This is a genomic window from Nocardioides sp. LHD-245, from assembly GCF_030929495.1.
GTDB lineage: Bacteria > Actinomycetota > Actinomycetes > Propionibacteriales > Nocardioidaceae > Nocardioides.
On record NZ_JAVFWN010000024.1, the window covers coordinates 1 to 55,637 of the forward strand.

The 55,637-nt window shown below is 72.2% G+C and carries 54 protein-coding genes (1 of these 54 running past the window's edge); 17 read left to right on the top strand and 37 right to left on the bottom strand.

Translation table 11 applies throughout. The annotated features are described in order from the left end of the window. Positions 1-194: 194 nt before the first annotated feature. Entirely contained in the window at positions 195-443 is a 249-nt protein-coding gene (locus RB608_RS26715) for a hypothetical protein (RefSeq protein WP_308091140.1), read from the top strand. Next, positions 440-970 (top strand): hypothetical protein, encoded by a 531-nt coding sequence (locus RB608_RS26720; RefSeq protein ID WP_308091141.1) that lies wholly within the window; start codon positions 440-442, stop codon positions 968-970. Before RB608_RS26715 ends, RB608_RS26720 begins: the two co-directional genes overlap by 4 nt. A gap of 131 nt (positions 971-1,101) precedes the next feature. Here the strand turns inward: RB608_RS26720 and RB608_RS26725 are convergent, their stop codons facing one another. Together RB608_RS26725 and RB608_RS26730 are read right to left on the bottom strand one after the other, a co-directional pair. Continuing rightward, a complete protein-coding gene (locus RB608_RS26725; protein ID WP_308091142.1) occupies positions 1,102-2,373 on the bottom strand; it encodes an oxygenase MpaB family protein in 1,272 nt (423 codons plus the stop codon). 86 nt (positions 2,374-2,459) lie between these two features. Further along, entirely contained in the window at positions 2,460-3,377 is a 918-nt protein-coding gene (locus RB608_RS26730; protein WP_308091143.1) for an Ig-like domain-containing protein, read from the bottom strand. Positions 3,378-3,663: 286 nt separating this feature from the next. On the opposite strand from RB608_RS26730, the gene RB608_RS26735 reads away from it, so the two are divergent. Continuing rightward, on the top strand, positions 3,664-4,257 hold the full coding sequence (locus RB608_RS26735) for a TetR/AcrR family transcriptional regulator (RefSeq protein WP_308091144.1): 594 nt from the start codon (positions 3,664-3,666) through the stop codon (positions 4,255-4,257). Here RB608_RS26735 and RB608_RS26740 read toward each other — a convergent pair. Next, positions 4,242-4,544, bottom strand: coding sequence for a hypothetical protein (locus RB608_RS26740; protein ID WP_308091145.1), 303 nt, complete (start codon positions 4,542-4,544; stop codon positions 4,242-4,244). The genes RB608_RS26735 and RB608_RS26740 overlap by 16 nt on opposite strands. Before the next feature lie 28 nt (positions 4,545-4,572). Continuing rightward, entirely contained in the window at positions 4,573-5,472 is a 900-nt protein-coding gene (gene mca / locus RB608_RS26745; protein ID WP_308091146.1) for a mycothiol conjugate amidase Mca, read from the bottom strand. 41 nt (positions 5,473-5,513) lie between these two features. Between mca and RB608_RS26750 the strand changes: the two genes are divergently transcribed. Both RB608_RS26750 and greA read left to right on the top strand, forming a co-directional pair. Then, a complete protein-coding gene (locus RB608_RS26750) occupies positions 5,514-5,936 on the top strand; it encodes a DUF4307 domain-containing protein (RefSeq protein WP_308091147.1) in 423 nt (140 codons plus the stop codon). A 54-nt stretch (positions 5,937-5,990) separates the two neighbouring features. Further along, positions 5,991-6,497 carry a transcription elongation factor GreA gene (gene greA, locus RB608_RS26755; protein WP_308091148.1) on the top strand — a complete coding sequence of 169 codons (507 nt, stop codon included), beginning with the start codon at positions 5,991-5,993 and terminating at the stop codon, positions 6,495-6,497. Positions 6,498-6,501: 4 nt separating this feature from the next. Here greA and RB608_RS26760 read toward each other — a convergent pair whose 3' ends face one another. The 4 genes from RB608_RS26760 to RB608_RS26775 are packed head-to-tail and all read right to left on the bottom strand — an operon-like array spanning position 6,502 to position 9,674. Then, positions 6,502-7,827 (bottom strand): AI-2E family transporter, encoded by a 1,326-nt coding sequence (locus RB608_RS26760; protein WP_308091149.1) that lies wholly within the window; start codon positions 7,825-7,827, stop codon positions 6,502-6,504. Between the two features lie 21 nt (positions 7,828-7,848). After that, positions 7,849-9,015 carry a cystathionine gamma-synthase gene (locus RB608_RS26765; protein WP_392391063.1) on the bottom strand — a complete coding sequence of 389 codons (1,167 nt, stop codon included), beginning with the start codon at positions 9,013-9,015 and terminating at the stop codon, positions 7,849-7,851. 48 nt (positions 9,016-9,063) lie between these two features. Further along, on the bottom strand, positions 9,064-9,462 hold the full coding sequence (locus RB608_RS26770) for a type II toxin-antitoxin system death-on-curing family toxin (RefSeq protein WP_308091150.1): 399 nt from the start codon (positions 9,460-9,462) through the stop codon (positions 9,064-9,066). Then, complete coding sequence (locus RB608_RS26775) at positions 9,462-9,674, bottom strand: hypothetical protein (protein WP_308091151.1); 213 nt, start codon at positions 9,672-9,674, stop codon at positions 9,462-9,464. The genes RB608_RS26770 and RB608_RS26775 overlap by 1 nt, the downstream gene beginning before the upstream one ends. A gap of 117 nt (positions 9,675-9,791) precedes the next feature. On the opposite strand from RB608_RS26775, the gene RB608_RS26780 reads away from it, so the two are divergent. After that, entirely contained in the window at positions 9,792-10,724 is a 933-nt protein-coding gene (locus tag RB608_RS26780; protein WP_308091152.1) for a DUF5995 family protein, read from the top strand. Between the two features lie 6 nt (positions 10,725-10,730). Here the strand turns inward: RB608_RS26780 and RB608_RS26785 are convergent, their stop codons facing one another. Continuing rightward, the gene (locus RB608_RS26785) at positions 10,731-11,255 is read right to left on the bottom strand and encodes a thioesterase family protein (RefSeq protein ID WP_308091153.1); all 525 of its coding nucleotides are present in this window, start codon (positions 11,253-11,255) and stop codon (positions 10,731-10,733) included. A gap of 62 nt (positions 11,256-11,317) precedes the next feature. Here RB608_RS26785 and RB608_RS26790 point away from each other — a divergent pair, with 62 nt between their 5' ends. Beyond that, on the top strand, positions 11,318-12,538 hold the full coding sequence (locus RB608_RS26790) for a cytochrome P450 (protein WP_308091154.1): 1,221 nt from the start codon (positions 11,318-11,320) through the stop codon (positions 12,536-12,538). Beyond that, the gene (locus RB608_RS26795; protein ID WP_308091155.1) at positions 12,535-12,729 is read left to right on the top strand and encodes a ferredoxin; all 195 of its coding nucleotides are present in this window, start codon (positions 12,535-12,537) and stop codon (positions 12,727-12,729) included. The genes RB608_RS26790 and RB608_RS26795 overlap by 4 nt, the downstream gene beginning before the upstream one ends. Before the next feature lie 22 nt (positions 12,730-12,751). Here the strand turns inward: RB608_RS26795 and RB608_RS26800 are convergent, their stop codons facing one another. From RB608_RS26800 to RB608_RS26825, 6 genes are all read right to left on the bottom strand, one after another. Further along, positions 12,752-13,327: a TetR-like C-terminal domain-containing protein gene (locus tag RB608_RS26800; RefSeq protein WP_308091156.1), complete on the bottom strand. Its 576-nt coding sequence runs from the start codon at positions 13,325-13,327 to the stop codon at positions 12,752-12,754. 84 nt (positions 13,328-13,411) lie between these two features. Then, a complete protein-coding gene (locus RB608_RS26805; RefSeq protein ID WP_308091157.1) occupies positions 13,412-14,125 on the bottom strand; it encodes a TetR/AcrR family transcriptional regulator in 714 nt (237 codons plus the stop codon). Further along, positions 14,122-14,853, bottom strand: coding sequence for an ABC transporter ATP-binding protein (locus RB608_RS26810; protein WP_308091158.1), 732 nt, complete (start codon positions 14,851-14,853; stop codon positions 14,122-14,124). Before RB608_RS26810 ends, RB608_RS26805 begins: the two co-directional genes overlap by 4 nt. Next, the gene (locus RB608_RS26815; protein WP_308091159.1) at positions 14,846-16,780 is read right to left on the bottom strand and encodes a branched-chain amino acid ABC transporter ATP-binding protein/permease; all 1,935 of its coding nucleotides are present in this window, start codon (positions 16,778-16,780) and stop codon (positions 14,846-14,848) included. The genes RB608_RS26810 and RB608_RS26815 overlap by 8 nt, the downstream gene beginning before the upstream one ends. Next, positions 16,780-17,652 (bottom strand): branched-chain amino acid ABC transporter permease, encoded by an 873-nt coding sequence (locus RB608_RS26820; protein ID WP_308091160.1) that lies wholly within the window; start codon positions 17,650-17,652, stop codon positions 16,780-16,782. Before RB608_RS26820 ends, RB608_RS26815 begins: the two co-directional genes overlap by 1 nt. Next, a complete protein-coding gene (locus RB608_RS26825) occupies positions 17,652-18,845 on the bottom strand; it encodes an ABC transporter substrate-binding protein (RefSeq protein WP_308091161.1) in 1,194 nt (397 codons plus the stop codon). The genes RB608_RS26820 and RB608_RS26825 overlap by 1 nt, the downstream gene beginning before the upstream one ends. A 163-nt stretch (positions 18,846-19,008) precedes the next feature. Between RB608_RS26825 and RB608_RS26830 the strand changes: the two genes are divergently transcribed. From RB608_RS26830 to msrA, 4 genes are read left to right on the top strand one after another with little or no spacing between them, the layout of a single operon-like run. Next, positions 19,009-19,941, top strand: coding sequence for a VOC family protein (locus tag RB608_RS26830; protein WP_308091162.1), 933 nt, complete (start codon positions 19,009-19,011; stop codon positions 19,939-19,941). Positions 19,942-19,946: 5 nt separating this feature from the next. Beyond that, positions 19,947-21,455 carry an AMP-binding protein gene (locus tag RB608_RS26835; protein ID WP_308091163.1) on the top strand — a complete coding sequence of 503 codons (1,509 nt, stop codon included), beginning with the start codon at positions 19,947-19,949 and terminating at the stop codon, positions 21,453-21,455. Then, entirely contained in the window at positions 21,452-22,204 is a 753-nt protein-coding gene (locus RB608_RS26840; protein WP_308091164.1) for an SDR family NAD(P)-dependent oxidoreductase, read from the top strand. The genes RB608_RS26835 and RB608_RS26840 overlap by 4 nt, the downstream gene beginning before the upstream one ends. A gap of 41 nt (positions 22,205-22,245) precedes the next feature. Next, on the top strand, positions 22,246-22,896 hold the full coding sequence (msrA, locus tag RB608_RS26845; RefSeq protein WP_308091165.1) for a peptide-methionine (S)-S-oxide reductase MsrA: 651 nt from the start codon (positions 22,246-22,248) through the stop codon (positions 22,894-22,896). Between the two features lie 29 nt (positions 22,897-22,925). Here the strand turns inward: msrA and RB608_RS26850 are convergent, their stop codons facing one another. Then, positions 22,926-30,500, bottom strand: coding sequence for a DUF5979 domain-containing protein (locus RB608_RS26850; RefSeq protein ID WP_308091166.1), 7,575 nt, complete (start codon positions 30,498-30,500; stop codon positions 22,926-22,928). A gap of 423 nt (positions 30,501-30,923) precedes the next feature. Here RB608_RS26850 and RB608_RS26855 point away from each other — a divergent pair, with 423 nt between their 5' ends. After that, positions 30,924-32,261, top strand: a complete 1,338-nt coding sequence (locus RB608_RS26855) for an AarF/UbiB family protein (RefSeq protein ID WP_308091167.1) — start codon at positions 30,924-30,926, stop codon at positions 32,259-32,261. A 14-nt stretch (positions 32,262-32,275) separates the two neighbouring features. Here the strand turns inward: RB608_RS26855 and RB608_RS26860 are convergent, their stop codons facing one another. From RB608_RS26860 to RB608_RS26900, 9 genes are all read right to left on the bottom strand, one after another. Beyond that, positions 32,276-33,007 carry a VOC family protein gene (locus RB608_RS26860; RefSeq protein WP_308091168.1) on the bottom strand — a complete coding sequence of 244 codons (732 nt, stop codon included), beginning with the start codon at positions 33,005-33,007 and terminating at the stop codon, positions 32,276-32,278. Further along, positions 33,004-33,387 (bottom strand): pyridoxamine 5'-phosphate oxidase family protein, encoded by a 384-nt coding sequence (locus RB608_RS26865; protein WP_308091169.1) that lies wholly within the window; start codon positions 33,385-33,387, stop codon positions 33,004-33,006. The genes RB608_RS26860 and RB608_RS26865 overlap by 4 nt, the downstream gene beginning before the upstream one ends. A gap of 29 nt (positions 33,388-33,416) precedes the next feature. Then, complete coding sequence (locus RB608_RS26870) at positions 33,417-34,196, bottom strand: TSUP family transporter (protein ID WP_308091170.1); 780 nt, start codon at positions 34,194-34,196, stop codon at positions 33,417-33,419. A gap of 10 nt (positions 34,197-34,206) precedes the next feature. Beyond that, the gene (locus RB608_RS26875) at positions 34,207-34,752 is read right to left on the bottom strand and encodes a hypothetical protein (RefSeq protein ID WP_308091171.1); all 546 of its coding nucleotides are present in this window, start codon (positions 34,750-34,752) and stop codon (positions 34,207-34,209) included. Beyond that, positions 34,749-36,521: an alpha/beta hydrolase gene (locus RB608_RS26880; RefSeq protein WP_308091172.1), complete on the bottom strand. Its 1,773-nt coding sequence runs from the start codon at positions 36,519-36,521 to the stop codon at positions 34,749-34,751. The genes RB608_RS26875 and RB608_RS26880 overlap by 4 nt, the downstream gene beginning before the upstream one ends. Then, the gene (locus RB608_RS26885; protein ID WP_308091173.1) at positions 36,518-36,853 is read right to left on the bottom strand and encodes a hypothetical protein; all 336 of its coding nucleotides are present in this window, start codon (positions 36,851-36,853) and stop codon (positions 36,518-36,520) included. Before RB608_RS26885 ends, RB608_RS26880 begins: the two co-directional genes overlap by 4 nt. A gap of 122 nt (positions 36,854-36,975) precedes the next feature. Continuing rightward, a complete protein-coding gene (locus tag RB608_RS26890) occupies positions 36,976-39,003 on the bottom strand; it encodes a VWA domain-containing protein (RefSeq protein WP_308091174.1) in 2,028 nt (675 codons plus the stop codon). Further along, positions 39,000-39,401: an OsmC family peroxiredoxin gene (locus tag RB608_RS26895; protein WP_308091175.1), complete on the bottom strand. Its 402-nt coding sequence runs from the start codon at positions 39,399-39,401 to the stop codon at positions 39,000-39,002. Before RB608_RS26895 ends, RB608_RS26890 begins: the two co-directional genes overlap by 4 nt. Then, on the bottom strand, positions 39,394-40,854 hold the full coding sequence (locus tag RB608_RS26900; protein ID WP_308091176.1) for a magnesium chelatase: 1,461 nt from the start codon (positions 40,852-40,854) through the stop codon (positions 39,394-39,396). The genes RB608_RS26895 and RB608_RS26900 overlap by 8 nt, the downstream gene beginning before the upstream one ends. Positions 40,855-40,906: 52 nt before the next feature. Here RB608_RS26900 and RB608_RS26905 point away from each other — a divergent pair, with 52 nt between their 5' ends. Then, positions 40,907-41,740 (top strand): adenylate/guanylate cyclase domain-containing protein, encoded by an 834-nt coding sequence (locus RB608_RS26905; RefSeq protein ID WP_308091177.1) that lies wholly within the window; start codon positions 40,907-40,909, stop codon positions 41,738-41,740. Between the two features lie 9 nt (positions 41,741-41,749). On the opposite strand, the gene RB608_RS26910 is transcribed toward RB608_RS26905, so the two are convergent. Genes RB608_RS26910 through mshB form a run of 5 tightly spaced genes read right to left on the bottom strand, consistent with a single transcriptional unit; the run spans position 41,750 to position 46,562 of the window. Continuing rightward, positions 41,750-42,934, bottom strand: a complete 1,185-nt coding sequence (locus tag RB608_RS26910) for a lipid-transfer protein (protein WP_308091178.1) — start codon at positions 42,932-42,934, stop codon at positions 41,750-41,752. Beyond that, a complete protein-coding gene (locus tag RB608_RS26915; protein ID WP_308091179.1) occupies positions 42,931-43,386 on the bottom strand; it encodes an OB-fold domain-containing protein in 456 nt (151 codons plus the stop codon). The genes RB608_RS26910 and RB608_RS26915 overlap by 4 nt, the downstream gene beginning before the upstream one ends. Before the next feature lie 56 nt (positions 43,387-43,442). Next, the gene (locus tag RB608_RS26920; RefSeq protein WP_308091180.1) at positions 43,443-45,248 is read right to left on the bottom strand and encodes a VanW family protein; all 1,806 of its coding nucleotides are present in this window, start codon (positions 45,246-45,248) and stop codon (positions 43,443-43,445) included. A 25-nt stretch (positions 45,249-45,273) separates the two neighbouring features. Further along, entirely contained in the window at positions 45,274-45,639 is a 366-nt protein-coding gene (locus RB608_RS26925; protein ID WP_308091181.1) for a hypothetical protein, read from the bottom strand. After that, positions 45,636-46,562, bottom strand: a complete 927-nt coding sequence (gene mshB, locus RB608_RS26930; protein ID WP_308091182.1) for an N-acetyl-1-D-myo-inositol-2-amino-2-deoxy-alpha-D-glucopyranoside deacetylase — start codon at positions 46,560-46,562, stop codon at positions 45,636-45,638. The genes RB608_RS26925 and mshB overlap by 4 nt, the downstream gene beginning before the upstream one ends. A 124-nt stretch (positions 46,563-46,686) precedes the next feature. Between mshB and RB608_RS26935 the strand changes: the two genes are divergently transcribed. After that, on the top strand, positions 46,687-47,700 hold the full coding sequence (locus RB608_RS26935; protein ID WP_308091183.1) for a hypothetical protein: 1,014 nt from the start codon (positions 46,687-46,689) through the stop codon (positions 47,698-47,700). 3 nt (positions 47,701-47,703) lie between these two features. On the opposite strand, the gene RB608_RS26940 is transcribed toward RB608_RS26935, so the two are convergent. From RB608_RS26940 to RB608_RS26950, 3 genes are all read right to left on the bottom strand, one after another. Then, positions 47,704-48,000: a hypothetical protein gene (locus RB608_RS26940; RefSeq protein WP_308091184.1), complete on the bottom strand. Its 297-nt coding sequence runs from the start codon at positions 47,998-48,000 to the stop codon at positions 47,704-47,706. Between the two features lie 78 nt (positions 48,001-48,078). Then, positions 48,079-49,152: a DUF222 domain-containing protein gene (locus tag RB608_RS26945; RefSeq protein WP_308091185.1), complete on the bottom strand. Its 1,074-nt coding sequence runs from the start codon at positions 49,150-49,152 to the stop codon at positions 48,079-48,081. Further along, on the bottom strand, positions 49,152-49,382 hold the full coding sequence (locus tag RB608_RS26950) for a hypothetical protein (protein ID WP_308091186.1): 231 nt from the start codon (positions 49,380-49,382) through the stop codon (positions 49,152-49,154). Before RB608_RS26950 ends, RB608_RS26945 begins: the two co-directional genes overlap by 1 nt. A gap of 183 nt (positions 49,383-49,565) precedes the next feature. On the opposite strand from RB608_RS26950, the gene RB608_RS26955 reads away from it, so the two are divergent. Further along, a complete protein-coding gene (locus tag RB608_RS26955) occupies positions 49,566-50,606 on the top strand; it encodes a hypothetical protein (protein WP_308091187.1) in 1,041 nt (346 codons plus the stop codon). A gap of 6 nt (positions 50,607-50,612) precedes the next feature. Here RB608_RS26955 and RB608_RS26960 read toward each other — a convergent pair whose 3' ends face one another. From RB608_RS26960 to tdh, 4 genes are all read right to left on the bottom strand, one after another. Next, the gene (locus tag RB608_RS26960) at positions 50,613-51,677 is read right to left on the bottom strand and encodes a low specificity L-threonine aldolase (RefSeq protein ID WP_308091188.1); all 1,065 of its coding nucleotides are present in this window, start codon (positions 51,675-51,677) and stop codon (positions 50,613-50,615) included. A gap of 28 nt (positions 51,678-51,705) precedes the next feature. Continuing rightward, positions 51,706-53,079 carry a DUF6421 family protein gene (locus RB608_RS26965; RefSeq protein WP_308091189.1) on the bottom strand — a complete coding sequence of 458 codons (1,374 nt, stop codon included), beginning with the start codon at positions 53,077-53,079 and terminating at the stop codon, positions 51,706-51,708. A gap of 63 nt (positions 53,080-53,142) precedes the next feature. Continuing rightward, the gene (locus tag RB608_RS26970; protein ID WP_308091190.1) at positions 53,143-54,324 is read right to left on the bottom strand and encodes a glycine C-acetyltransferase; all 1,182 of its coding nucleotides are present in this window, start codon (positions 54,322-54,324) and stop codon (positions 53,143-53,145) included. Beyond that, entirely contained in the window at positions 54,324-55,367 is a 1,044-nt protein-coding gene (gene tdh / locus RB608_RS26975) for an L-threonine 3-dehydrogenase (protein ID WP_308091191.1), read from the bottom strand. The genes RB608_RS26970 and tdh overlap by 1 nt, the downstream gene beginning before the upstream one ends. Positions 55,368-55,457: 90 nt before the next feature. Between tdh and RB608_RS26980 the strand changes: the two genes are divergently transcribed. Beyond that, positions 55,458-55,637 carry the beginning of a LysR family transcriptional regulator gene (locus tag RB608_RS26980; protein ID WP_308091192.1) on the top strand. The gene runs 738 nt beyond the window's last position, so the window shows 180 of its 918 coding nt (coding positions 1-180); it begins with the start codon at positions 55,458-55,460; the stop codon falls past the right edge of the window.

Consider the following 55,637-nt stretch of genomic DNA (forward strand, 5'->3'; position numbering starts at 1 on the left):
CCCCACGGGGCCCACTACCTGGTCGACCCGACCGGCACGAGACGCATCACCGCCGCGAGCGGTGACGAGACGCCCACGCACGTCGACATCATGGTCACCAACTTCGTCCTCGACCACGCCGCCGCCTGATCAGCACCGCACCTAGCGTCAACGAGTTCTTGACGCCGAGGGCGACGTCAAGGCATCGTTGACGCATGCCCGAGAAGCCCGTCTCCCCCATCCCGGCCTCGGCCCTCGCCCTGGTGGTGATCGGCATCGGCCTCACCATGACCGGCAGGTCCCTCGACGGGTTCGTACGCGGACTGTGCCAGGGGGCCGGTATGGCCGTGATCCTGGTGGGCGTCGCAGTGCTGTCCGCCCACGTCCGGGGTCGGCGCGATCGCCGCGGCGAGAGTGGGGGCGACGCCGGCATGTGGCTGCCGAGCCGGGACGACGACCAGTGAGCGAGCTGGCCGACACGATCGGGCGCGCGATCCTGGCGGGCGGCGACGCCGGCGACCCGCTCGCCCTCGTCCGTCGTACGGCGGATGCGGACGCGGTGACCGGCGAGCTCCTCCAGCAGGCGGTGCACGCCGCCCGCGCCGGCGGGCACAGCTGGTCGGCGATCGGCGGCGTCCTGGGCCTGACCCGCCAGGCCGCGCAGCAGCGCTTCGGGCGCGAGTCGGCCACCGGTGATCCCGACGGACCCGACGGACCCGAGGAGCGCTGGCTCGGCCCGGTGACCGCCTTCGACGAGATGCAGGAGCTCGAGCTCGCCGGTCGACTCGGCTGGCACACCATCGGCGCGGGCCTGCTGCGCCATCGGATGGTCCGCACCGCCACCCGGTGGGAGCACAAGCGGGTCGTGTGGACCGGTGGCCTGAGCCGGTACGAGCGGGCCGGCTGGCAGGTCGGCTGCCGGGCCTTCCCGTGGGTCTACCTCGTCCGCGACACCGGCGAGCCCGCACCTTCAGCCTCACCCGCTCGGTGACGGTGAACCTCTTCGAAGGGTCTCCGACAACCTTTCGCGCACCCAGCCCGTCCTGCCTCGTGGAGCCGAGCCGACGGTCGGGGGCAGCACCTACCCCGGCGCGTTCGACGGCTCGATGGCCGAGCTGGGGCTCAGGCCCTGAGCTCGCCGACGTCCTCCTGGTCGCCCTGGAAGTAGCTGTCGAGCAACCATTGCGCCCGCCGGGCGCCCCAGCGCGCCAGCCGGTCGCGGCCGCCGGGGAGGTGCTTGAGGACGCGGTAGCGCAGCGTGTTGAGGCCGACCAGGTAGCCGTGCGCCCACGGCGGGCGCATCGGCAGCCCGAACTCGCGCATGCTCTCGGGGCCGAGGAAGACGGTCAGCATCGAGAGCAGGCGCTCGCGCTCGTAGCGCGCCCGCAACGGCTGCAGCGCCGACGGCCACCCCGGGTAGCGTCGCAGCGCCTGGGCATCGACCACGGCCCGGGCGAGCTGCGGCCCGGCCTCGGTGATCGGCCCCTGGGCGAGGAGCACGTGGTAGTCGATGCGATGCCGCTCCCACTCGTCGTCGACGAGGAACTCGGGAGCCACCCCCATCAGCCACCCGACGTACTTCCACAGGTGCATCAGCGCCTGTGACTCGGACCGTGAGACAGGGACGCCGAGGGCGCGTGAGCCGATGATGAGGACGCCGTCGAAGAGGCCCAGGGTCGAGGCCTGGTCGGCCTGGTTGATCGGCAGGCCCCAGGCCGGGGTGTCCCAGGTGTCCTCGAAGGAGTGGTTGACCAGAGCGTGCATGAGCCGCACGTGGACGGTCAGCCGCCAACCCTCGCCCGGTGCCCTCCCGTCGCGCGGCGGGAGCAGGGAGAGCGGGTCGGTGAGGCTGGCGCCCCACTTCTGGGTCTCGGCGAGGCGGCGCAGGGTCTGGCTCCCCGTGAGACCGCCGGTCGCGACGAGCAGGTCGGTGGGACCGCCGAAGCGGTACCCGCCGACGAGGGACAGCTGGAGCAGCACGTCCTGCGCGTTCTGCCCGAGGCGCCGGAAGACCCGGGCCCCCTCCTCGACGAGGTCGCGGTCGAGCCAGGCCGGGTCGGTCTCGAGTTCTTCGAGGAAGGCACGCAACGCCGGCGGGGCGTCCGGTACGGCGGCGAGCCCGCCTTCGAGCGCCCGGCGGAACTGGTCCATCCGCACCCGCTCCGGGGTGTCCCCTCGCAACCGGATCGCGTCCGCGAGGCGTGCGCCGAGCTCGTCGCGCTCGAACATGGCGCGGCCGATCCGGTCCAGCAGCGCCTCGTCGACGCCGCGGACGCGCCCGGCCAGCTTGAGCGGGCGGCCGAGGCGGCGGTTGCGCTCGCCACCGGCGCGGAACCGGGTCGGATAGGGACGCTCGCGGGACTCGCCGGCGACGGGGGCCGTGTCGGTGCTCATGCCTCCATCTTGACGCGAGCAATCACTCGCATTCAACTCGCTTCTCGCGCGGAGACCTGGTGCGCCAAGCGCCGCCGGTTGCGCGGCTACCGGCGGACGGTGACCTTGACCGCCTTGGCCTTGGACGCGATGAAGTAGGTCGAGCCGAGGTACGTGACCTTCACCTTGTAGGTGCCGGAACCCAGCCGAGGCAGCGTGAGGAGAACGGCACCCGCGCGCAGCGCCTTCTCCACCTTCAACTTGCCGATCTTGAGTTTGACGAAGCCGTCCGGGACACCCCCCGGAGACTTCACGTTCACCTTGACACTGACGCGATCACGAGCGGAGAAGCGCTTCGGGACCTTCACCTTCGTGGTGGTGCTCGCCGGCACGACCTTCTGCACCGCGATCGCGTTGGTCACCAGCGGTGGCGCCTGAGCTCCCGCGTTGAGCAGCATCCCCTGCTGACCCAGCGATGGCATCATCCGCAGGCTCAACGACGCACCTCCGTCCGCCGGACCGGTGGTGTACGACGCCGCGGTCGCCCCCGGTATGGCGACACCGTCACGCTGCCACTGGTAGGCGGGAACGCCGGTGAAGGGCTGGGTCGCGAACATCGCCATCAGCGCCGCGTAACCCGGTGAGGGATGCATGGACAGGGTCGATCCATTGGACGTCCCGCCGACGATCGCGGGCACTTCGACGTGCAGGGTGTAGGTCGTGGTCACTCCCGTCTCGATCTCGACGACCGGATCGTAGGTGCGCTCCGACGGCTGCAGTGTGCACGGAAGCACCCCCCGACAATCCAGGCCGCTCCACGGGGCGATGCTCCGGAAGGCATAGCCGCCCGTGGGGAGTGAGTAACTGTGGGTGGCTGTCGCCGCGTGCTGCTCGTCGGGCCCGTCGAAGAACTCCACACCGTTGGCGTCATGAGTCTCCAGGATGCCGATCACGGGTCGTCCGTACTGGTCGACGACGTTCACGTCGAGATAGCCGTATGCCGGATCGGCGTGCGCTGGTGACATCCCGACGAGGGGACCGACAAGAAGTGCAGCGGACGCGAGCGCACCGGCTGCCGTGAGCGTGCGAAGGTTCATCGTTGACCATCCTGGGGAGCACAGACTGGCGCGGGAGCGAACGAGGCCGAGCCGGAGTGCGGCGAGACCTTGGCAATTGCCAGTGGCTCACCGTACTCCTCGCCGGCACTCGGCGTGGCGGACGTGCCGGCATGGCGCCGGCTCGGTGGTCGTGCCATCATCACGCCGCGAGCGATTGCTCGCTTTCAACACGTCGACACGGCAGGACCCTTCGATGCGCAAGACCCCCCGACAGGCCCGCTCCCGCGAGATGGTCGAACGCATCGTCACCGCGGGCCGCGCCGTCCTGATCGCCGACGGCTACGACGCCTTCAGCACCAACCGGGTCGCGACCGTCGCGGGCGTCAGCCCCGGGTCCCTCTACCAGTACTTCCCCGACAAGGCCGCGATCCTCGACGTCGTCATCGACAGGTACTGGGAAGAGGTCGCGGAGCGGGTCGCCGCCTCCCTCGCCGACCGGATCGGCGAGTTCGGGCCCGCCATGGTCCGCGACACCGCCGACGCGCTGCTCACCGCGCTGGAGGCCGATCGCGAGCTGCTCCGGGTCGTCGCGGAGGAGCTGCCCGTCCAGCGCAGCCGGGAGCGCCGGGCGGCCCTCGAGCGACGGGTCCGCGAGCTGGTCGCGACCTATCTCGCCGCCCGGCCCGCCACCAGCCATCGGCCCCAGGCCGGGGTCGCGGCCTGGGTCGTGGTCCTCGCGGTCGAGGGCCTCGCCATGCGGTGGGTGCTCGACCAGCCCGCCTTCGTCAGCCGCGAGGAGCTGCTCGACGAGATGCTCGCGCTGGTCGGCGGCTACCTGCTGGCGTGACCTTCCGGGCCTTCCGGTCCGTCCTGGCCTTCCGGGCCGTCCTGGCCGGCGTCGTCGTGGGTGACCGGCTCGTCGCCGTACACGCCGGCGGCCTTGGCCCGCTCCGCGGTGCGCAGGCTCCGGGTCAGCGCCCAGCCGATCAGACCGACCGCCACGATCAGCGCGACGAAGATCCACAGCGCCGTCCAGCCGGCCACGATGTTCGTGTCCTGGTCGACCGGCTCGTCCTTCGCGAACACCAGCCCCTGGGAGGCGGCGTGGACGGCGGTGGCGACGACGGCGTGCATGTCCTCAGTGTGTCAGGCGGCGCGCCGCTCAGGCACCCGGGGTGATGCCGGCGAAGAGGTCGTCCTCCGGGGTCGGCGCGGTGACGTGGCTCGCCACCAGCTCGTAGTCCTCGGTCGGCCACACGTCCTGCTGGATCTCCCGCGGGATGGCGAACCAGTGACCGTCCGGGTCGATCTGGGTGGCGTGCGCCAGCAGCGCCTGGTCCCGGACGCCGAAGTAGTCGGCGCACGGCACCCGGGTGGTGATCCGGGCGTCCCACTCCGGCTCCGCCTTCCACTCCTGGAGCCGCTCGGCCCACGGCGAGTCCAGGCCGTGCTCGAGCATCGCGTCGTGCAGCGCCTGCATCCGCGGCCGGTTGAAGGAGTGGTGGTAGTAGAGCTTCAGCGGCTGCCAGGGCGCGCCCGCCTCGGGGAAGCGGTCCGGGTCGCCGGCCGCGTCGAAGGCGGCCACGCTCACCTCGTGGCAGCGGATGTGGTCGGGGTGCGGGTAGCCCCCGCGCTCGTCGTACGTCGTGACGACGTGCGGCCGGAACTCGCGGATCTGCCGCACCAGCCGCTCGGTCGCCTCCGCCAACGGCACCAGCCCGAAACAGCCCTCCGGCAGCGGCGGCTTCGGGTCGCCGTCGGGCCAGCCCGAGTCGACGAAGCCCAGCCAGGACTGGGAGATCCCGAGGATGTCGCGGGCCCGCTCCATCTCCTGGCGGCGCACCTCGGTGATGTTGTCGAGGATCTCGGGCCGGTCCATCTTCGGATTCAGGATCGAGCCGCGCTCGCCGCCGGTGCAGGTCACGACCCGCACCTCGGCGCCCTGCGCGGCGTACATCGCCGTCGACGCGGCGCCCTTGCTCGACTCGTCGTCGGGGTGGGCGTGGACATGCATCAACCGCAGCCCGGAGCGGTCGACGGCGGGCGCGTGCGTGGTGGGCATGCCCCCCATCGTAGGGAGAGGGCGCATGGGACCATGGATCGGTGAGCTCGCGCACCGGACCCGTGCCGCCGTCCCTGGCCCAGCGCTACGGCGCGCCCTCGCGCGCGCGGCGTACGGCCGTGATCGCCGGCGCCGGCGTGGTCGTGGTCGCCTTCCTCGGCTGGCTGCTGTGGGCGATGCTCTTCCACGCCAATCCGGCGGTCTCCTCGGAGGAGATCGGCTTCAAGATCGTCGACGACCACACGGCGACGATCAAGGTGCGCGTGTCCTACGGCGACGGTCCGGTCGAGGCGACCTGCGTGGCCCGCGCGATCTCCCATGACAAGGCCGTGATGGGCCAGGTGAGCGTGACACCGAGCCGACAGGACGGCGCCGTGCAGGAGTTCACGGTGCGCACCGAGAGGCGCGCCACGACCGTCGAGTGGCTCGGCTGCAAGGCGGCCGGACAGCCGCGCTACCGGTAGACTCGATCGTTCATGTACCCGCACGGGTACGCGACGAGCGGTACAGGAGCACCCATGACGCAGACCGACCAGAGCGGTCAGAACATCATCTGGCTGACCCAGGACGCCTACGACAAGCTGCAGGCCGAGCTGGAGCATCTCCAGGGGCCTCGGCGCGCCGAGATCGTGGCCGAGATCAGTGCCGCGCGCGACGAGGGTGACCTGAAGGAGAACGGCGGCTACCACGCCGCCCGCGAGGAGCAGGGCAAGAACGAGGCCCGCATCCTCCAGCTCAAGGACATGCTGCGCCGCGCCGAGGTCGGCGAGACGCCGCCCGACGACGGTGTCGTCGAGCCGGGCATGGTCGTGACCTACAAGTTCGAGGGAGATGACGACGACGAGGCGGAGTCCTTCCTCCTCGGCGCGCGCGAGATCGAGCCCGAGGGCCTGACCGTCTACTCGCCGCAGTCGCCGCTCGGCCAGGCCATCAACGGCCGGAGCAAGGGCGAGACCGTCTCCTACGAGGTCAACGGCAAGCAGCAGACCGTGGTGATCTTGGACGCCCGCCCCTTCACCGGCTGAGCGACTACGTGGCCTGAGCCTCCGCGGCTTCCGGGCCGCCGGCCTCCTCCGGGGCCGGCGGCTCGGCCATTTCGGCCAGGTGCAGGACCACCGCGTTCGCAGCGGCCGCCAGCGGTACGGCGACCAGCGCGCCCGCGACCCCCGCGACGAGCACGCCGCAGGCGATCGCCAGGATCACGCCCAGCGGGTGCAGGGACACCCAGCGCCCGAGCAGGAACGGCTGCAGCACGTGGCCCTCGAGCTGCTGCACGCCGATCACGACGGCCAGCATCAGCAGCGCGGTGACCGGGCCCTGGTCGACGAGCGCGACCAGGATCGCCACGCTTCCTGCGATCGTCGCGCCGATCATCGGCACGAAGGCGCCGAGGAACACCAGCACGCCGATCGCGAGCACGAACGGGACCTTCAAGATGGCGGCACCGAGCGCGATGCCGACCGCGTCGACGAGGGCGACCATCACGGTCGCCCGCACGAACTGCACCAGCGACAGCCAGGCCACCCGGCCGGAGCTGTCGACCCGCTCACGCGCGGCCCGCGGCGCCAGGCGGACGATCCAGGACCAGATCCGGTCGCCGTCGGCGAGGAAGAAGTAGGTCGCGAACAGGGCGATGAAGAAGCCGGCGACCACGTGACCGAGAGCCGCGCCGACCTCGGTGACCTGGCTGACCACCTCGCCGTCCTGCGAACGGTCCCGGATCATGTCCTGGGCGCTCTTGATCCAGTCGTTGATCTGCGAGTCGCTGGCGTTGAGCGGGCCGTCCTTGAGCCAGCCGCGGATCTCCTCGAGACCCTTGACCGTGGAGTCGGCCAGGTCCTGGGCCCCCGCCGCGACCTGCTGGCCGGCGAAGGTCAGCAGGGCGCCGACCACCGCGAAGCCGGTGATGACGACGAGCAGTGCCGACAGCCCGCGGGGGACGCCGATGCGGGTGACCACGTGCACGAACGGCGCCGCGAGGGCGCTGATGAGCAGGGCCACCGCGAGCGGCACGGTCACGACCGCGAAGTAGCCGACCAGCCACAGGAGCAGGTAGCCCGCGCCCGCGATGAGCAGCAGCCGCCAGGCCCAGCCCGCGGCCAGGTCGAGGCCGTAGGGCACCTCCGCCCGGCGCAGGTTGGACGGACCGGTCGCGAAGCCCGGCTGCTCGTGCCGCCGCTCCCCCCGCTCCTCGCGGGCCAGCGCCCACTGGTGGGCGAAGCGGCGGAACAGCCGTTCCTCCCGCTCCCCCTCGTCGGGCCCCAGGGGTGGCTCGTCCTCCCGGGCCTCCTCGATCGCGTGGTCCTGCTCGGGCTCGGTCGACGAGTCGGGCTCGGTCGGGTCCTCGCTGGTCACCCCGTCAGGCTAGACCGTCACTCACGCGGTCGCGGCCAGCGCGCGCTCGAGGTCGGCGATCTGGTCCTCGGACGTCTCGATGCCGACGCTGAGCCGGACCAGGTCGGCCGGCACCTCGAGGTCGGTGCCCGCGACGCTGGCGTGAGTCATCCGGCCGGGGTGCTCGATGAGCGACTCGACGCCGCCCAGCGACTCGCCGAGCGTGAAGACGGAGGTTGCCGCGCAGATCGCGAGCGCCTGCTCCTCGCCGCCCTTCACCCGGAAGGAGACCATGCCGCCGTAGCGCCGCATCTGGCGCGAGGCGACCGCGTGTCCGGGGTGGTCGGCCAGGCCCGGGTAGATCACCTGGCTCACCGCCGGGTGACCGGCGAGGAAGTCGGCGACCTTCTCGGCGTTGTCGCTGTGTCGTTCCATGCGCAACGCGAGCGTCTTCAGCCCGCGCAGCACCAGCCACGCGTCGAACGGGCCGGCCACCCCGCCGATGGAGTTCTGATGGAAACCGATCCGCTCGGCGAGCTCGGCATCGTCCACGACGAGCGCTCCCCCGACGACGTCGGAGTGGCCGCCGGCGTACTTCGTGGTCGAGTGGACGACGAGGTCGGCGCCGAGGGCCAGCGGCTGCTGGAGGTACGACGACGCGAAGGTGTTGTCCACGACGAGCAGTGCGCCGGCGTCGTGCGCCACGGCGGCCAGCGCCTCGATGTCGCCGATCGACAACAGCGGGTTGGTGGGTGTCTCGACCCAGACCAGCCGGGTCGTGCCCGGACGGATCGCGGCGCGGACCGCGTCGACGTCGGTCACCGGCGCCGGGCTGTGCTCGACGCCCCAGGCGGTGGCCACCTTGTCGAAGAGGCGGAAGGTGCCGCCGTAGGCGTCGTTGGGCAGCACCACGTGGTCGCCGGGCTTGCACAGCGCGCGGATCAGCGTGTCCTCGGCGGCCAGGCCGGACGCGAAGGCGAACCCGTGCGCCGCGCCCTCCAACGCCGCCAGCGTCGACTCCAGGGCGGTCCGGGTCGGGTTGGCCGAGCGGCTGTACTCGTAGCCGCCCCGCAACCCGCCCACGCCGTCCTGGGCATAGGTCGAGGTCGCGTAGATGGGCGGGATCACCGCACCGGTGGTCGGGTCGGGCCGGTAGCCCGCGTGGATGGCCCGGGTCTCGAAGCCGGCCTCCGCCAGGTGCTCGTCGATGTGCCCGCTGATGTCACCGTTGATGTCGTTGGCGCTCACCGTTCGAGCCTACTCAGGTGAACGGCCGAAGGTTGCGGGCGCGGTGCCGGCATCGATCCGGTCGGCGATCTCCGCCACATCGTCGAGCACACCGGAGGCGATGTCGATCACGAGGTCGTAGGCCGCGTCATCGCTCAGGGTGATCCGTTCTCCGCTCAGAGCCAGGAAGGCGAAGAGCGAGGCGAAGGCCAGCCGCTTGTTGCCGTCGACGAGCGCGTGGTTGCGCGCCACGGAGTGGACCAGCGCGGCCGCCTTGTCGTGCGTACGCGGATAGGCCTCATCGCCGAAGACAGTCGTGGCGGGCCGGGCCACCGCAGCCTCCAGGAGTCCGATGTCTCGGATCTCGACGGCGCCAATCGCTCGACGAGCGATGTGGAGGACATCGTCGAGATCGAGGTAGCGGACCACTACTGCCCGAGCCGGTCGAGGACGGCGGCCCAGCGCGGGAGCTCGCTGTCCAGCACCGCGTCGAGGTCATGCCTCTTCTTCGTCTTCGCGGCCTCTGCGAGCACAAGTCGACGAACGACCTCCTGCTTCGACAGCCCGAACTCCTCGGCCAGCGTCGCCAGAGCGGCGTCGAGCTCGGCGTCGGTCCGCAGGGTGAAGGCCACGACACTCATGATAGTCCTCTCGGTATCGGTGCGATACCACCATCGTGCGCATACCGGGCTGCGGTGTCGAACGGCTTTCCACAGCGTCCGTCGTGACCCAGGCGAGCGGACGCTCGTTTCTCACCTGTGACCGCCCTCACCCGGCTCCTGGCCGCCGTCGTCCTGCCCTGCCTGCTCGCGCTCGGCGCACTGGTCGCGCCACCCGCCTCCGCGGCCGGGTACGACGACGATCCGGATCCCCTGCGCGGCCTGCTCCTCCCCCCGCTCGATGCCGTGGTCGCCCTGCTGGCGCCGATCCCGGTGCCGGCGACGCCGTACACCGGCGACGTGTGCCTCGACGGCGCGGACGCCTGCATCGACGACGTGGTCGCGCGGATGCAGACCCGGCTCGCCGGGCTGGCCGGCAGCTGCTCGCACAGCGCGGTCTTCTCCCTGGCCTACCTCCGGGTGACCGAGAACGTCCGCGACGCGGTGCGCAGCGACTACTTCGACGACCGGGCCTGGCTGAACCGGGTCGACGCGGTGTTCGCCGAGATGTACTTCGACACCACCGGCCGCTGGGAGGCCGGTCAGCGCGCCGGCATCCCCACGGCGTGGCGGATCGCGCTGCAGGCCGAGGACGACCGGGCGATGAGCGGCCTGGGCAACTTCCTGCTGGCCATGAACGCCCACATCAACAGTGACTTCCCGCGCGTGCTGGCGACCGTCGGCCTCACCGGTCCGGACGGCAGCCACAAGGCGGACCACAACCGCTACAACAACCGCCTCGACGGCCTCTACGCCCCCGTGTTCGCGGAAGAGGCGGCCCGCTTCGACCCGACCTTCGACGACATCGACGCGGGCACGGCCGAGGAGGCGGTCGCCGGCGTGATCATGCGCGGCTGGCGGGAGATGGTCTGGCGCCACGCCGAGGCGCTCGTGCTCGCGAGGAAGCCCGCCGCCCGGCGGCTCGTGGAGAAGGAGATCGAGCTCTACTCGGCGCTCCAGGCCCAGCTGATCCGCGCGGTGTTCCAGGCGAGGCCGGCCGAGCGCGACGCCTGGTGCGCCGACCACGGCTGAGTCCGGTCAGGCCGGGACGCCGCGCGGGCGCCACAGCACGGATCCGGCCGACGGGTCCCAGCTCAGCGCCGGCTGCGCACCCGCCGTGGCGTCGATCCGACCCGCGACATCGGGCGGGAACGCCGCCGTCGCGCGGTCGTCCAGTCCCACGTGCACGAAGACCACCTCGAGGGTGCAGGCGAGCCGGTCCCTGGTCTCGTTGACGAGATAGGAGCGGGCGTGGACCGCCCGCGCGCTGCGCGCCAGCAGCCGGGGACGCACGGAGATCCGGTCGTCCAACGCGACCTCCGCGTGGTAGGCCAGGTGATGGGCCTGGGTGAAGAGCGAGTGCCGCCGCTCGACGCGATAGCGCTGGTCGAGACCGATGTCCTCGTACCAGTAGCCCACCGTCGTCACCGCGAGGGTGAAGTAGTGCTGGACGTTGAGGTGTCCGTTGACGTCCACCCAGTGACTGCGCACCCGGCGCTCCTCGTGCGCCGGGATCTCTCGCACCATCGCCGCCGTCGGCGTCCCCTGGCTACTTGACGTCACGCGATCGGACCTCCTAGATTCAACGGTACTGTACGGTACCGTACCCTAGTTCAGGAGGTCCTGTGACCGTCGACGACGTCATCCCAGCGTGGCCCTTCGACCGTGCCACCGCACTCACCCCGCCCGGCGAGTACGCCGCGCTGCGCCGCGACGGCTGTCCGATGGCCCGGGTCGCGCTATGGAGCGGCGAGACCGCCTGGCTGGCGACCAGCCACGCCGACGTCCTCGGCGTGCTCGGCGACCCGCGGTTCAGCTCCGACCCGCACCGGCCCGGCGTGATGCCCTCGCCGAGCGCGGCCGCCCTGCAGTTCTGGAAGGTCAAGGGCACCTTCGACAAGACCGACCCGCCCGAGCACGACCGCGAGCGCCGGATGGTGCAGACCGAGTTCCTGGTCAAGCGGGTCCGCGGCCACCGCCCGTTCCTCGAGCGCACCACCGACGCCCTCCTGGACACCCTCGCCGCAGCCCCGCAGCCGGTCGACCTCGTGACCATGCTCGGCGACGTCGTACCCGCGTTGATGACCTGCGAGCTGATGGGACTGCCCGCCGACGACGGCGCCCTCCTCCGTGCGCACCTCGCCACCTTCATGAGCCAGGCCAGCACGCCGGAGCAGTCCGCGGCCGCGATGACGGCCCTCCTCGACTACTTCGACGCGGTGATCGCCGACCGGGAGCGGGAGGAGCGCGACGACCTCGCCTCGCGCCTGGTGCAGGGGCAGCTGCTTCCCGGGCACCTGAGCCGCGAGGGCACCCGGCGGATGCTGCTCGACCTGCTGATCGGCGGCCTGGACACGACGAGCTCGATGATCGCGCTCGGCACCGTACTGCTCCTGGAGAATCCCGAGCAGGTCGCCCTGCTCGCCGACGACCCCGGCCTGTGGCCGCAGGCGGTCGAGGAGCTGCTGCGCTATCTCACCATCGCGCAGTTCATCGGCTCCCGCACCGCACTCGACGACGTGAGCGTCAACGAGACGGCCATGAGCGCCGGCGACGGCGTGTTCGCCTCTCTGCTCGCGGCGAACTGGGACCCCGCCGTCTTCCCGGACCCGGAGGTCCTCGACGTCACCCGGCCGCCCGGCCGGCACGTCGCCTTCGGGTACGGCGTCCACCAGTGCCTGGGCCAGGCGCTGGCCCGCCTGGAGCTGGAGGTCGTGCTCGGCCGGCTCTTCGCGCGATTCCCCGCCATGCGGCTGGTCACCCGGCCCGCGGACCTCCGGTTCAACCGCACCACCATCCACACCGCGCTCGAGGTGCTGGTCGACGTCCACGGGGAGCAGCGATGAGGATCGCCGTCGAGGCCGCGAGCTGCATCGCGGCCGGGGTGTGCGTGGGCATGGCACCCGACCACTTCGACCAGGACGACGAGGACGGCACCGTCCTGCTCCTCGATCCGGACCCGGCGCCGGAGGCCGAGACGGCCGTCCGCACCGCCGCCGCGGCCTGCCCGGTGCGGGCGATCCTGCTGACCGACTGAGCCCTCCCAGGGACCGGACCGCTCAGCCGGAGCGCCGCACCGCGCGGACCATCGCCAGGACCGTCTCCACCAGCGCCTCGTCCGGTACGCCGTCCTCGGCCACCGCCCGGAACATCACCGGCGCCGACATCACCGTGCGCAGGTCGTCGATGTCGAGGTCCGCGGGGAACTCCCCGCGGGCCACGGCACGCTCGAACACCGCGCGGCTGCTCTGCGACTGGGCGGCGACCCAGGACCGGAAGAAGGCCTGGACGTGGTCGTCGCTGACCGAAGCGCCGATCAGGCTGGCGACCAGCCGGGCCGACCCGGGCTCGGCGTACTGCCGGACGCGCTCGGTCAGGAACCAGCGCAGCTCGGCGACGACGTCACCGAGGTCGGGCACCGTCACCTCGGGGAAGGCATGCGCGGCAGCCTCGGCGACCAGCTTGCTCATCGAGGGCCAGCGCCGGTAGATCGTCGCCTTGCTGACCGACGCGGCCGCGGCGACCGAGCCCGTGGTGACCGCGCTGATCCCTCCCTCGCGCATCAGCGCGACGACGGCCTCGAGGATCTTGAGGGTCAGCGGGTCCGCTGCCTGGTCGGCCCGCTCCACCGTCACGCCGCGCTCGTCTCCGCCGTCCGTCCCCATGGGGCTGTCCCGGTCATCGTAGGGCGACCCCCGGACGCACGCAGCGGGTCCCGCTCAGCGCTCCACGTTCTTGAGGACCCCCGAGACCCACATGGCCGTGATCTGCTCGGCGACGAGCGCCGGGTCGCTCACCTCGTGGGCGCCGTGGACGTACGTCAGGTTGGCGTACTGCTCGATCATCCCGCCCAGCAGCGGCGCGATCAGCTCGATCTGGACACCCTCGCGGAGCAGGCCGAGGTCCTGGCAGCGCTTCAGCAGGCGGGCCATCCGCGCGTACACCTCCGCGGCGGAGCTCAGCCACAGCCTGCGCACCTCGTCGACCACCTGGCTGGCCTGGATGAGCAGTGTCATCAGATCGACGTGCTCGCGGTAGAACTCCAGGTAGCGCTCGTAGCTGGCCTGGATCGAGGCGAGCGGCCGGTCCGGGTTGAACGGCACCCGGATGTAGTCGCGGTACTGCCGCAGGAAGTCGTCGAGGATCACCAGCATCAGGTGCTCCTTGTCGGTGAAGTACCGATAGAACGCGCCGTTCGACAGGCCCGCCTCCGCGGCGATGTCCGCGACCCGCGCATGCACGTAGCCGTCACGCTGGAACACCACCCGCCCGGCCTCCTTGAGCTGGACCAGCGTGGCCCGGCCCTTCGCCGTGCGCGGCCGCGGCACCGCGTCCGCGGCGATCAGCGAGGTCTCCGTGCCACCGTGCTCGACCGCGTCACGCACGGCGTCCTTCGGCAGCCAGGTCGCCGCGGGCTCCTCGGCCTCGCTCACGAGGCCGACTCCTCGATCCCCGTCACGCCCAGGTAGGCCTCGCGGACCACCGGCGACGCGCGGAGCTCGGCGGCGCTGCCGGTCGCGACGATCCGTCCGTGCGACATCACCACCCCCCGGTCGGCGACCCCGAGCGCCCCGTCGACGACCTGCTCGACGAGCAGCACTGCGCTCCCGGTCTCGCGCGCCATGAAGGTGACCATAGCGAAGACCTCGTCCACCAGGATCGGGCTCAGCCCGAGCGACGGCTCGTCGAGGAGCAGCACCCGCGGTCGCCCGGCCGCGGCCCGGGCGAGGGCGACCATCTGCTGCTCACCGCCGGAGAGCAGTCCGGCCTGCCGCTGCCACAGGGTCCGCACCTTCGGGAAGGCGTCGAGGAGGTGCTCGACCGGGTCCGCGTCGCCGCGGCGCCCACGCGCCGCGAGACGACCGAGCTCGACGTTCTGCGCCACCGTGAGCCCGCCGAAGAGCCGCCTTCCCTCGGGGACCAGGATCACGCCCCGGCCGGCCCGTTGGTGGGACCGCCTCCGGGTCAGGTCCGCGCCGTCCAGCCGGATCGAGCCCGCCTTGGCCGGGAGCAGGCCGCTGACCGTCCGGGCGAGCGTCGTCTTCCCGGCGCCGTTGGCCCCGAGCACCGTGACGACCTCGCCTGGCGTGATCGTCAGGTCGATGTCGCGCAGGACGGGCACCGCGCCGTACCCGGACGACACCCCGGTGAGCTCAAGCATGCCGGCCTCCTGTGGCGGCGACGTGTCCTTGCCCCAGATAGGCGGACACGACCAGCGGATCGGACAGGACGGCGTCGGCGTCGGCCGCGGTCGCGACCCGGCCGTCGATCATGCACACGACGTGGTCGGCGATCCGGCGGACCAGGTCCATGTGGTGCTCGACGAGCAGGATGGACAGCCCCTGGTCCCGTAGGCGCTCGAGGATCACCGCCAGGGCGGCGATCTCCGTCGGGTTGAGGCCGGCGGCCGGCTCGTCGAGGACGAGCAGGCACGGTCGCGACACCAACGCCCGGGCGATCTCGACCAACCGCTGCTGGCCGTAGGACAGCTCGTCCGCGGTCCGGCCGGCCTCCTCGGCGAGCCCGACGAGCTCGAGCGCGGCGGCCACGTCGCTCAGGTGACGCTCCCGCGCGCGCCGCGCGGCCCGGGTCGCACCGACCGCGCCGGCGCAGGACATCGACGCGGTCTGGTCGGACCCGACCAGGACGTTGTCGACGACGGTCAGCTCCGGCGAGAGGATCGGCGTCTGGAAGGTCCGGGCGATGCCCAGCCGGGCCCGCCGGTACGCCGGCAGGCCGCGCAGCGGCGTCCCACCGAGATGCATGCTCCCGCCCTGGCCGGCGTAGACGCCGGAGATCAGGTTCACGACGCTGGACTTGCCGGCGCCGTTGGGGCCGATGATCGCAACGATGCTCCCCGAGGCGACGGCGAGCGACACCCCGTCGACGGCACGGACGCCGCCGAACGCGAGACCGACGTCGGCGACGACCAGCTCGGTCCCCCCGGCCGACCCGGCGAGCAGGTGCGCCGCCGGATCCCCGCCGCGCCACGGCGCGATCGCCGCGCGCCGCGGCCAGAGCCGGCGGACCAGACGGCGGGCGCTGCCGACGATGCCGGCCGGCATGGCGAAGAGCACCGCGATCATCAAGAAGGCGATCAGGCCCTGCGCGGACAGGTACCAGCGGTCGCTGATCGTGTCGTTCTCCCACCGGACGAACGCCGCCACCGAGGGCGCCGTCTGGAGGTAGACGATCACCGCGGTGCCGACGACCGGTCCGAGCACCGTGCCGGCGCCGCCGAGGATCACCATCACGATCAGGTTGACGCCCAGCATCAGCGCGAAGCTCTCCGGCTGCAGGTGGGCGAACACCAGCGCGTAGCAGGCACCGCCGATGCCGGCGAGCCCGGCGGCGAAGGAGACCACCGCGATCTTGCGCAGGTAGACGTTCACCCCGAGGTGCGCGGCGAGCAGCTCGCTCTGCTTGATGACCGAGAGCGACAGGCCCCATCCCGTGCCGACCACGCGCCGGTAGAGGAGCAGGGTCAGCGCGGCGATGACGATGACCGGGACCAATGCCGTCGCCGGCGTGCCGCCGAAGAGCGGCGGCTGCAGTTCCCAACCGAACAGCGACGGCGGCTCGATCAGACTCGACCCGTGCGCGGCCGTGTTGGGATAGCCGCCGAACTGGCCGAAGGGCTTCCACTCCGCCAGCACCTTGTAGACCACCACGGCCGTGATCAGGGTGACCATCGCCAGCTGCGGACCACGCATCCGCGTCGTCGCGACGGCGATCAGCACGCCGGCCAGGGCCGGCACCAGGGCCGCGAGCAGCAGGCCGAGCAGGAACGGCGCGTCCCAGGTCAGCTGCGTCCACACGAAGGTGTAGGCGCCGATGGCGAGGAAGGCGCCCTGGGCGAAGGAGTGCATGCCGGTGCGCCCGACCAGAAGGTTGAGACCGACGGTGGCCACCAGGAAGGCGCAGATCTGGCCGATCTGCTGGCTGTTCGAGAGACGTATGCCGGAGCCGTCCGTCGTGTAGACGATGGCCGCCAGGGCGACGAGGGCGACCACCACGGGGAACGCCCACGGCCGCAGGCGGTCGAGCACGGCGGAGGCCGTGGAGGGTGCGGCGGAGACGGTGGCCATCAGACCTTCACCTCCACACGCCGGGCGAACAGGCCCTCGGGGCGGAGCACCAGCACGCCGACCACGGCGACCAGGCCGATGACGCCGCCGGCAGTGGCACCGAACCAGTGCGCGAACAACTGCTCGGCGACGCCGTAGAGCACGCCGCCGGCGAGCGCGCCCCAGACGGAGATCAGCCCGCCGATGACGGCACCGGCGAACGCCGGCACGAGCAGCAACGGCCCGATGTCGGGGAACACCCCGACGTACCCGGTCCACAGCGTGGCGCCGACCGCGACGGCGGCCGACCCGATCGCATAGCTGAGCATCCCCATCCGGCGGGCGTCGATGCCGACCAGCCCCGCGGTCTCGGCGTCCTCGGCCACGGCGCGCATCCGCACGCCGAGACCGGTCCGGGTGACGAGGAGTGCGATCGCGATCCCGAGTGCGAGGCAGACGACGGCCAGCAGCGCGAGCTGCCGGGGGATCCGCGCGAAACCGAGGGACAGCACGCCGTCGAGCCTGGCGAAGCCCAACGGCCGGTGCTGGGTCCCCTGGCTGTTGCGCAGCAGGTCGACCGCGACCAGCGACAGCGCGACGGTGACCAGCAGCCACCGCGCGTCGTGACCGTCGTTGGTGACGAACGGCCTGATCAGGACGGCGAAGACCACCGCCCCGATCAGGGCCACGATGACCGCTCCGACGGCGAGCTTCGCGGGCGCCGGCAGCCAGCCGACCCCGGCCAGGCCCACGGCGACGAAGGCGCCGATGGCACCGATCTCGCCGGTCGCGAAGTTCATCGTGTGGGTGGTGCGGAAGGTCAGCGCGAAGCCCTGGGCGATCAGGGCGTACAGGCAGCCGATCGCAGCACCCACGAGGATCTGGTCGAGCATCAGGAACCAGCCGACCCGATCGTGCGGAGGTTGCCCTCGGGGTCGAAGCCGATGACGTACCAGGACGAGGGGTCGTCCTCGTAGAGGTCGTGGTCGTCCGCACCGAACGGCTGCTCCCAGACCCGGCCGTTGACGTCGAGGCTGGGGGTGTCCTCCATGGCCTGGCGCACGGCCTTCCAGTCGTGGGCGTCCTTCGCCGCGGCCACCGCCTGGGCGTAGAGGATCGCCGAGGTGTAGGTGGTGTACACGGCCACGGCGCTGGTCGGCTTCTCGCCGTACTCCTCCTCGTAGCGCTGGGCGATGCCGGCGAAGGAGTCGCCGGCCAGGTCGCGCGGCTCGATGAAGGCGAGGTTCTCCCACTCGCGCGGCTGCGCCAGGTCGGTGTAGCCGGCGAGCACGGTCGCCGTGACCAGGAATCGGTCGGGCGCGAAGCCGAGCTGGTCCATCGCCTTGCTGACCGCGGCGGTGTCGGCGCCGGTGGTGACGGCGACCAGGATCGAGTCGACCCCGGCGTCCTTCATCTTGCGCACCTGCGAGGAGACGTCGGTCGCGCCGGGCTGGATCACCTCCTCGTGGACGACGGTCTTGCCGTTGTCGTCGGCGTACGCCGCGAGCATGTCGCGGTTGGACTGGCCGTAGGCGTCGGCGCCGTAGAAGATGCCGACCTTCGCGTCCGGCTCCGCCCACAGGTAGGAGCCGCTGACCGCGATCGCGTCGGAGTTGTTGTTGTTGGTGCGGAAGCCCCAGTTCGGGCTCGCGTTCGGGTCGAGGATCTCGTCGGCGGCCGCGATCGAGACCAGCCACGGCCGGCCGGTGCGCTGGATCGTCTCGGCCACCTGGAGGCTCGGGCCGGACTGTGACGGCCCGAAGACCGCGTCCACGTTGTCCTGGTTGAGCATCGTCTGGATCACCCGCGAGGCGACGTCGGGCGAGCCCTGGTCGTCGCCCTCGACCTTCTCGAAGGTGACCCCGAACCTCTCCTTGATCTCCGGCTCCGCGAGCTCGATGCCGCGCTCGAGCTCGGTCCAGTAGAACTGCGCCGCACCGGACTTCGGTCCGATCAGCCCGATCGTGGCCCGGAGCGGGTCGCCGGAGTCGCCGCCACTGCCCCCGTCGTCGCTGCCGCAGGCCGCCGTCAGGAGCAGCGTCAGCGCGACAGCGCCCGCGGCAACGGATCGAAGCGTTCGGTTCATGGTCTTCCTTTCGAGGGCCGGCCAGGGGCCGGCTGTGATCGCCGTCACCGAGTTTGTGAAACTCGCATCACTTTAGAGACCAGATCAGACTCCGTCAACGTCCATCTTGACCGTGGAAGGCTTCATTTTGTTAAGGTGGCGTCACCTTTTGGAAAGGATCACCGTGAACGGCATTCCCAAGTGGTTCGGTCATGTGAACCTCAACGTCCGTGACATCACCCGGTCCGAGCAGTACTACGCCGACGTGCTCGGGCTGCGCCCGATCGTGCGGATGGCACCGGACGTCGACCAGGCCGGAGACGCCTTCGCCATCAACGACCTGGTCCGCTGGAGCGGCGTGCTGATGAGCGACGACCGGGGTGTGCGAGGCCCCGTGCTGGACGTCTTGCAGTGGCACCCCGCGGTCGAGGACGAGCTGATCGGGCAACCCGACACCGGGCACCGGTGGGGGCTCAACCGGCTTCTCTTCACCGCTGCGGACCTCGACGAGGTCGCGGCCCGCGCCACCGCGTGGCCCCAGGAGGTGCGCGAGGTCGAGATCCTCGACGAGGACGGCGAGGCCGTCCCGGCCCTGCATCTGCGCGACCCCGACGGCACCCACCTCGAGGTCCGCTTCGACGCCGACCGGCCACTGCGCTTCCGCGGCGTCCGGCTCAACTGCAGCTCGCTGGAGCGCAGCACCGGCTTCTACCAGCGGGTGCTGCGGATGCGCATCGCCGTCGACCGCCGCACGACCATCGACGGGCAGGCCGTGCGCCGCCGGATGCTGCGCTACGAGGGCAACCGCGACACCTTCGGCATCGAGCTGTGCGAACCCGGCCCCGAGGTGCTCCTCCCCCGCGCCCTCAGCCCGGGCAACCACCCCGGTCTCTACCGGATGGCACTGGTCACCGAGGACTTCGCCGCGAGTCTGGAGCATCTGGCGGACCTGTTGCCGGAACCTCCCCGAGTCGCGAAGATCGACATCGGCGCAGGCGTCGGGCTCCTGGACGCGGTCTTCTTCGAGGATCCCGACGGTGCCGTCGTCGAGTTCATCGAGCACGGCCTCGTGGAGGGGGCCCGTCGCAACAACCGCCCCGTCCCGCAGGAGATCTAGTCGTCATGCTCAGCACGCTGCCCACCTGGATCGGCCACTGGGCCGCCCTCTTCGGCGACCGTCCGGCGATCCACTTCGGCGACGAGGTCGTGACCTGGAGCCGGTTCGACGAGGAGGTCGCCCGCTGGCGGGCCCGTCTCACCGCGCGAGGCGTGCGGCCCGGGGACCGGGTGGCGATCTGCCTGCTGAACCGGCCGGAGTTCTTGTACGTCGAGTTCGCCGCGCACCGCATCGGCGCCGTCGTCATCCCGGTCAACACCCGCCTGGCGCCGCGCGAGCTCGCCGAGGTGCTCCAGGACGCGACCCCGACCGTGGCCGTCTACGAGCGAGCGCTGCCCGCCCTGGCGGCGTACCTGGCGCAGACCTGGACCGGAGGCACCGCGGTCGACGTCGATGCCGCGGAGGAGGTCGAGCCGGACCGGGCGCCGCTGATCGGCCGCGACACGGACGAGCCGGCCACGATCATCCACACCTCGGGCACGACCGGGCGCCCCAAGGGAGTGACACTCACGCTGGGCAACCTGGAGGCGTCCCGGACGCTGTGGATGTCGGAGTACGCCCTGACCCACCGCGACGTGCACCTGGTGGTGATGCCGCTGTGCTTCTCCGGCGGCTTCATCGCCTCGTCCAAGCATGCGATCGCCGCCGGAGGGACCATCGTGCTGGTCCGCGAGTTCGAGCCGCTCCAGGCCCTGCGCCTCATCGAGCGGCACGGGGTCACCTGGATCACCTCCGTCCCGACGATCCTGGATCGGATGCGCACCGCGGAGACCTGGACGTCCACCGATCTCACCTCGCTGCGCGGCATCCAGTCGGGCGGCGCCGTGGTCCCACCCGAGCTCGTCGAGGCGTACGGCGCCCGCGGGGTCGACGTCAGCCAGGCCTACGGCCTCTCCGAGGCGACCGGCGGGCCGTCGATGTGGATGGACGACGCGATGATCCGGGTCAAGGTCGGCTCGGTCGGTCGTGCTGCGCTCGGCTTCGAGATCCGGTTGCTCGACGACACGGGCGACGACGTCGGTGTGGGCGAGATCGGCGAGATCGCCCTGCGCGGCCCCCAGGTCTTCGCCGGCTACTGGGGGCGCCCCGACCTCACCGCGGAGGTGCTGGCCGACGGCTGGCTCCGCACCGGCGACCTGGCCCATCGTGACGACGACGGCTACTACTTCATCGCCGGGCGCAAGAAGGAGATGATCGTGACCGGCGGCCTGAACGTCTACCCGGCGGAGGTGGAGCGGGTGCTGGACCAGGTCCCCGGGGTCGCCGAGTCGTCCGTGGTCGGCGTACCGAGCGTGCGCTGGGGCGAGGAGGTCGTGGCCTGCGTGCTCCCGGAGCCGGGCCGCGTCGTCGACCCCGCGGCGGTGACCACCGCGGCGCGAGCCGGCCTCGCCGACTACAAGGTGCCCAAGCGGGTGCTGGTCATGGACGACTTCCCCCGCACCCTGTCCTCGAAGGTGCAGCGCGTCGCACTGCGCGAGCGCGCCACGCTGCTGCTCGCCGAGGAGGCCCGGTGAGCCGGCCCGCCCGCACCGTCCTCGTGACCGGCGCCAACGGCGTCGTGGGGCGGATCGTCGCCGAGCGGTTCGCCGCGCTCGGCGACCGCGTGGTCGGTCTCGACCTGACCACGCCCACCGACGCCCTCCCCGGCGTCACCCATGTCGAGGTCGATCTGGCCGACGACGCCCAGGCGGGCGCCGCGCTCGACGAACTGCGTCGCGACGGCCTGCGGTTCGACGTCCTGGTCAACTGCGCGGCATTGTTCGGCGACTACCGCGCCACCCACCGGATCGCGCTCGAGACCTGGGACCGGTTCATGCAGGTCAACGTCCGCGGTCCGTTCCTGCTCATCCGCGAGGTCCTCCCCGACATGCTCGCCGCCGGCTACGGACGCATCGTCAACGTGGCCAGCATCAGCTCGGTGCAGGGCGGCTACCGCCAGGCCCACTACGCCGCCTCGAAGGCCGCCCTGATCGGCCTGTCCAACACCGTCGCACTGGAGTACGGGCCCCACGGGATCACCAGCAACTGCGTGCTGCCGGGCGTCATCGACGTACCCCGGCTCGCCGATGCCCCCGACGACGTCCGCGAGCACGCGCTCGGCACCGTCCCGTCGCGACGGTGGGCGCAGCCGGAGGAGGTGGCCGCCGCGGTGCTCTACCTCGCCGGTGACGACGCCGGCTACGTCAACGGTGTCCAGCTGCCCGTCGACGGCGGCAGCGCCCTGCTCCAGCTGCGGTTCAGCCGCGAGCTCCGCTTCGACTGAGGCCCGCGGCGGGCCCTTGCCGGCGGGGAGACAATGGAGTCATGTTCTCCCGCCGCACGCCCGACCTGATCGCCCCCGCCGAGGCGCTGCCCGGCCGCCCGGCCCCGGCGTTCGCCCTTCCGACGCTGCACGAGGTGCTGCACACCCCGCTGGTGACCGGCCCCGACGCCGGCGAGGTCCCCGACGGCCTCGAGGTCGCCATCTTCGGCCTCGGCTGCTTCTGGGGCGCCGAGGAGATCTACTGGCAGATCCCCGGCGTGTGGTCGACCTCGGTCGGGTACGCCGGCGGGCACACGCCGAACCCGACGTACGAGGAGGTCTGCAGCGGCCGCACCGGCCACACCGAGGCCGTCCGGATCGTCTTCGACCCCACGCAGGTCACCTACGCCGACCTCGTCAAGCAGTTCTTCGAGGTCCACGACCCGACCCAGGGCATGCGCCAGGGCAACGACGTCGGCAGCCAGTACCGCTCGGCGATCTACTACACGACCCCCGAGCAGGAGCAGACCGCACGGGAGCTGACGCGGGTGTACGGCGACGAGATCGCGGGTCGCGGCTACGGAGAGATCACCACCGAGATCGCGCCCGCGCCGGCGTACTACTACGCCGAGCCGCACCACCAGCAGTACCTGCACAAGGTCCCGCACGGCTATCGCTGCCACGCCAACACGGGCGTGCCCTTCCCTGTCTGAGAAGAGCACGCCCGTGGGCGAGGAGGCGCTCAGGCCCGGTGGGTGCCCTTCCGGGTCCGGCCGACCAGGTAGCCACCGCACAGCAGCATCAGCACACCGGTGACCAGGAACCACGGGAGGCTGGCCGGGCTGCCGGTGTCCGGCAGCGCCACGCCGCCGACCTCACCCTCGTCGCCGCCCTTGCCGCCCTTGCCGCCGCCGTCGTCGACGCCGCCCACGTCGCCCGGGCTGGGCGGGGTGGTGTGCTCGGTGGTGCACAGGCTCGCCACCCGGGCCGGGCTGCCGACCTTCGGGCAGGACGACGGCGGGGTGTCCTCCGCGCTGCCGCTGACCACGTTGCGCAGGGTCACGCCCCACGCCCCGGTGTTGACGACGACCGTGTAGCTCAGCGTGGCGACCGCTCCCGGCGCCAGCGTCGGGATCTGCCACACCAGGCGGTTGTCGGTGCGGGTGACGCTTCCGGCGCTCGGCGTGCCGAGCGGCTGGAGCTGGGCGTTGCCCAGCACGGCGGTGAGGTCGTCCTCCACCACGATCCCGACGACCGCGGTCTTCTTGGACCGGCTGGTGGCCGTGAGCGTGTAGGTGATCGAGCCGCCCGGCGCGACCCGCGAGCCCGAGGCCGGGTCGGCCGTCTTCGTCAGGTCCCACTCCGCCTTGGTCTCGTGCGTGGTCTGGCACGGCTCGCACGTCGTCGGCGGGACCTCGCCCGTCGCGGAAGCCACATTGCGCAGCTCCACACCGACGGCTGCGGCGTCCACCTTGTACCGGTAGGTCAGCGTCAGCGGCTGGCTGCCGTCGACGGTGCCGGCGGTCCACCGGATCTTCTGTCCATCGACGATCGCCGTGCCCTGGCTGGCGACGGGGTCGCCGACGGCGGTGGCGTACGGCGCGATCTCGGCGAGGTCGTCGACGACCACGACGTCGTCGACCGGGTTGGTGCCGTCGGGCGTGATCGTCACCGTGTAGGTGATCACGTCACCCGGGGCCACGACCGCGCCGGACCCGGGGTCCGAGGTCTTCGCGACCCGGTAGCCACCGGGGGTGCGGTGCAGCGTGTTGGTGGCGACCACCGCGACCGTCGTGCCGGCGCCGATGGTCAGGTCGACGTCGCGGCCCGAACCGGCGGCGTCGCCGTCGACGGTGTAGCTGACGTCGCCCCACGCGAAGCCGCGGTCCGGGGCGGGCATCTCGTCGCTCGGCTCGGTGAGCCGGCAGGTGCTGCCCTGCGGCAGCCGCGGGCCGTCGTACGCGGCGACGGTGTCGCGCGCGACGTCGATCCGGCCGGTCACCGGGTCGTCGGCACCGGGCACGGCGCACACGTAGCCGAACGGGTACGTCGTCGCCGGCTGCGGCGCTCCTGCCGGGACGCCCGTCCCGGTCAGCAGCTTCTTGACGGTGAACGTGCCGAAGACCCGGCTGATCGGGTTGTCGACGGTGACCTTGACCGGGTCCTGGCCGGCGGTGACGGTCACCGGGCCGGACGGGCTGTAGGTCGGCGTGCCCCAGCGGTACGACGGGTCGGCGAGTGCCGGCCGGGTCGCCTGCTCCTGGACCGTGCAGGTGGAGCCGATCGGCACGTCGCTCACGGTGCCCGACGCGGTCGGCGAGACCGTCAGGGTCCGCGTGATGGCGGCGCCGCTGACCGGGGTGCACTTCACGTCCACGGCGAAGTCGCCGGCGACGTAGCCGGCCCTCGTCCCGGAGACCGTCTTGACGACCTCCACGGCGCGGGTGTGCCGCTGGAGCTCGTTGGTGACCGTGACGACGACCGCCGCCTGGCCGGCGGGCAGCGTGAAGGTGACGCCCGCGGGCCCGGTGCTGACGCCGTTCTCGTCCACGCCGGCGACGCCGTACGCCGCGGCCTTCCAGGAGTACGACGGGTCGCCGAGCGCGGGGAGCGCGTTCTCGCTCACCGTGCAGGAGCTGCCGACCGGGACGTCGGGTGCGTTCCAGAGCCCACCCGCCGCGATCGCCGCGGAGGTGCCCTGGACCTTGTCGCCGTTCTTGGCCACGCAGGAGTAGTCGAAGGTGTAGGTCTGGCCCGCCGGCTCGCCGGCCGTCGCTCCGGTCAGCGCCTTGGTGATGGCGAACGCGCCCGTGGTCCGCGACGCGGTGTTGGTGACGGTCAGGGTGACCGTCGTCCCGGCGCCGACGGTGACCGAGTCCGGCGAGATGACCGGTGCCTGCCACACGAACGAGGGGTCACCGGCGACCGGCGCGGGCCGGAGTCCGGTGTCCTCGGTGGCGGTGCAGGTCGAGCCGACCAGGACGCCGCCGACGGTGAAGGTGCCCTCGTCGGTGACCGTCCAGGTGCCGGTGACCGGGTCGTCGCTGCCGTAGGTGCAGCGGTAGCCGCCGGTGAACGCCAGGTCGTCGTCGATCGACTGGCCGCCGGCGATCTCCTTGGTGATCGCCAGGGTCCCGTAGACGCGGGCGACGTCGTTGGTGATCGTCACCTTCTGGCCGCCGGCCGCGGTGAGCGTCACGACGCCGCCGTCCGGCGCGATGACCGGGGCGAGCCACGTGTACGAGCCGTCGGCGAGGTCGCCGTCGTCGAGGGTGTCCTCGGTGACGGTGCAGACCGACTCTGCGGGGATCCGCTCGGCCGGACCGGCGACCCGCACCGAGCCACCGGTCGCGGGCAGCTCCCAGCGACCCTGGCCGACGACCGTGGTGTCGTAGCTGCAGCTCCAGGCGCCCTGGACGGTGCTGCCACCGGGCAGGGCGGCCGCGGGGCCGTCGTACTCCTTGACCACGGTGAGGTCGGAGTAGACCCGCTTCACGTCGTTGGTGACGACCAGCGCCGGCGTCGTGGTGCCGACGGTGACCGGTCCGGAGACCTGGGGCGCGGTCCACGTCCAGGAGGTGTCGGCCAGGTCGCCGTCGTCGAGCGCGTCCTCCGTCACCGAGCAGACCGTGCCGAGCGGCAGGTCCGGGTCGGGAGTGAGCGCGGCGTCGCCGGTGCCCGTGACGCGCCAGGTGCCGGAGAAGGTCTCCTCCGTCGCCTCGCCCTGGTCGTAGACGCACGACCAGGCGCCGGTGAACGCGGTGCCGGAGGCGATGACGCCCGAGGTCACGCCGGGGCCGTAGGCCTTGCGGATCTCGAGGTCGCCCGTCACCCGGGTGATCGGGTTGGCGACCGCGACGGTGGCGCCGTCGGCGTCGATCTCGACCGTGTCGGTCTCGTCACCGTCGATCTCGATCGTGGGTCCGCCCCAGGCATAGGAGGCGTCGCGCAGCAGGTTCGCCGTGGGCGCGGTCTCGCGGACCTCGCAGGTCCAGCCGCGCGGGATCCCACCGGCCAGCGGCACCGCAGCGGCACCGGCGACGACCTGGACCTCGCCCTCGAAGAAGGGCCCGGTGGCCGGGTCGGCGAGGTAGCAGTGGTAGGCCACGGTGAAGTCCGCGCCCGTGCGGGTGTAGCCGTCGGTCTCGCCGGTGACCTTCTTGGTCACGAGGAGGCCGCCCGTGAGGCGCTTGATCTTGTTGGTGACCTTCATCGTGTTCGGGCCCGCGGCGCTCACCGTGACACCGGTGAGCGTGGGGGTCTCCCACACGTACGACGGGTCGCCGCTCGCGGCGCCACGGTCGTTCTCCGTTGCGGTGCACTGCGAGGTGAGCAGCACGCTGCCGGCCGGACCGGTGAGCGTGGCCGCGCCCGCGCCGTCGACCGTCCAGGCGCCGCCGACCGACTGCCCGCCGTAGGTGCAGGACCAGGTGCCGGAGTAGGTGCGGTCCGCGGCGAGGACGCCGGAGTGTCCGGCCTCGTCGACGATCTTGGTCAGGCCGATCGGGCCGCGCACCCGCTCCACGGTGTTGGTCACCGTGATCGTGGGCGAGGAGCCTTCGGCGGCCTTGACCGACGCCGGCGCGATGTCCGGTCCGGCGGACCAGGCGAAGGACGCGTCGGCGAGGCCGGCCCCGGCCGGGACCGGAGCCTCGCTCGCCGAGCAGCTCACGCCGAGCGGCACGGTGAAGCTCACCGTGGCGCCGGCCTTGACGCCGCTCGGGCCGTAGGTGGTGCCCGCACAGGTCAGCGACACCTGGAAGGTGGTGCTGGCCGCGCCGGTGAACCCGCCGTCGGGGTCGACGACCCGCTTGGTCACGGCGACGTCGACCTCGCGAGGACTGATCGTGTTGGTGGCCTGCACCGTCACGGGCCCGCCGTCGGCCGGCGTCGTGAAGTCGACGCTGCGGCCCGAGGCGGTGCCGGTCGCACCGGTGACGCTGAAGCTGACGCCGTCGTCCCAGCGGTAGGGGTCGGTCGGCGCCGGGTTGGCTCCCTCGGTGATCGTGCAGGAGCTGCCGGCCGGGATGTCGACTCCGGCGGGCAGGCTGGTCGTCTGACCGGCCCGGGCCTGCAGGGAGCCGGTCAGCGCGGTGCCGCCACCGGCCGGGGTGCAGGAGTAGCTGAACGTGAACGGCTGGTCGGCGTACGCCGTGCCGGCGGTGCCGCCGTCGACGACCTTGCCCACCGCGAAGGACCCGGTGACCCGGCGCACCGGGTTGGTCACGTCGAACGTGGCCGTCGGGTTCGCCTTGGTGACCTTGACGCTCGCCGGCGTGATCGTCTCCGCGCCCCACACGTAGGAGGCGTCGGTGGCGCTCGGCGCGGCCGGGGACGGGGCGTTCTCGGTGATCGTGCAGGTCGAGCCGAGCAGGATCGTGCCGGTGGGGCCGTTGACCGTCGCGGCGCCCGCGCCGGTGCGCTGCCAGGTGCCGGTGACGGGCGCGTCGCCGCCGTAGACGCACGACCAGGTTCCGGAGAACGTGGTGCCGGCGCCGTTGACGCCGTTCAGCCCGTCGACCGCCTTCGTGACAGCCAGGTCGCCGTAGGCGCGCTTGATCTTGTTGGTGACCGTGACGCTGACGGTGGTGTTCTTCGTGCTCAGCGTCTTCGTGACCGGGGCGGGCGCGCCGTCCCAGACGTAGGAGTCGTCGACCAGGCCGGCCGAGCCGCTCGGTGCGTTCTCCGTGACGGTGCACGACGTCCCGACCGGGAGGTCCGGCGTGGTCGCGGTGCCGCCGACGGCGAGGTCGAAGGTGTGCTGGTAGTTCGCGCCGCCGCCGCTGGCCGGCTGGTCACACGCGACGGTGACGGGGAAGGTGGTACCCGAGGCGACGCCCGAGGCGAGGGCTGTCGGCGCGATCGCCTTGGTGACGGAGAGCTTGGCGTAGACCGGCACCGTCGGGTTGGTGACCGTGACGGTCTTGGAGCCACCGGTCGGCACGGCGACGGTGCCGTTGGTCAGGCCGGCGTAGGACGGCGTGCCCCACTCGTGGGACGCGGCGAGCAGGTTGCCCGCGGGCGCGGTCTCGACGACGGTGCAGTTCACGTTGGCCGGGACGGACACCGTCTGCTGGCTCTGGGCACCGCTCGCCGCGAGGTTCACGGTGACCGGGTTGTTGCCGCAGTCGTAGGTGACCGCGAACGGCGTGCCGCTGCCGACGTACCCGCCGCCCTGGACGACCTTCTTGAGGACCAGGTCCGCGAGGTTGCGCTTGAAGTGGTTGGTGACCGTGGTCGACGTCGTCTGACCGGCCGCGACAGTGACGCTCGCCGGCGCGAAGCCGTTGCCGTCCCAGCCGTAGGAGCCGTCGGCGAAGTCGCCCGGCTTGGCGCTCAGCGTCTCGGTGAAGGTGCAGGTGGCGCCGGCGGCGATGCCGGGGACGACAGCCGGGGTGCCCGGCGTGACGTCGACCGTCCCGGAGGCGACGACCGTGTCGGCCGGCAGCGAGCAGCTGTAGGTCACCGGGAACGCGCGGGCGTCGCCTCCGGTGTAGCCGCCGGCGGGCGTGCCGGCGCGGGGGGCGACGATCTTGGTGACGCGGATCGAGCCGGTGGCCTGGGTGATCGTGTTGGTGATGGTCACCGTCGGGCTGGTGCCGTCGGCGATGGTGACGCCGTTGTCGGCGTAGGACGGCGCCGACCAGGAGTACGACGCGTTCTTCAGGTTGCCGGTCGGCTGGGTCTCGGTCACCGTGCAGGTGCGGCCCACAGGGATGGCGGGCGAGGTGAACCCGGTGCCGGTCGAGACCGAGAAGGCGACGTTGCCGCTGCCACAGTTGTAGGTGCCGGTGAACGGCGTGCTCGCCGTACCGGTGAAGCCGTTGGCCGGGTCGGCGATCATCTTGGCGATCTTGAAGGTGCCGGTCTGGTAGCGGTTGACCACGGTGCAGGTCACGTTCTGTCCGTCACCGACGGTGACCGAGCCGTTCGCGCCGTTGCCGGTGCCGCCGCTGCACGACCAGCCCTGGCTGACGTAGCCGACCGGGCCGGTCTCCGTGAGGTCGTAGCTGCCGGTGCCGACCCGCTGCGAGGTGACCGCCGCCGAGCCGCCGGGGCCCGAGATCGTCGTGGGGCCCGTCCCGGTGAGCGTGAAGCTCGCCGCGGTGGCGCTGCCGCCACCGGTGTTCTGGACGGTCTTGACCAGAGTCAGGGTGCCCTTGGGGGTGTAGGTGTTCGTGAAGGTGCAGGTGATCGGGCCGGCGGCGGTCGTGGCCGGCGCCGGGACGTTGGCGAGGTCCAGCTTGCGGGCCGCGAGGTTGTAGCTCGCCTGCGGCACCGTCGCGCCGGTGCCGTCGACACACGCGATGCCGGTCAGTGCCCAGCGGTCGCTGCCCGCGCCGCTGGGCGCGGCCTCGGTGACGGAGACCGACTCGGTCTGCAGCAGCTCCTTGGTCGTGGAGCCGGACGTGCTCGAGCTCGAGGAGAGGTTGAACGAGCCGGCGTCCCAGGGCGAGCCGGGCCGGTTGGACGTCGAGCCGAACCCAAAGGTCGTGCTCGGCACCGTGACACCGGCCGGGCCGACGACCTTCTTCACGATCTTCAGGCTGCGGACCTGCACCAGGCTGACGTAGATGCAGGCGGAGGTCTGGGCGCTCTCGTCGGTCAGGAACTCGTTGTTGGTGCCACCGCTGGGCGCGGCCGGGCAGGTGCCGTTCGACGCGGGGGCGCGGAAGCCGTCGACGGCGAGGCGGTAGCTGGCGCCGCCGATGGTGACGGTCTGCTGGCTGATGGCGCTGGTGAACTTGATCTGGTCGAGGCAGTTGCCGTTGCCCTTCCACCAGCCGGAGGGGCAGGAGAAGCTGCTGTTCGAGGTCTCCCACAGCGTCCAGTCCCAGGTGAAGGTGTTGGCGCCGGTGACGCCGGCGAGCTGGAAGCTCATCTTGCCGGTGAAGCGGTCGTCGCTCGTGGTGACCGGGTTGTTGTAGTGCGTCACCTTGCCCAGCAGGAACGGTGTCCCGTCCTGGGCGGTGGTGGCGGCGGTCGGCACCACCCCGACGGCGCTCTGCGTGCTGGTGCTGAGGTTCGTCGGACAGTTGTTGCCGTAGCCGTGGGCGGTGCGCGCCTCACCCGACGAGTTCACGTAGGCCGAGCTCGTGGACGTGTTGACCGGTGCGTACCTGATGCAGTTGCCACTGGTCGGGGCGTGATCGCTCATCTGCGCGGTCACCTGGCCGATGGTGATCGTGGCGGCCTGGGCGGCGGGCAGCGTGGCCGGCGAGAGCCCGACACCGATGTTGATGCCACCGGCAAGCAGGGCCAGGGTGACGAGCCTGATGCCCGTACGACGGATCGCGCCCGGTCGCCGTGACGGCACGCCGGAAAAACGGTCGGCAATTACGCCCATGATGAAAGGCCCCTCCAGCCTTGTGCCCGCTCTTCCCTCCCACGGATCGAGACGGGCGTGTCCCATTGATCGGAGATCACGCTAGGTGCTTTCCTGAGCGGTGTCCGGTCGATTGCCCGCCCAGTTTGCGCGCGCGGATGTGTCGTGCGACACCGCTTCACCCGGGACCATTCGATATCTGAGAACGCAGGATCTCGCCTCACCCCCGGGACGAGGAGTAGGCAGGGCCGTTCCCGTGCGCGCCGCCGGAGGTTGAGGATCCGTCCGGACCAGGCGCCATCGACCACATCGGCGAGCACGCCGCGCACCTGAGCCGTTTCGTGGAGCAGATCCCGGGCACGGGCGCTGACGAGGCGCGGCTCCCTCCACCAGGTCACCTGACAGACTGGGGGTATGGCTGACCTCCCTCGGAAGGCCGCAGCGCGCACGGCGCGGCTCGCGGCGCTCCCCCTCGGGTACGCCGGCCGCACGGCCGTCGGGTTCGGCAAGCGCCTCGGCGGCGCGCCCGCCGAGGCGGTGATGAGCGAGATCCAGCAGCGCACGGCGGAGCAGCTGTTCCGGACCCTGGGCGAGCTCAAGGGTGGGGCGATGAAGTTCGGCCAGGCGCTCTCGGTGCTCGAGTCGGCGCTGCCCGAGGAGATGGCGGCGCCGTACCGCGAGCAGCTGACCCGCCTCCAGGACTCCGCTCCCCCGATGCCGACCCAGACGGTGCGCGACCTCCTCGCCGAGGACCTGGGTGAGGACTGGAAGGAGCGTCTGGTCTGGCTCGACGGGGCTCCGACGGCCGCCGCGAGCATCGGCCAGGTCCACGAGGGCCGCTGGTACGACGGGCGGCGGGTCGCCGTGAAGGTCCAGTATCCCGACGCAGGTGCCGCCCTGATGGCCGACCTGCGCACCCTGGCCCGGGCCGCGCGGGCGATCGGCCCGCTCATCCCGGGCGTCGACATGAAGCCACTCGTCGAGGAGGTCCAGGCCCGGGCTCGCGAGGAGCTCGACTACGACCTCGAGGCCGAGGCGCAGCGGGAGTTCGCCCGGGAGTTCCGCGACGACCCGCACATCGTCGTTCCCGACGTCGTCGCGGTCGGGCGACGGGTCCTGGTCACCGAGTGGCTCGACTCGACGAGCTCACTGGCCGCGATCATCACCGGCGGCACGCCCGAGGAGCGCGACCACTACGGCGAGCTCTTCACCCGGTTCCTCTTCTCCGGGCCGGCGCGCACCGGCCTGCTCCACGCCGACCCGCATCCCGGCAACTTCCGGGTGATCCCGGATGCCGACGGCTCCCCGGGCCGGCTCGGCGTCCTCGACTTCGGGGCCGTGGCCCGGCTCCCCCAGCGCGGACTGCCCGAGCCGATGGGACGGCTGATCACGCTGTGCGCGGCCGGCGACGGGGATGCGCTGATCGCGGGGCTGCGCGACGAGGGCTTCCTCAAGGACCGGATCCGGATCGAGCCCCAGCTCCTCATGGACTACCTGTCCCCCTTCGTCGACCCGACCCTGGTCGAGCGCTTCCGGTTCAGCCGGGTGTGGATGCGCGAGCAGTTCCAGCGGATCAACGACCCGAAGGACCCGGCATACACCGTGAGCATCAAGCTCAACCTGCCGCCGTCGTACGTCCTCATCCACCGCACCTGGCTCGGCGGCGTCGGCGTGCTCAGCCAGCTCGAGGCCGAGGCACCGTTCCGGGCGATCATGCAGGAGTTCCTGCCGGGCTTCACGCCCGCCGGTTAGCCCGGCTAGCCCGGCTAACCCGGGTCGCCGTCGGTGAGGCAGTAGACGCGGCCGACCGGGTCGGCGAGCACGGTCCAGTGCCGATGCTGGGCGAGCACGCGCGCGCCGAGTCCGAGGTGCCGCTCGGTCTCCGCGGCCCGGTCGGTGGTGCCCCAGTCGAGGTGGGCGCGCACCTCGCCGGTGTCGTCGGCGCCGAGCCGCTGCAGCAGCAGCCGGAGCGGCTGGCCGGACGGCGCCACGAGGAAGCGGAAGTCCTCGACGAGCGTCGAGGCCCGCTGCTCCCAGCCGGTGACGGCCGACCAGAACCCGAGCTCTCTCTCGTACGACGCCCGCGGCACGTCGATCGCGACCTGGCGCACCCGCACCGCGGATCCCGGTCCGTAGGTCGTCGCGGCCGGGCGCCGCGACGCGGGATGGTCGACGAAGCAGAAGACGAGGCCGGCGGGCGAGGCCATGACGACGTACCCGCGGTCGGCGACGATCGTCGCGCCGGCGACCCGCGCGGCGTCGGCCGCCGCCAGCGGGTCGGCGACATGGAGGTCGAGATGGATCCGGTCCGCTCCGGCCTGGCGGCGCTGGACCTTGAGATAGGGGTCGCCGTCGGGCGGCAGCAGCGACGCGAACTCGTCGTGGTCGCCGCGCGGGGAGGAGACGGCGTACCCGGTCGCCTCCTGCCAGAACCCGACGCTCTCCTGGTGGTGCGCGGCGGCGTTGTCGAGGAAGGCGGTGACCCAGAACGGGGTCATCCGACCGGAGCGCAGTCGTGCCCGCAGCCGTCGGGCGGCAGCGGGCCGTCGGCATGGGCGGCGGGGCGGTGCAGCACCCCGGTGGTCGCGGTGACCACGACGTCGCCGCCGTCCTCGCCGTCGGTGGTGGCGGTGCCGTCGACGAGGAGGGTGTAGCCGTGACGCTCCCGCGGCGGGAACACCACCGTCACCGCGGGGTTCTCGGCGAGGTTGCGCAGGGTCCCCCGCCCCGGGCCGGCGATCCGCAGGGTGCCGTCGTCGCCGGCCACCGGGTCGACGGTCACGACCTTCACCTGGGGCGAGGACGTGGTCAGCAGGTAGCCGCTGTCGAAGTCGGCGAGGGCCTGGCGCAGGTCCGCGGGGTCCACCGGGATGCTCATGGCTCCAGGTTAGGACGTGTCCCGGGCGCTCACCACAGGCCGACGACACCGCCGCCGATCCGGACGACGAAGGCGCCCACCACGGCGATGAAGAACACCCGGACGAACCGGGAGCCGCGGGCGACGGCGGTCCGCGCGCCGAGGTAGCCGCCGACCAGGTTGCAGGCGCCCATCATCAGCCCGACGTCCCACAGCACCGCTCCGCTCGGGATGAAGAGGAGGAGCGCCCCGAGGTTGGTCGCGAAGTTCGCGAGCTTCGCCTTGGCCGAGGCCTGGAGGAAGTCGTAGCCCAGGAGGCCGACGAGGGCGAAGACGAAGAAGCTGCCGGTCCCCGGGCCGAGGATGCCGTCGTAGAAGCCGATCACGAACCCGACGCCCATCGCGGCCGCGAGGTGCCGGTGGCCCGCGAACCGCAGCGCGGTCCGCTCCCCCAGCGCCGGACGCATCAGGACGTATCCGCCCACGGCGACCAGGGCCAGCAGCACGATCGGCTCGAAGGCGTCGCGCGGGATGCGCGACGCCAGCAGGGCGCCCGAGAACGCGCCCCCGAGCGCGAGCGCCATCAGCGGGAGGAAGGTGCGCGGGTCGGGGCCGATCCGCCGGTAGTAGGTGAGCGAGCTGACCGCCGTGCCGCACACGGAGGCGATCTTGTTGGTCGCGAGCACCTGGACCGGGCTCGCGCCCGGCAGGCCGAGCAGCAGGGCGGGCAGCTGGACCAGGCCGCCGCCGCCGACCACGGCATCCACGAATCCGGCGGTCAGGGCCGCCAGGGCGAGGAGCACGACGACGGTCAGACTGAGGTCCCCCACGCCGCCGACTCTACGAGTCCGGCCGCGCCCGGGACGACCGGCCCAGCTCGGCGACCGGCCGGTCGTCGTACGCGCCGGCGAGCGCGGCGGACGTCTCGACGCACTCCGACCCGAGGTCGACCTGCACCAGGCTCGGCCCGATCCGGAGATGCAGCGTCAGGCGGCTCCTGGTCGCAGTGAGCAGCGCCTGGTTGTGGGGGTCCACGACCGCCCAACCGTCGGCCGCGAGGAGCTCGGCGGCCGCTGTGGTCGCCTCCTGGTGGGTGAGCTCGGAGGCGGAGGTGAAGTGCACGAAGACGTTGCTGACGACCCCGCGCGGCGCGCCGGTGTCACCGCAGACCGCGAACGAGCGGCTGCCCTGCGCCCCACCGAGCCGGAGGGTCCGCGCCAGGTCGCGGAGCACTCCGTCGAGAGCCCGGTCGGCCTCCGCGACGACGGCCTCGACCGCCCGAGCGCCCGTGGGTCGGGAGGATCGGCCGGGGTCGCCGCACCCGGACGGCGCCGCGGCCAGCAGGAGGAGGACGGCGACCGCCGGCATCCGACGACGCGGTCTCATCGGAGCCCGCCGAACGGGGCCTGCTCCCAGAGCCAGACCCCGGCCTCCGCCAGCCCGTGGGCGGCGCTCGCCCCGCTCGACGCGACCAGCAGCTCGGGCAGGGTGAGGTGCGAGCCGTCGTCGGCTCCGCGCGGGGGCTGCGCGGTCACCTCATCGTCAGCGCCCGCGACGACGTGCGCCACGTTGGCGAGTGAGGACCCCTCGAAGTACGACGTGTGGTTGGCGAGCAGCTCCCCGGCCCGCAGCTCGCCGTCGCCCGTCTCGAAGCGGGTGCCGCCGAAGCCCGCGGTGGCCGGGTCGTGGCCGAGCGGCCCGCCGCCGAGCAGGGTGACCGGGTCGCGGTCCTTGCTGCCGACCCACACGCCGGCCGCCGTCAGCTCCCCCGCCGTCGCGGCAGGGACGCCCGGGCTGCCGAGGAGGACCGCGTCGTCGACCGGGAGGCCGGCGGCGAGCGCGTGGCCGAGGGTGGTGGAGCCGTAGCTGTGGCCGATCGCGGTCAGGTGGGCCGGTGCGCCCTCGTCGGAGGCGCGGAGGCCGTCGACGAAGTCGGAGAGCCGCTCGCCCCCGGCCTCCGCCTTGCCGGGCAGGGCGACGGCACCGAAGTCGAGCTGCCCGAACGGGTCCGACGGGTCGAGAGGGTTGCCGCTCGGGGCGTCGTAGTCGGCCCAGTGGACCGACGCGACGCTGCCCCGGTCGTCGGCGACCGCGGCCTGGTGGAGCGCGAGGGTCTTGTCGAGGTTGCCCGACAGGCTCGCGGACTCCGTGCTCAGCCCGGGCACGTTGACCGAGACGTGGTCGGCGGTGTCGGGATCGCCGAAGGAGACCGCGACGCCACCGTCACCGGAGTGCAGCCCCGGGGTGTAGGCGATCAGCTCGGTGAGATGGGTGCCGGTGGCCGTGTCGCGGAGGTCGCGGTAGTCCGCCAGACCGTCGGCGACGTGGGTCGCGTTCGCGAGGATCCGCTCCTCCCGGTGGGTGAGCTGCCCGTCCTCCTCGCGCCGGGTGTAGAGGTCGAGGTCGCGGCCGAGCCCACCGCGGTTGGCCTCGTCGCGATCGGCGACCGGCACCCCGTCGGCGTTGCCGACCAGCTCGGGATGCTCGGTGGTGAGCGCCTCCTGCTCGGCCCGCCGGAGCCCGCGCCACCAGGTGGCCAGGGCGACCGGGTCGCCCCGCAGGGCGCGGAGCCGGCGGGCGAGGTCGGCGGTCTCCGGCCGACCCGGGGCCACCGCCGCGGTGGCCCCCTCGGCGGCGGTGTCGACCGAGCGGAGCGCGGCGACCAGGTCGGCCTCCGCGTCCGCCTCGTCGTGCCCCCAGGCGGCGATCCGGACCCGCAGGTCGTCGGCCCGGGCGGTGAGTTGGGCCGCCCGCTGCCGGAACTCCGCGAGCCGGTCGTCGCCGACCGTGGCGACGACCTCGGCGGCGAGCGCGTCGATCTCGGCGTTGAGCCCGGTGCGGCGCACGGTCAGGTCGTCGCGCCGGCCGAGCAGCCCGGCGAGCCGCTCGCCGAAGCGGTCCGCCGCCGTCACCGCCCGGTCGAGGGCGGCCTCGCCCGCGTCGAGCCGGTGGGCGAACCCGGTGGCGGCATGGGCGTGGGCGTCGGCGGTGTCGCCCACCCAGGCCGGCGCCGCGACCGCGGCGGCTCGACCCTGCACGTTCTTGACCGCGACCGCGGCGGCCCGCAGGTCGGTGGCGAGGTCCTGGGCGCCGGCGGGCTGTGAGTCGAGGAGCGGGCAGGCCGGGACGTGCGCGGGGACGTGGACGATCGTCACGGCCCGCTCACCTCCCGCACGGCGGCGTCCCGGTCGGCCCACGGCAGCAGCGCACGCAGTCCCTCGGCCTGCGCGCGGTCGACGATCACCAGCCGTCGGTGGAAGAAGACGAACTCCTCGGCATGGCCCGCGGCGAGACCGGCCGCCGCCTTGAGCTCGTCGGCCCACGGCTCGGCGAAGCCGCGGACGGCGGCGGCGACCGTCGCGGAGAGGCCGGCGGTCGAGAGCCGGGCGAGCCGGCGCCAGGCGCCGTCGAGCTCGTCGCTCGCGAGATCCCAGCTCTCGCGAGCCGCGCGGAGGACGGCGTACGGGACGTCGAGGATCACGGCCATGACGGCACCGGTGGGGCGAGGTGGGGATTCATGCACCCACGGCTGCCCGAGGGTTCCCGGCGGGAAACGAGCGGTTCCGGTTGTCCACAGGGGACCCCGGATCCCCGCTCAGGAAGGGCCTCTCAGCCGACCCAGAAGCCGCGCGAACCGAACCAGTCGCCGTACGTCCCCGGCCCGGACCCGCCCGGCCCGCCGGCCCCGCCTCCGCGGGACCCGAGATAGGACCCGACCACGGCCGCACCGAGGTCACCGGCCTCGGGGGCGATGACCGACCCGTCCACCCGGCGCGCCATCGACTCGACGAACCGTGCCAGCCCGGGGTCCTCACCGAGCCGGAAGAAGGTCGTCTGCGCCCCGAGGCGCCGGGCGTTGTCGAGCTCGCGGACGGCGAGGGCGATCGTCATCGGGTGCGGCGGGTAGGAGAAGGCGACCTCGCCGCTGGACTCCAGGTGGGAGGTCGGCTCGCCGTCGGTCACGATGAGCAGCACCGGCTGGGCGTTGGGGTGCTTGCGGAAGTGGCGGTTGGCGAGCAGCAGCGCGTGGTGGAGGTTGGTGCCCTTGGCCCAGCGGGCGTCGAGCGCCGTCAGCTCCTCGATCCGCATGGTCTGGGCATGCCGGCCGAAGCCGATCAGCTCCAGGCTGTCGCCGCGGAACCGGGAGCCGATGAGAGTGTGCAGCGCCAGCGCGGTCTGCTTCATCGGCACCCAGCGACCGTCCATCGCCATCGAGAAGGACGTGTCGACGCAGAGCGCGACGGCCGCCTGGGTCCGCGCCTCCGTCTCGGCGACCTCGACGTCGTCGATCGACAACAGCGGCCCGCCGGGCTCCCCCGCGCGGCGGAGTACGCCGTTGAGCATGGTCCGCGGCAGGTCCCACGGCTCGGTGTCGCCGAACTCCCACGGCCGGGTCGCGCCGGACAGGTCGCCGGCGGCGCCGGCCTGGCGCAGGTCGCGCTGGCCCTGGCGACCCGACATCCGCTGGGCGACGTCGCGCAGCAGCGCCTTGCCGAGCTGGCGCATCGCCTTGGGGGTGAGCCGCAGCTCGCCGTCGAAGCCGCGCTCCATCGCGCCGGACTCGCGCAGCGCCTTCTCCAGCTCCTGCAGCTTGCGGGCGTCGACGGCGGCCTCGTTGCCGAGCTGGCGGGCGAGCTTGTCGAGGTCGACATCATCCAGTCTGGCGCCGCCGTAGGACTGCGCGAGCTGGTCGGCCAGCGCGTCGAGGTCGGCGAGGTCCTGGAGGACGCCGGTGCCGTCGCCCAGGCCCAACCCCGTGGCCTGCCCCTCTCCTCCGCCGAACTGCTCCGCGCCGTCCCAGTCCTCGCCGGGGCGCAGGGACATCAGGTTCTCGTCGAGACGGCCGAGCTGCTCCATCAGCTGGGGCGAGCCGAAGGCCTGGGCGGAGAGCTCCATCAGCTCGCGGCGCTGCTCGGGGCTCATCGAGTTGAGCATCCGCTGCGCGGCCGCGGATCGCTGCGCCATCGCGTCGATGAGCTCGTCCACGTTCTGGGGGTTCTCGGGGAAGTGCTGGCCGTGCTTGGCCATGAACTCCTCGAAGTCCTGCGGGGTGTCCGCGGCGGCCGCGTGCTTCTCCAGCAGGTCGTTGAGGTCCGCGAGCATCTCCGAGATCGCCTGGCGATCCTCGTCGGTGGCGTTCTCCAGGGCCTGCTTCATCCCGGCGAAGCGCTGGTCAAGGAGCTCGCGGCCGAGCAGGTCCTTGATCTGCTCGAAGGCCTCCTGCGCCTCGCGGGACTGCCAGTCGTAGTCGCCGAGCTCGGTGACCGCCGCCGCCGGCGAGTCCGGAAGGTTCTGCAGCCGCATCTCACGGAACGCGCGGTCGCCGTCGTCCATCATCGCGTCACGGGCCAGCTGCTTGCGCTCCTCGAGGACCGCCTTCTCCAGCAGCTCGCGGACCTCCTGGAGGGTGCCGTCGAGATGGTGCCGCTGCAGCAGCTCGCGGCGGCGCTCGGCCACCCGGCGGGCGAGGTCGTCGAGGCCGGCCTGGTCCTGCCCGCCGCGACGCAGGAACTCCTGCATCGCGCGCTCGGGGCTGTAGCCGGCCATCACGTCCTCGCCGATGGCGTCGAGAGCCTCGGCGATGTCGACCGGCGGGGCGAGCGGGTCGCCGCCGTCGTACCGGCGGTAGCGGCTCATGACTCACTCCTTCGTACATCGGCGCCGGCGCGCAGCACGCGCGGGATCTCGGCGACCTCGTCGACCACCTCGAGCAGCAGCTGCACGCTCTCCGAGGGTGCCGTCGTGTCGAGCACGATGTCGTAGCTGATCCCGGTCGAGGTCCACACGTCGTCGAAGCCGCCGTCGGCGGTGACCGCGACCCCGTGCACGGGTACGTCGAGGCGCCGGGCCTCGCGGTAGGTGTCGTTGAGCACGCACAGCGCCACCGCGAGGTGGAGCACCTGCGCGCCGTTCGTCGCGGGTCCGGCGAGCACGCCCTCCTCCGTCCAGGCGTGCGGGAGCACGACACCCTCGCCCTCCTCTCTGCGAAGGGTGCCGGACGTGGCCCACGCGCCGAACGGGGAGGGATCAGCCATAGACGGTCTCCACGCCGTCGGAGTCCTTGCCGATCTTGCGGGCCAGGAACAGCCCCTCGAGCGCGAGCTCGATCGCGGCGGCCCGCTCGCCGTCGGTGCGGCCGCCGCCGGCCACCCCCGGAATCGAGGGACAGACCCGCTCGCAGACCTGGTCGTAGAGGTCGGACTCGCCGAGCACCGGCAGGCCGGACAGCACGTCGCGCGCGGTCACCTGGCCGCCGGTGACGACGGACGCGCCCCCCTCGATCGCGTCGACGAGCAGCGCGAAGTCGAGGCCGCGGAAGCGCTCACGGACCGTCTCGGCGGTCGCGGTGCGCAGCAGGTGGGTGAGGATCTCGTCCTCGCGCCCCTCCTCCCCGGACTCGAACTCGATCTTGCCGCCCAGCACGTCGACGGCCGTCTCCAGGTCGACGACCCGGGCGACCGCGCGGTCCTCCCCCTGGATCGTGGCGCGGCGCAGGGCCGCGGCGGCGATGGTCTCGGCACCGGCGATGGCGAAGCGGGCCGAGACTCCGGAGCGCTGGTCGACGGCACTGGAGTCGCGCAGGTTGCGGGTGAAGCGGGCCAGGATCTCGACGAGGAAGTCGGGGACGTCGACCCGGTCGGGCAGCAGGTCCGCCTCCTGCCGGACGACGGCGATCTCGGCCTCGAGGGCCTTCGGATAGTGGGTCCGGATCTCGGCGCCGAAGCGGTCCTTGAGCGGGGTGATGATCCGGCCGCGGTTGGTGTAGTCCTCCGGGTTGGCCGACGCCACGACGAACACGTCGAGCGGCAGCCGCAGGACGTAGCCGCGGATCTGGATGTCGCGCTCCTCCATCACGTTGAGCATCGCGACCTGGATCCGCTCGGCGAGGTCGGGCAGCTCGTTGATCGCGACGATCCCTCGGTGCGAGCGGGGGATCAGGCCGAAGTGGATGGTCTCCGGGTCGCCTAGCGAGCGACCCTCGGCCACCTTCATCGGGTCGACGTCGCCGATCAGGTCGGCGACGCTGGTGTCGGGCGTGGCCAGCTTCTCGGCGTACCGCTCCTCGCGGTGGCGCCAGGAGATCCGCAGGTCGTCGCCGTACGACGCCACGGCCGCCTTCGACGTCACGGTGACCGGGTCGAAGGGGTGCTCGCCGAGCTCGGAGCCGGAGATCACCGGCGTCCACTCGTCGAGCAGGCCGACCAGGGTGCGCAGGAGGCGGGTCTTGCCCTGGCCGCGCTCGCCGAGCAGGACGACGTCGTGCCCGGCGATGATCGCCCGCTCCAGCTGCGGGATGACGGTGTCCTCGAAGCCGTGCAGGCCGGGCCACGGGTCCTCGCCCGCGGCCAGCCGGGCGAGCAGGTTGTCGCGCAGCTCGGTCCGCAGGTGCCGGTGCTGGTGGCCGGAGGCGCGCAGCTCGCCGAGAGTGCTGATCGCGGGTGCGGGCGTCGGTGCGGTCGTCGGAGTCGTCGGAGCCGGGGTGGTCACCGTCTCACGCTACTGCGACCCGCAAGACCCCCGCGGGCCCTAGTCTTCGATCGTGGCGATCGTCGTCGGGATCCTGTGCGTGCTGCTGGCCGTCCTGCTCGGCCTGGTCCTGGCCTTCGCCCGCGACCGGGGCCGGCTGCAGCGGCAGCTCGCCGACACCCAGGCGCACGTCGCCCAGCTCGAGTCGGACCTCGACGCCGCGCTGCGTCCCCCGCCGCCGGCCAACTCGGCCGAGCGCGCCGTACGCCGGGTGATCCGGACGGCGTCGAAGGTCCGCTCCCACGGCATCGGCGGCCTGATCCAGAGCACGGTCGAGGACCTGCAGAGCTGGGCGAGCGACGACGAGCGCGCCGACATCCTCAACATGGCCGCCTCCGACGGTACGGTCACGCTGTTCTTCTCCGACATCGAGGACTCGACGCCGCTCAACGACCGGCTGGGCGACGCGACCTGGGTGCGGGTGCTGGCGGCCCACGACCGTGTGCTGCGTGGGCGGATCGAGAGGTACCGGGGCCAGGTCGTGAAGACCGCCGGCGACGGCTTCATGGTCGCCTTCCGCGATGCGGAGGCCGCCTGCCGGGCCGCGCTCGGCATCCAGCGCGACCTGCGGCGCGACGTGACGCTGCGCCGCTACGGCCCGATCCTGGTCCGGATCGGCGTCCACACCGGCCAGGTCGTCGCCCGCGACGGCGACTACTTCGGTCGCAATGTCGCCATGGCCGCCCGGGTCGCGAGTCTGGCCCACGGGGGCGAGATCCTCGTCAGCGACGCCGTCCGCGAGGCCCTCGGCGACGACGCCGCCCTGACCCTCGTCGAACGCGACGCCGTGGAGCTGAAGGGCCTCTCCGGCGAGCACGTGGTCTGGGAGATCCTTCCGCCGGCCTGAGGACCGAGCTCAGACCGACAGGATCACCGACGACCCGTGGCCGAACAGGCCCTGGTTGGCGGTGATGCCGACCTTCGCGCCCTCGACCTGGCGGCCCTCGGCCCGGCCCTGGAGCTGCCAGGTGAGCTCGCAGACCTGGGCGATCGCCTGGGCGGGCACGGCCTCGCCGAAGCAGGCCAGCCCGCCGGACGGGTTGACCGGGATCCGGCCGCCGAGGCTGGTGTCCCCGGCGCGGAGCAGGGCCTCGGCCTCGCCGCGCTTGCACAGCTGCAGGTCCTCGATCCAGTCCAGCTCGAGGGCGGTCGAGAGGTCGTAGACCTCGGCGACGTCGACGTCGGCGGGGTCGATGCCCGCCTCCTCGTACGCCGCCTGGCCGATCGCCTCCTTGAACGTCCGCTCGGGCACGCCGGTCACCGCCGACGAGTCGGTGGACAGCAGCGGCATGTCGATGACGGTATTGGGGAAGGTCGGCGTGATCGTCGAGACCGCGGCTACCGTCACGGGCGCGGCGATGCCGTGCCGCTTCGCGTAGTCGGCGCTGGTCAGCACGACCGCGGCCGCACCGTCGGAGGTGGCGCAGATGTCGAGCAGGTGCAGCGGGTCGGAGACCATCGGCGACGCCAGCACCTCCGCGACGGACGACTCCTTGCGGAAGCGCGCGTAGGGGTTCGCCAGGCCGTGGCGGGCGTTCTTGACCTTGACCTGCGCGAAGTCCTCCGAGGTCGCGCCGTAGAGGTCCATCCGGCGGCGGGCGTAGAGCGCGAAGTAGGCCGGGTTGGTCATGCCGAGCAGCCGGAACCGCAGCCAGTCGGGGTCGTTCCAGCGCTCGCCGGCGTTCGGGGCGAGGAAGCCCTTGGGCGTGGTGTCGGCGCCGACCACCAGCGCGACCTCGCTCATGCCGGCGAGGATCCGGGCCCGGGCGGTGTCGATGGCCTGGGCGCCGGTGGCGCAGGCGGCGTACGACGTCGCGATCCGGGCGCCGTTCCAGCCCAGGGCCTGGGCGAAGGTGGAGCCGGCCACATAGCCGGCGTACCCGTTGCGGACCGTCTCGCCGCCGACGACGAGGTCGACGTCGGCCCAGGCGATCCCGGAGTCCGCGAGGGCCTCGCGGGCGGCATGCACGCCGTACTCCCGGAAATCGCGGCCCCACTTGCCCCAGGGGTGCATGCCCGCACCCGCGATCACGACGCTCATGCCGTCGCCTCCTGTGCGGCGACCGGCTTCCAGCGGTAGATGGTGCGCTCCCCGGTCTCGTCCACGTTGAGCGTCTCGACGACCAGCTCGACCTCGGCGCCGACCCTCAGGTCGCCCACCCCGAAGCCGTCGGCGACCTGGCCGAGCACGACGAGCCCCTCGGGCAGCTCGACCGCCGCCAGCGCGAAGGGCTGGAACGGGTCGGAGGCCGGGAGGTACGGCGCCGGCGGCTGGTACTGCGCGTCCGTGTAGGACCACACCCGGCCACGCCGCGACAGCTCGACGCTGTCGTGCTCCTGGCCGTCGCAGGCGGGGTTGCTGCAGTAGAAGGCGGCGGCGCCGGCGGCCGACGGCACCGGCGGGAACACCACGTTGCTGCACCGGGTGCACCGGGAGGCGAGCAGGCGGGGCTCGGCTCCCGTGGTGAACCAGCCTTCGATCACGGGGGTCATGGCTCGGACACTACCAAGCAAGTGCTTGGTACGTCGAGCGGCCGGAGCGCCTCCGATCAGCCGTCGCCCGGGTCGGGGTTCCCCGCGGGCGGCGGCTTCGGCTGCTCGCACTTCACGGTGTCCGACGGGGTGTAGACGGTGTGGAACTTCTCCGTGTGGTCGACGGCCGACTCGCCCTTCTTGCGGAAGATCCGGGTGACGTCCACCTGGAACCCGGACCAGCCCGTGTGCGGCTCGCAGTCGGGGGTGGTCAGCGTGCGGGTGGCCGGTGGCACCTGCGCGTAACGGTTGGACGTCGTCGAGTCGATGTCCCAGATCTTGGTGGACCACATCTGCACGGTCACCTTGCCCTGGCGCGACCAGGTGCTCGGGACCACCCAGGCCCGCACGAGCACGCCGTACTCCGTGTCGTTCTGGAAGCGCAGGTCGACCGTCGGCCAGGCGACCGTGGCCTCGCGACCGACCGGGTAGCGGTCGATGTAGAACGAGTGCGGCTTGTGCTGGATGTCCTTGAGGCCCGCGAAGAACATCGCGTTGAAGGCGGTGGTGGCCATCTGCGAGACGCCGCCGCCGAGGTCCTTGCGCAGGATGCCGTTGCTGATGATGTAGCCCTCGGTGAAGCCGTTCGCGGCGGTGCGCTCGCCGACGATGCCGTTGAGCGAGAACTCCTCGCCGGGCTTGAGCAGCGTGCCGTCGATCAGCTCGGCGGCCCGGCCGATGTTGATATTGCGGTAGTCGGCGTGCGGGTAGTAGGTCGAGAACTCCGACACCTTCTCGACGACCTTGAGGTTCTCGGCGTCCTGGGTCGTGAACTCCGCATCGACGACCTGCGCGGTGACCGGACCGCTGCGCGAGCCCTCGGGGGCGGTCAGCAGCCCGAGGAAGACCTGGGCGGCCTCGCCGGGGTCGAAGCTGACCCCCGGCTTGGCCGGGACGACCTTCGGCTTGCCCTTCTTGTTCAGCTTCACCGTCGCGTCGACCGGCTGCCCGCTGGCGGTCGCGCCCTTCACGAGCTCCGCGAGCGCTGCCTCGTCGACGACCGGGACGAGCTCGCCGTTCTCGGGCTTCATCGAGAGCACCGGCGCGAACCTGCGCGGCGCCAGCTTGATGTCGTTCTCGCCGAACTGGAGGCTCACGGCGTTCGCCATCGCCGGGTTCGCGAAGGCGTCGAGCGCCTCCGCGACGTCGGCGGCGTCGATCTCCGGCTGGGCCGGCGCGACCTCGAGCTCGACGGCGGTCTCGCCCGAGAGGAAGGCCTCGGTGATGGCGGCGCGGGCCTGCTCGCGGTCGACCGCCTGCCCGGCCTGCGGCTGGGTGGTCTGCACGCCGTCGGCGGTGAAGGTAACCGTGCCGTCCTGGGGCGGGGTGCCGAGGCCCTCGGAGAGCTCGGCGAGCTTCTCGTCGAGCAGCTGCTCGTCGACGTCCACGACGGCGTCGACGTCCTCGCCACCGGTGAAGTAGTCCCACTGGCGTGCCGGGCTCCACGAGTCGCCCGCGCCGGCCGCGTCGACCGACGCGGCGTAGTCGATGGCGAGGCCGATGTCGCCCGGCTCGACCTTCGCGTCGTTGGCCTTGCCGGTCTGTCCCTGGTGGCCGACGCTGACGGTGATCGGGGTCTCGGCCCGGGGCCCGAAGGCCCGCTCGAGCTTCTCGACCGCGGCGTCGCGGGTGAGCCCGCCGACCTTCACCCCGGAGATGGTCGTGCCGGTCGGCACCTTGTCGCCCGCGACGGCGTGGGCGGCGACGTACCCGCCTCCGGCGAGCAGCACGAGCAGCACGATGACGACGACGACGATCCTGCCGCCGGGGCGCTCGGCCTTGCCGCCCGGGTCCCCACCCGTGTCAGACTCCCAGAAGGTCACACGCGCCATCCTAAGGAGGGGTCGCTCACCCGTCCGCATTCGCAGCCGCGCGCGCGGCGGAGCCGGAGCGCGGCACCAGCCCCACGAAGCCCGCGGCGAGGACGACGACGCCGGTCGCCAGCAGCAGGTAGCCCGAGGCGTCGCTGGACACCAGGTAGTCGCCCTCCGGGCGCTGGACCGTCGCCACGCCGAGCACCGCCGTCCACCCCAGCGCGAACGCGAGCCGCCGCCACCAGCCGCCCGGCAGGGCCACCAGGGTGGCGGCCGTCGCGGCGATCCCGAGGCCGAGCCCCCAGCCGTAGCCGTGGAGCAGGACCGTCGCCAGCCCGACGCCGGCGCCGAGGAGCAGGCAGGCGAACGCGACCAGCGCGCGCACCGGACCCGCGCTCACCGCTCCGGTACGCCGGCGAAGAGGTCGGTCTCCCAGCCGGTCTCGGGGTCGAGCGGGCCCGAGGCGCCCTTGACCAGCCGGTACTGCTCACGCCCGAACGCCTGCGCGCCCTGGTTGTTCGAGAGCGCGAAGAACGGGCCGTCGGTCGTGATCTGGGTGGCGTGCGCGCGCAGCGCGTCCAGCTTCTGCTCGACGTGGGCGCTCGCGTCGACCTCGCAGGAGATGTCGGCGTCGGGGCGGAACATCGGCGGCAGGTCGCCGTCGGGGTCCATCCCCTCGAAGGTCGTGGTGTCGCCCGCCTCGCGGATGCGGCGCAGGCCCTCGCGGATCCGGCTCTCGGAGATGGCGCCCCAGTAGATCTTGGCGATCTCCCAGGCCTCCCCCAGGTCGCGCCGGTACGACGGCGCCGCGGCCAGCTGGGCGGCGTACATCGCGACCCGGTGGGCCTGGATGTGGTCCGGGTGGCCGTAGCCGCCGAACTCGTCGTAGGTCACGAGCACCTGCGGACGCACCTCGCGGATGACCGCGACCAGGTGCGTGGCGGCCTCGGTCAGGTCGGCGTGCCAGAAGGCGTTCTCGTGGATGGTGTCGCCCGCGATCGCGTGGCCGTCCTCGTGCCACTTCATGCCGGAGTCGCGGTAGGTGCCGAAGCCGCCGAGGAACCGGTGGTCCGTGACGCCGAGCGCCTTCATCGCGGCGTCCAGCTCGCCGCGGCGGTGCTCCCCGAGCCGGTCCTCCTTGTCGGCGGCGAGGTGCTCCAGCTCGGGCACCAGGACCTCGCCCATCTCCCCCGCCGTGCAGGTGACGAGCGTGACCCCCCGGCCCTCCGCGACGTACTTCGCCATCGTGGCGCCCTGGCCGATCGACTCGTCGTCGGGGTGGGCGTGCACGAGGAGCAGCCGGTGGGCGGCAGTTGCGGTCATGAGGACGAGCGTAATGAGGGGGCCCACGCGGATCCGCAGGCACCTGGCCCACGGCCAGGTCGTCGCTCATCGCGAGGGTCCGTTCGGCTGCGCGGGGACTCCGAGCGGGGCATGATCGCGTTCCATGGCTCCCTCTCTCGGACGGATGGCTGCCACCGCGGCCGCCCTCCTGGCTCTCACCCTGACCGGCTGCTCCGGCGACGACGGTGCGGAGCAGGCACGCCCCGACGGACCCCCGGGACCTCGCATCGAACATGCGCTGAGCTACCTGCCGGCCGACAGCCGGGCCGTGGTCTTCACCGACCGGGCAGCCGTCGCCGACCGTCTCGACCTGGGAGACATCGAGACCGGCGCGTCCGAGGCCGACACCACGCGCTGGGCCGACGCCTTCTGGGCCGAGGGATACCGCCTGGCGGTGGGTGTGCGGTCGACCGCCATGCGCCAGGCCGCCTTCAGTGAGCTCGACGTCGAATGGGAGGCGCTCGGCGGCCCCGACGGAGGCGGGATAGGCCTCTCGGCCAGGGACGCCCACATCTGGCGGATGTCCGAGGATCTCGATCTCGACGCCGTGGCCGACGACCTCGAGGACGCTGGACTGAAGCGGTCCGGCCCGGACGAGCGACCGGTGTTCGAGCCCGACTTCGGCGCGGTGGACGACCAGAACACCTACGGGGGCCGCTATCCCATGGAACTGGGCCACCTCACGCTGGTTCCCGACGAGCATCTCATCCTGATCGGGCTCGAGGCCGACGCGGTGCTCGACGTCATCGACGGCAAGGCCGACTCGCTCGCGAGCGCGGGCACCTTCGACGAGCTGCTCGCCCATACCGAACCGGCCGGACTCGAGTACGCGCTCTTCGGTGTGGCCGGCCCATGCACCCGCGCCGGCCGCGTCCCGGAGGGTCGGTCCGCCGGGCTGTTCCTCCGCTCCGACCAACCGGCCCGGACACTGCGTCTCTTCGAGTCCGCGGAGAGCGCGCAGGCGGATGCCTCGCAGCTCGAGGAGGAGCTCTCCGGCCACCCCGTGACCATCGGGGTGGAGGATGCGGCTGTTCATGTCGACGTGCCCTTCGCCGACCGGATCACCGCGACGAAGAGCTACCTCGGAGCCGGCGGCCCGACCGCCTGCCCCCGCTGAGCGTCACTCCGGGCGCTTGATCCGCTTCGGCGCGTCCGGGAGCGGCAGCGCGAACCCGGCCTTGGTGGGCGGCTCGGACGCCGCGGGGTCGTCGTCGTCGTGGTCCAGCCACCCGTCGTAGGTCTCGACGAGCATCTCGAGCTGGATCTCGGGGGCGTCGGTGACGACCGCCCACGGGTGGTCCTCGTCGTCGTCCTCCCCCGCGAGACGCTCGCGGAGCACCTCGGCCGAGAAGCCGCCGCGCACCAGCACCAGCGCGGCCGCCCGCGCGTCGTCCTCGTCGAAGAAGATGCCCCGCATGGCGCCCATCCTCCCAGATCCGGACGCGCCGATCGCCCCACCAGGACCTGTTCTCTGGCGGGGTGCGGGGCGGGGTGGCTACTCGTCGGGCGGCGAGGAGGTCCGGATGGGGTGGGTGCCGCGGTGGTCGACCCGGAACCGGTGGCCGGTCGGGCTGGTCCACACATAGGTCGCCGGCATCACGATGTCGTAGCGCCAGGTGGAGTGGGTCTTCGCACGATGGTGCCGCCTACACAACGCGACCTCGTTGCACGGACACGTCGGCCCGCCCTCGCCGTAAGGGCGGGCATGGTCGACATCGCAACGCGTGGCGGGGCGGGTGCAGTGCGGGAACCGACAGGTCTGGTCCCGCAGGACCACCCGGGCGCGGTGCCGGTCGGGGATCTCGTACGACCCGACCGGGACATGCTCGGCCAGATCGATCACCGGCCGCACGATCACGGTCGTGTCCTTGGTCCGCAGCCACTCACGGATCTGCGCCGACGAGACCGGGCAGCGGCCCTCCTCCCACCGACCCACCGGGTTCCCGAACGGGTTGTCCCCGGTCAGCGTGGTGTCGGTGATGTGCACGTTGAGGACGACCTTGCGGCCCGGGCTGGTGGCGACGATCTCTCCGGTGTCGGGGTCGGGGATCAGCAGGTCCAGGGCGAGGTCGTCGCGGGCCAGCTCGGCCGCGGCCTTCGACCGTCGCACGTCCAGGGAGGAGTCGTCACCGAGCCGGCCCAGGACCTCCGCGCGGCGGGCGACCGCGAGGTCGAGGTCGTGGCCGTCGGCGGCATCCAGGAGCGCGTCGAGGTGGACCAGCCCGTGCTCGTCGACCTCCCCGATGTCGAACCGACGACCGTCTGCGGCGGCCTGACGCTCTGCTTCCGCCTTCTCCGGGTCGAACCGGAGCACCGCCTCCGTCACGAGTCGTTCGAGTTGGGCCCACCCGACCCCGGAGGCGTCCCAGAGCTGTCGGTCCACGAACCCCGCCGCCTCCGCATTGAGAGCGTGGGTGAGGTCGGCGATCCGCTCGGCCCGCCACGGCGCCAACCGACCCGCGGTGACGGCGGCGTAGACGTGGGGGAGCCGCCATGCGCACTCGATGACCCGCCCGACATACGCCTTCCCACCATCCGGAGACCGGCCCAGCACCGCGACCAGCTCCATCAACCCGAACTCCGACACCAACGGCGCACCGGCCCGGCGATCGGGACCCCGGTATCGAGATAGCCCTCGGTGATCGTCGCGACCCCCTCAGGACCGGCGATCACGTGGTCGCTCGCCCACTCGACGATGCCGGCCCACTCCTCCACGAGGAGCCGGTCGCGGGCCTCGATCCCAGCACCCAGCCGCGACAGCAGCGAGGCTGTCGAACGGGGTCGGGTTCCGAGATCCATGACCGGATCCTCCCACCCACCCACGACACTTCAAAGCGTCGCAAACCCGCCTGTGGACAAGAGAAACCCGAACACCGGGGTGGGGACAACCAATGGCTCCCCCGGGGGGAACCGGCCCGCGCGGCCACGACCTTCCGCCTCGACTACCGAGGCCCGCTGCCTCCCTCGGCTACCGTGACGGCCGTGTCCGGACTGCACCTGACCCGCACCGCCGAGAACGGCGACGAGATCGACGCGCTGGTCGCGGCCCTGACCGCCGACGGCGGCGGCCGGGTCGGGATGGCGGCCATGGCGCAGGATCTGCCGCGCCGGCTGCGGCCGACGTTCGCACCGCTCCCCCGGCTGCTGGGCCTCAAGGTGAGCCAGGCGTGGACGTGGGAGGCGCCCGACCGCCGCGACTCGAACTGGTATCCCCAGGGCATCACCACCTCCGCGCAGACCGGGTTCCGCGAGCAGCACGGCCACGACGTGCTCGTGACGTCGTGGTACGCCCGGACCGCCGGCGGCTCCCGGATCAGCGCCGTCGACCTCGCCCGCCGCCGCTACGGCCACGTGCTGCTGGTGCGCCCGACGCTCGACGACGGCCGGCCGGGCTTCACCCCGCTCAAGGTGCACGCCGGCGGCATCGTGTGGCACGGCGACTTCCTGCACGTCGCGGCGACCGGCGCCGGGATCCACAGCGCCCACGTCGGTGACGTGCTGCGGGTGCCGGCCGGGTCGACGTACCGCACCTTCGGGCACCGCTACGTGCTCCCGATCCGGTTCAGCCAGCAGGGCGGGCACGACGAGGGCGTCGAGCGGCTGCGCTACTCCTTCCTCACCCTCGACCGCAGCCAGGAGCATCCCGCCCTGCTCGTCGGCGAGTACGGATCCGCCGCCCAGACCCGCCGGATGGCGCGGTTCGCGATCGACCCGGACGGCGGCCTGCCCCGCAGCGCCCCCGACGGCCGGTCGGTCCCTGAGATCGACGACCGCGGCGTCCCGCGGACGCAGGGGGTGGCTGCTATCGACGGCACCTACTACCTCACACGCTCCCGCAGCAAGCACCGGCCGGGCTCGGTGTACGTCGGCCTGCCGGGTGCGTTCCGCGAGCACCGCTGGGCGACGCCGCCGGGCCCCGAGGACCTGGTCTGGTGGCCCGAGACCGGCTGCCTGTGGTCGGTCAGCGAGCACCCGCACCGGCGCTGGGTGTTCGCGATGCGCCGCGAGGACCTCCCGGGCTGAGCCCGGCTAGAGCCCCATCTCCTCGCGCAGCGCGGCGAGGAACGCGTCGACGTCCTCCTCCGTGGTGTCGAACGCGCACATCCAGCGCACGTCGCCGGCGGCCTCGTCCCAGAAGTAGAAGCGGTGTCGCTTCATCAGCCGCCGGCTGACGTCGTGGGGCAGCCGGGCGAAGACGCCGTTGGCCTCGACGGGGTACAGGATCTCGACGCCGTCGATCTCGCGGACGCCCGCGGCGAGCCGCTGCGCCATCGCGTTGGCGTGGTCCGCGAGCCGCAGCCACAGTCCGTCGGCGAGCAGCGCCTCGAACTGCACGGAGACGAAGCGCATCTTGCTGGCGAGCTGCATCGAGAGCTTGCGCAGGTGCTTGAGGTGGCTGACCCGGTCGGGATCGAGGACCACGACCGCCTCACCGCCGAGGGCGCCGTTCTTGGTCGCGCCGAACGAGAGCACGTCGACACCAGCGTCGGAGGTGAACTCCCGCACGGGTACGCCGAGCGCGGCGGCCGCGTTGGCCAGCCGGGCACCGTCCATGTGCAGGCGCATGCCGAGGCCGTGGGCGTGCTCGGCGAGGGCGCGGACCTCGTCGGGGGTGTAGCGCGTGCCCACCTCGGTCGACTGCGTGATCGAGACGACCTGCGGCATGGCGCGGTGCTCGTCCTCGAATCCCCACGCGTGCTTGTCGACCAGCGCGGGGGTGAGCTTGCCGTCGGGCGTCGCGACGGTGTGCAGCTTGAGTCCGCCCATCCGCTCCGGGGCGCCGCCCTCGTCGACGTTGATGTGTGCGCCCTCGGCGCAGATCACGGCGCCCCAACGGTCGGTGAGCGCCTGCAGCCCGATCACGTTGGCGCCGGTGCCGTTGAAGACCGGGTAGGCCTCGACGCCGGCGCCGAAGAGTCCGGCCATCAGGTCCTGGAGGTGCTCGGTGTACGCGTCCTCGCCGTACGACACCTGGTGACCGCCGTTGGCGAGCGCCAACGCCGCCATCACCTCGGGGTGCACGCCCGCGTAGTTGTCACTGGCGAACTGGCGGGCGCCGGGGTCGTGCCGGCGCTGTGCTGCGGTATCGGCCACGGGTGATGTGCTCCGTTCGGTCAGGCAGTCAGGCTGCGGCACGGATGCCGCGGGTCTCCGCGATGACGTTCTTGAGCTTCTTCGCCAGCGCCTCGAAGAACATACTCAACGGGAACTCGTCGGGGAGCACGTGGTCGACGAGCTCGCGGGGCGGCCTGGTGAGGTCCAGTGCCTCGGCGCCGCGCGCCCAGGTCGAGGCGGGGTGCGGGGCGAGGTAGCGGCTGACCAGGGCGTACCCGGCCTGCCAGTGCACCAGCTTGGGCCGGTCGATCCCGTCGCGGTAGAGCTGCTCGATCTCCGTGCAGAGCGCGCCGGTCGCCTCCCGGGCGCGCTCCCAGTCGATCCGCAGCGTGTTGTCGGTCCAGCGGATCGCGTCGTGCTGGTGGAGGTAGGCGAAGAGCAGCTGGCCGCCGAGCCCGTCGTAGTTGCGGTTGCGCTCGCCGGTTACCGGGAAGCGGAACATCCGGTCGAGCAGGATCGCGTGCTGCACGTCGGTCGCCTGCGCGACGCCCTCGGCCTGGAGCTCGACCGCGGCCTTGAAGGCGGTGAGGTCGCAGCGCAGCTCCTCGAGGCCGTACATCCAGAAGGGCTGACGCTGCTTGATCATGAACGGGTCGAAGGGCAGGTCGCCGTGGCTGTGCGTCCGGTCGTGGATCATGTCCCAGAGCACGAACGCGTCCTGGCTGCGCTGCTGGTCGTCCATCAGCCCGCGGACCTCGTCGGGCAGGTCGACGCCGAGCAGGTCGACGGCGGCCCGGCTGACCCGGCGGAAGCGGGCCGCCTCGCGGTCACAGAAGATCGCGCCCCAGCTGAACCGCTCGGGCACCTCGCGCACGGCGACCGTCTCGGGGAAGAGGACCGCGGAGTTGGTGTCGTAGCCGCTGGTGAAGTCCTCGAACGTGATGCCGCAGAACAGCGGGTTGTCGTAGCGGCTCGCCTCGATCTCGGCGAGCCAGTCGGGCCAGACCATCCGGAGCACCACGGCCTCCAGGTTGCGGTCGGGGTTGCCGTTCTGGGTGTACATCGGGAACACCACGAGGTGCTGGCGGCCGTCGGTGCGCTCGCGCGCCGGCTCGAAGGCCAGCAGCGAGTCGAGGAAGTCCGGTACGCCGAACCCGGTGTCGGCCCAACGGCGGAGGTCGCCGACCAGCGCGCGGTGGTAGGCCGCGTCGTGCGGCAGGAGCGGGGAGAGCTCCTCGACGGCGGCCGTGACGGCGGCCACCGCGTTGACCGCCGTCGCGCGCGAGGGCGCTCCGGGGGCCTCGAGGTCGAGGGAGCCGTCGGCGCGCTGCCAGGTGCGGATCTCCTCGATGGCATCCTTCAGACTCCGCCAGGCCGGCTGCGCCATGACAGCGACGCCGCGGGGGTCATTGCGGTCAGCAAGAGAAAGAATGTCCGTCATGATCCCATTAGACAGGAGATCTTCCTGCCGATCCAAGCGGAGAGGGCGATTCCTGGCCCGATTTCAGGCCTGAGCCGCCTGACGTCCCGCGACGAACGCGGCCACGCATCGACGTACCTGGTCCTCGGTGTGAGCGGCGGAGAGCTGGACCCGGATCCGGGCCGCGCCCCGTGGGACGACCGGGAAGCTGAACGCGGTCACGTAGACGCCGTGCTCCTGCATCACGTCGGCGACCCGGGCGGTGAGCGCGGCGTCGCCGAACATCACCGGGACGATCGGGTGCTCGCCGGGCAGCAGCTCGAAGCCCTCGGCCTCCATCAGCTCGCGGAACAGCGCGGCGTTGGCGCGCAGCCGCTCGCGCAGCTCGCCCGAGCCCTCCACCAGGTCGAGCGCCCGCAGTGTGCCCGCGACGATCGAGGGGGCCAGGGTGTTGGAGAAGAGGTACGGGCGCGAGCGCTGCCGCAGCAGGGCGACGATCTCGCGGTGCGAGGAGACGTACCCGCCGGACGCGCCGCCGAGGGCCTTGCCGAAGGTGCCGGTGTAGATGTCGACCCGGTCGGCGACGCCGCACAGCTCGGGCGTCCCGCGGCCACCGGCTCCGATGAACCCGACCGCGTGCGAGTCGTCGACGAACACGAGGGCGTCGTACCTCTCGGCGAGGTCGCAGATCTCGCGCAGCGGCGCGAGGTAGCCGTCCATCGAGAAGACGCCGTCGGTGACCACGACCCGGAAGCGCGCGTCGGCGGCGGCCTTCAGCTGCTCCTCGAGATCGGCCAGATCGCGGTTGGCGTAGCGCAGCCGGCGGGCCTTGGAGAGCCGGATGCCGTCGATGATCGAGGCGTGGTTGAGAGCATCGGAGATGATCGCGTCCTCCGGCCCGAAGAGCGTCTCGAAGACGCCGCCGTTGGCGTCGAAGCACGACGAGTAGAGGATCGTGTCCTCGGTGCCGAGAAACTCGGAGAGCCGCCGCTCGAGCTCGAGGTGCTGCTCCTGGGTGCCGCAGATGAAGCGCACGCTGGCCATGCCGTAGCCCCACTCGTCGAGCGCGCCGCGGGCCGCCTCCAGCAGCCGCGGGTCGTCGGCGAGGCCGAGGTAGTTGTTGGCGCAGAAGTTGAGCACCTCCGCGCCGTCGGCGACGATCTCGGCCTTCTGCGGGCCGCGGATGCCGCGCTCGCGCTTGGTGAGCCCGGCCTGCTCGATGCCGTCGAGCTCGGCGGCGAGGTGGTCCCTGAAGTTCCCGTACATCACAGCTCCGTCCAGTCCAGCACGACCTTGCCGACCCCGGCGGACGCCGCGATCTCGAATCCCCGCTGCCACTCGCGGGCGGGCAGCCGGTCGGAGATGACCGATCCGATCGCCGTACGCAACGTGCTGCTCGACTGCAGCATCGCGCCCATGGCGTTCCAGGTCTCGAACATCTCGCGACCGTAGATCCCCTTGAGGGTGAGCATGTGGGTGACGACCTTGCCCCAGTCGATCGCGAACGGCGCGCTGGGCAGGCCGAGCATGGCGATCCGGCCGCCGTGGTTCATGTTGTCGATCATCTGCGGCAGCGCCGACGGGGCGCCACTCATCTCGAAGCCGATGTCGAAGCCCTCGCGCATGTGCAGGGCCTGCTGGACGTCGGCCACGGACCCGGTCGAGACGTCGACGACGGCGTCCGCGCCCATCGCCTCGGCCAGCTCGAGCCGGGCGGGGCTGACGTCGGTGCCGACGACGTACCGGGCGCCGACGTGGCGGGCGATCGCGATCGCCATCAGCCCGATCGGGCCGCAGCCGGTGACGAGCACGTCCTCGCCGACGAGCGGGAACGCGAGTGCCGTGTGCACGGCGTTGCCGAGCGGGTCGAAGATCGCGCCGAGGTCGGGGTCGACGTCGGGGTGGTGCACCCAGACGTTGCTGGCCGGGAGGCTGAGGTACTGCGCGAAGGCACCGTTACGCTGCACGCCGAGGCCGACGGTGCGGATGCACATCTGCCGGCGTCCGGCACGGCAGTTGCGGCAGGTGCCGCACACGATGTGGCCCTCGCCGGAGACCCGGTCCCCGACCGAGACGTCGGTGACGAGCGGGCCGACCTCGACCACCTCGCCGTAGAACTCGTGCCCCGGTGTGAGGGGCGCCCTGACCGCGCCCGCCGCCCAGTCGTCCCAGCGCAGGATGTGGAGGTCGGTGCCGCAGATGCCGGTGCGGAGCACGCGAATGACCACGTCGGCCGGACCGCAGACCGGGTCCGGGCGGTCGACGAGCGCGAGCCCGGGGCCCGCCTCGGCCTTGAAGAGCGCCTTCACAGGTCCATTGCAGCGCCCCATGACCGTGCAGAGCAACGGGCACTTCCTGCATGGTCGGTTAAGTGATCACTTCACGGTAACCTGACCGGCGTGGAGGTCCACCAGCTCACCATCCTGCGCGAGCTCGGCGCCCTCGGCAGCGTCACCGCGGTCGCCGAGGCGCTGCACGTCTCCCCGTCCGCGGTGTCCCAGCACCTGGCCGCGCTCCAACGACAGTTCGCGACGCCGCTGACCCGGCGCGACGGGCGGGTGCTCACCCTCACCGACGCC

Excerpts from the sequence above, each read along its gene's own strand:
- RB608_RS26935 (WP_308091183.1), top strand. The coding sequence starts at position 46,687 with ATGGCTCCCTCTCTCGGACGGATGGCTGCCACCGCGGCCGCCCTCCTG.
- RB608_RS26835 (WP_308091163.1), top strand. The coding sequence starts at position 19,947 with ATGCTCAGCACGCTGCCCACCTGGATCGGCCACTGGGCCGCCCTCTTC.
- RB608_RS26865 (WP_308091169.1), bottom strand. The coding sequence starts at position 33,387 with ATGAGCATCCCGGTGGACCCCGCGGACCTGCGCCAGGCCCTCGCCGAC.
- msrA (WP_308091165.1), top strand. The coding sequence starts at position 22,246 with ATGTTCTCCCGCCGCACGCCCGACCTGATCGCCCCCGCCGAGGCGCTG.
- RB608_RS26725 (WP_308091142.1), bottom strand. The coding sequence starts at position 2,373 with ATGAGCACCGACACGGCCCCCGTCGCCGGCGAGTCCCGCGAGCGTCCC.
- RB608_RS26860 (WP_308091168.1), bottom strand. The coding sequence starts at position 33,007 with ATGACCCCGTTCTGGGTCACCGCCTTCCTCGACAACGCCGCCGCGCAC.
- RB608_RS26950 (WP_308091186.1), bottom strand. The coding sequence starts at position 49,382 with ATGGATCTCGGAACCCGACCCCGTTCGACAGCCTCGCTGCTGTCGCGG.
- RB608_RS26855 (WP_308091167.1), top strand. The coding sequence starts at position 30,924 with ATGGCTGACCTCCCTCGGAAGGCCGCAGCGCGCACGGCGCGGCTCGCG.
- RB608_RS26910 (WP_308091178.1), bottom strand. The coding sequence starts at position 42,934 with ATGAGCGTCGTGATCGCGGGTGCGGGCATGCACCCCTGGGGCAAGTGG.
- RB608_RS26895 (WP_308091175.1), bottom strand. The coding sequence starts at position 39,401 with ATGGCTGATCCCTCCCCGTTCGGCGCGTGGGCCACGTCCGGCACCCTT.
- RB608_RS26775 (WP_308091151.1), bottom strand. The coding sequence starts at position 9,674 with ATGAGTGTCGTGGCCTTCACCCTGCGGACCGACGCCGAGCTCGACGCC.
- RB608_RS26820 (WP_308091160.1), bottom strand. The coding sequence starts at position 17,652 with ATGCTCGACCAGATCCTCGTGGGTGCTGCGATCGGCTGCCTGTACGCC.
- RB608_RS26890 (WP_308091174.1), bottom strand. The coding sequence starts at position 39,003 with ATGAGCCGCTACCGCCGGTACGACGGCGGCGACCCGCTCGCCCCGCCG.
- greA (WP_308091148.1), top strand. The coding sequence starts at position 5,991 with ATGACGCAGACCGACCAGAGCGGTCAGAACATCATCTGGCTGACCCAG.
- mshB (WP_308091182.1), bottom strand. The coding sequence starts at position 46,562 with ATGACCGCAACTGCCGCCCACCGGCTGCTCCTCGTGCACGCCCACCCC.
- RB608_RS26875 (WP_308091171.1), bottom strand. The coding sequence starts at position 34,752 with ATGAGACCGCGTCGTCGGATGCCGGCGGTCGCCGTCCTCCTCCTGCTG.
- RB608_RS26810 (WP_308091158.1), bottom strand. The coding sequence starts at position 14,853 with ATGCTTGAGCTCACCGGGGTGTCGTCCGGGTACGGCGCGGTGCCCGTC.
- RB608_RS26735 (WP_308091144.1), top strand. The coding sequence starts at position 3,664 with ATGCGCAAGACCCCCCGACAGGCCCGCTCCCGCGAGATGGTCGAACGC.
- RB608_RS26915 (WP_308091179.1), bottom strand. The coding sequence starts at position 43,386 with ATGACCCCCGTGATCGAAGGCTGGTTCACCACGGGAGCCGAGCCCCGC.
- RB608_RS26825 (WP_308091161.1), bottom strand. The coding sequence starts at position 18,845 with ATGAACCGAACGCTTCGATCCGTTGCCGCGGGCGCTGTCGCGCTGACG.
- RB608_RS26815 (WP_308091159.1), bottom strand. The coding sequence starts at position 16,780 with ATGGCCACCGTCTCCGCCGCACCCTCCACGGCCTCCGCCGTGCTCGAC.
- RB608_RS26940 (WP_308091184.1), bottom strand. The coding sequence starts at position 48,000 with ATGCGGGGCATCTTCTTCGACGAGGACGACGCGCGGGCGGCCGCGCTG.
- RB608_RS26730 (WP_308091143.1), bottom strand. The coding sequence starts at position 3,377 with ATGTCACCAGCGCACGCCGATCCGGCATACGGCTATCTCGACGTGAAC.
- RB608_RS26970 (WP_308091190.1), bottom strand. The coding sequence starts at position 54,324 with ATGTACGGGAACTTCAGGGACCACCTCGCCGCCGAGCTCGACGGCATC.
- mca (WP_308091146.1), bottom strand. The coding sequence starts at position 5,472 with ATGCCCACCACGCACGCGCCCGCCGTCGACCGCTCCGGGCTGCGGTTG.
- RB608_RS26740 (WP_308091145.1), bottom strand. The coding sequence starts at position 4,544 with ATGCACGCCGTCGTCGCCACCGCCGTCCACGCCGCCTCCCAGGGGCTG.
- RB608_RS26795 (WP_308091155.1), top strand. The coding sequence starts at position 12,535 with ATGAGGATCGCCGTCGAGGCCGCGAGCTGCATCGCGGCCGGGGTGTGC.
- RB608_RS26715 (WP_308091140.1), top strand. The coding sequence starts at position 195 with ATGCCCGAGAAGCCCGTCTCCCCCATCCCGGCCTCGGCCCTCGCCCTG.
- RB608_RS26965 (WP_308091189.1), bottom strand. The coding sequence starts at position 53,079 with ATGACGGACATTCTTTCTCTTGCTGACCGCAATGACCCCCGCGGCGTC.
- RB608_RS26945 (WP_308091185.1), bottom strand. The coding sequence starts at position 49,152 with ATGGAGCTGGTCGCGGTGCTGGGCCGGTCTCCGGATGGTGGGAAGGCG.
- RB608_RS26885 (WP_308091173.1), bottom strand. The coding sequence starts at position 36,853 with ATGGCCGTGATCCTCGACGTCCCGTACGCCGTCCTCCGCGCGGCTCGC.